This window comes from Micromonospora sp. NPDC047762, from assembly GCF_043204655.1.
Taxonomy (GTDB): Bacteria; Actinomycetota; Actinomycetes; order Mycobacteriales; family Micromonosporaceae; genus Micromonospora.
Genome location: NZ_JBIDCQ010000006.1, coordinates 115,344 through 173,014 on the forward strand (window position 1 = coordinate 115,344; position 57,671 = coordinate 173,014).

Genomic DNA, 57,671 nt, shown 5'->3' on the forward strand with positions numbered 1-57,671 from the left:
GGCGACGTGCCGTAGCTGTGGGTGGCGGGCGAAGGGGTGGGCGGCGGCGAGGAACTGACGGGCGCGTTGGTGGACCGATTCGAAACGCTGGTCCGCGGTGAGGGTGAGCGCCTCCACCGCCAGTGCGCCTGCTTCCTCGGGGTCGGGATTATCGGCGTGCAGGTGCGCGGTGGCCAGGTCGAGGCGGCAGAGTGCACGCGGGCCAGCCAACCCTGCGGTGTCGAACGCGGTGATCGCGGTGGTGAGATGGTTGGTGACGCCCGCGGTACGGCCGAGCGCCAGGTATGCGGTTGCCGCGTTGGCCGCGGTCCTGGCCGGGCAGTACGGGCCGAGGGCGAGGCTAGCGCTGACCGGCGAGCCGGCTGGGTAGTCGGACAGCATGGTGAACGCCTGGTCGACGGCACGGTCGACGCCGTACCGGTCGCCGAGACGGGCGAGGGCGCGTGCCTGACCGTTGATCGTGAGGCGGATGCGGTGTCCGCTGGTGCCGCCACGGCGCAGGCCGTCCTGGGCGTAGGCCAGCGCGTCATGGTAGTCACCGGCGTAGAAGGCGATCAGGCTCTGCGTGGCCCGCGCCCAGGCTTGCGCGTCGGACTGCTCGGCAGCCTCGGCGAGGTCGAACGCTTCGGCGGCGTAGGCGTGCGCCGCACCGAATGCGCCCAGGTCGAGGGCGAGTGCGCCGAGAAGTCCGGACAGGTGAGCGGCGACGGCGTAGAGCCGGGCGCGTTGCGGTGGGTGCTGCCTGCCTGCCATGAGCTGGTCGACGTAGGAGCGCAGCGGTCGCATACGCGCTACGAGGATTACCGGGGTGAGGCGCTCGTTGTCGGCGATCGCCTGCCGGACCTCGTTTTCCAGATACGCGAGACGGATGTTGTCCTCGACGGAGGACTTCAGCGCCAGCCGGCGTGCATCGATGCTGTCCTCGCGTTCCCACAGAACAGCACCGCCATTCGCTCCCAAGGCGTCGTGGCCAGCATCGATCAGCGTCGCCGGCCCCGACGTGCTCCTGGCCTCCTGGATCGCCGATGAGCGTCGTCGTTGACGGTTCAGCTCGGTGACGCGGTCATACTCACTGACGAGCACGCCACCGGTCTTCAGCACAGTGTCGCAGCGCGCCCAGAAGGCGCGGTCCGGGTGCTGGTGACCGGTCTCCGTGTTCGCTACGGAGCTGCGGCCGTACTGCACGAGCCGCGCCAAGTCGTGCTGGGTGTGACCGCCGGCCCTGCGCAACTGCGCGAGCCGGCGGCCGAGCTCGCGGTGGGCGGCTCTTGTCTCGTCGCTGTCAGCCATCGCTAACCCCCGGTCTACTGCAGACGTGCAGTCACGGCGTGTGCAGACGACAGCTGCCGCCTGTGAAAAATCTTCCGGGCCGGCCGAGCAGCGCCGAGCATCTGGCCAAGCACCAGTGCGGCCGATGGCCGCTGCGAGATCGGGCAGCATCGTCAGGTGCCCATTGTCGAGCGTGGCGGCAGCCCGTGGCAGGACCACAATGTCGAAGTTTTGTCAGAGTTTGATGTCGGCATCTGCCGACAATGTCGGCGCACGGCGCTGCGGGCGTGTCGACCGACCGGCGTCCTACGGTCTCTGCATGCCCTCCGAACGTCGCGATGTCACCGCTGGCCTGCCTCGCAAGTGGATGGCAGCCGGCCTGCTGGTCACCCGATGACGACGAGCGTTCTGATGGTCAAACCGGTCTACAAGGCGCGATAGGAGGTCCATGACGGGTGCGTCGAGGCTGACGAGTCTCCGTACCAGGCCGGGATCCGGGAGTGCCGGGAGGAACTCGGCCTGGATCTGACACCGGATCGGTTGCTCGTTGTGGACTGGGTGCCGACCCGCGACGGGCGTACCGACCGCGTCATGGTCATCTACGACGGGCACCCTCGACCCCGGTATGGAGGAACGGATCGTGGTGCCGCCTGGCGAGTTGCAGGGCTGGGCCTGGTTGGACCCGCCACAGGCCGTAGGGCGAGCTGCTCGTCATTGACCACTGGACCCAGGCCGGCCCTGCGGATGCCGACCAGCGCGACGAAACGGGCGTCGGTGGGGTCGGTCTTGCGGCCCTGTCCGGTGGCGAACACCCGCGTCCTGGCGGACAGCTTCGGCGGGACGTCAGCGACCTGTTCGCCGTCGGCGAGTAGCCGGCGCTCACGCCGACGTCGAGTAGTCCAGGCCCGTGGAAATGCTATGCGGCTGCGGAGAGCGCGGAGACGACAGAAGTGGGCATCTGCTGGCGGGCGGTTCCGCTCGCGGTCGAGGTGAGGAAGTTCAGTAGGTGGCAGGGGCGCTCGGGGGTGCCCAGCGGGACCGGTTCGACTCGTCGCCATCCGCGAGCCGAGGCGGCCTTGATCGCGGTTAGGTAGGTGCCTTCGCTCATGCGACCGAGCGTGCGGGCGCGCATCAGCAGCGCGGCCAACGAGACCTGCCAGTAGCGCTTGAGTTCGAACAGTCTTGACCAGTCGACAGTGTTGGGCAGATGGTCGGCGATTTCGTCGGCAGGCATGAGGAACGCCGCAGCGAACGTGTGTGCCTGTTTCTCGACTTCTTTGACACCCCAAATCTGTTCGCCATGCAGCACGAGGTGGCCCAGTTCGTGGGCTGCATCGAAGCGTGATCTGGCGCGGTCGTTCTTGTCCGTGCCGAGCACGACGACCGGGTGGTCGTTGAATGGCAGGGAGAACGCGTCGACGTCGGTGCTGCCCAACGGAAGGCGGATGACGACGACGCCGTGGTGTTCGAGGAGGTCCACGACGTTGCCGATAGGCCCGGAGGGTAGTTCCCACTCCATACGGACCTGCCCGGCGATGCGCTCGATTTCCTCCCCGCCGGCATCGAGGCTGTTGACCCGGATCTCCGGGACGGCTCCGGTGGGGAACTGCCCGGCGGCGGTGGCGTGGACCGCGAGGTCGTGGGCGACATGGGCGACGGCGCGCGCTCGGCGGCGATCGGCGACCGCGGTGCGGCGCAGCGATCGGAAGAATCCCTCGTGTGTCTCCACGAGGGGTTGGTTGAAGAACTCGACCGGCACGTCGAGCGTCACGCTCAGGACATTGAGCGTCTCGGGACTGGGCCGGGCGGCGCCGCTCTCGAACTGGCTGACAGCGGCTGCTGAGACGGCTACCTGCCCAGCGAGATGGGCCTGACTGAGCCCGGCTAGCTCCCTAGCCATCCGCAGGCGTGCCCCCTGGAACCCCGGCGCGCTCACTCTGTCTCCTCCGCCCTTGATCTTGCATCCGATTCTGGTCGGTTCGCGGCGTAAGGCCGGACTGCCGCGCCGAACATTACCCCTTCGACGCGGAACGCTATGCGGAACATGACGTCGAAAAATTAAGTAAGATCGGAAGGGTTGAAGCCGGGGGTTGGCCGCACCGTGCGGTCAGGTTCCTCCGGCCAGGACGACACCGCCACGGAACGGCGGTTCAGAACGGATGTGTATACATGGCACCGCGAACCACAGGGGAGGCGTTCGGCGAGTTCGACGCCGCGCTGAACCTTGACCGGCGGGAACTGGAGCAGGCTCAGCGCCGCCACCAGGAGGTCACCGAGGTCTTGACGGAGGCGGGCATCGCCTCGTCGACGTTTTTGCAGGGCAGCTTCGCCCGCAAGACGATGCTCAAGCCGCTCAAGGACGTCGACATGGTCGTCCTGCTGGCCGAGGATCACCGGCAGCGGTGGTTCGGCTCCGGCAAGGGCGGCCCGGCCGCCTCGATGGCGGCGATCCGCCGGGTGGTCGCCGCCCGTTGGCCCGGCGCCCGTTTCGACGAGGACAAGCAGCCCGCCCACGCGCTGCAGGTCACGTTCGCGGACTGCACCTTCACGTTCGACCTGGTGCCGGCCTTCGAGGACTACGACGCCGTGGAGGGCGTGTTCATCGCCGATCGTGACCTCGACCGCTGGGAGTGGTCGAACACCCGCACCCTGCGGCGGGTGATCCGTGAACGCAACCTGGCCACCCTCGGCGCCTTCGTGCACCAGGTCCGTATGGGCAAGTCGTTCAAGACCAACCAGCCCACGCTGGAGAAACTGTCTGGCCTGGTCATCGAGTCCCTGTGGTACGCGGCGATCACGACGAAGATGTCCCACGCCACCGCCACGGTCACCGCGCTCGATTACGCGGCCGAGGCGGTCATGGGCAACGTGTACGACCCGACCGGCGTGGACGACCTCGCCAAGGACTGGACACCGGGCGAGCGGTCCCGGTTCAGCCAGACGTTCAGCCTCGGGGCCAAGCGAGGCCGCGAGGCGCAGCGACTCGCCGCCGACGGCGAACATCAGGCCGCAATCGATATCTGGCACACGATCTTCGGCGAGCCGTTCCCCACCCCGGCCGCCCAGCCCGCCGCGCAGGCGCTGGCCGCACTGAGCGCGGGCAGCATCACCTCCACCGGCCGGGCCGTGAATTCGCAGCGCGGCGCCCAAAGCAACCGGCCGGCGAGGTCATGGCGTACCCGGTGACGGCGGTTCTGCAGGATCCCGCAGCGGCGGCCGACCACCTCCTGCGCCACGCCGACGTGTTCGGCGTGGCACAGGCCGCCGGCCACACCACCGCGCTGGGCGCCGCACGCCTCGAACTGACCCTGCTGCCACTACCCGCCTTCGCCGCCGACGGCTACCCGGTCGAACAGATCCGGCTGGTCATCCTGCCGCCCGGCAATCGAGTGCACGCCTACCCACGCACCGGCACCAGTAGCCGTCCCTACAAGCACCGCAATCTTCAGCCGGGGGATCTCTGCCTGCAGTACGACCGTGACGACCTTGCGCTGCGGTGGCTTCCGGAAGATGGACTCGAGCCCTTGGTCACCCTCGTGCACCGGCACTTGATCTTCGAGGAGGCATGGCGGCGCAGCGGCGAATGGCCGTGCGAGGATGCCCCCCACGGCGACGACCGGAACGCTCCACACCGGATCGCCACGATCGCGATGCGAAAGGAAATCGGCCGGTGGTCACGGACCTAACGACGCTCACGCAGGCCGCGGATCCCGTCACCACCCAGCCGCCCACCATCACCATCGCCCTGGCCGTCCTCGGCTCCAGCGTGGTCGCCGGCCTGATCAGTGTCATCCTCGGCAACACCCGCGCGAATGCCACCGCACGCCGAGAACGCTACGCCCAAGCCGTGCGTACCCTCGTCGCCTGGGCCGAATACCCCTACCGCATCCGCCGCCGGACCAGCGACGACGCGGCCACCCTCACCGCCCTCGCCGACCGCGGCCACACCCTGCAGGAGCAACTCGCCGAATCCCGCGCATGGATCGCCGCCGAGAGCCGCGCCATGAGCGAGGTCTTCGACGCCTGTCTCGCCGACATCAACCCCCTGGTCGGACCCGCTTGCGCGATCGCCTGGCAGCAGCCACCCATCACCAAGAGTGCCGAGATGCTGCTCGGCGACTTCGGCCCTCGCGGGATCAACGCCATCGTCGCGCGCGTGGAGTGCGCAATCATCTACCGCTTCGGACTGCGTCGCCTGATGTGGCGCCGGTGGGTACTGCGCAGACTCCGCCACCGGGCTTGCCTGCCCAAGGCATCCCCGACCACGGCCGAGTAGGTCGGTACTCCCGGGTCTTCTCGTCCGCACTGCTCATCGCCTTCTCGATCATTGTGATGAGTCAGACGGTGCCTCGAATCCAAAGGACCGGACGCGACGGCGATCTTTGGCGCGCGTTGACCGCAGCGTCTAACCGGGCCTCTACGCCTCCTGTAACTCCGGGGAGGGACGACGTCGGTTACTAAAAGTCACCAGCACGGCACGCATGGCTAGATGTGGCCCGGCTCATGCGCTTTGTGGACGAATGTCTCACCTCACCAGGGCTGCCGCGCTGAGACGCTGGCACCAGAATCGGACTCGCCCCGCTCTGCGACCGACGCCCTCAAATCGCCCATACAACCGCCACTCGAATTCCGAGCACCCAGCTCCGCAGCCGAACAGGCTATACGTCTTTCGGGGAGCGGCTGGGGCCGGCCAGCACGGCCGTCAACACCCCATCCGTCTGTAAGCCTCTGACCAATCAGCCAACACGATTCCCGCGGATGTACATCTCCCTCGTAGGGCGGCAACTTGCGGAGCGGAGACGACGGCCACCCGCTACTGACCGGGTATGCTCCTGCGGCCCGGGGCAGTAGGTTCGGGGACGAACCAGGTGCGGTGCGGAGGGTGAACGGTGGCAGAGGCTGGGCAGGACCGCTGGATCGAGGTCTCGCCCTCGCAGTTTCCGCACGAAGCCGAAGGGTTGGCACTGGTCCGCGCGATCATGCCCGACGAGACGCCGTTTCGCGCCTGGTCGAACTTCGAGTTCCGCGATTCGCGGGGTCGATGGCACGAGGTCGACCTACTTTTACTCGGTCGCAAACAGCTACACCTCATCGAGCTCAAGTACTACTCTGGCACCCTCCGCGGCGATGATCAGCGTTGGGCTCGCGACGGTCGGCGCCCCGAAGATTCGCCGCTCAAGCTGACCCGGCGCAAAGCGCAGTTTTTCGCGAGCAAGCTGAAGGACGAGCTGCGTCTGTGGGCGCAGGAGCAGAACGTTCAGATTCCCGACGAGCGAGACGTCATCCCGTTCGTGCAGGAGGCGGTGTTCCTGCACCATCCCGATCTGCGCTGCGTCCTCAGTTCATCAAGCACTATCAACCTCTACGGCCTGGATGACCACAGCTCCCGAAGCAACCTGGCCGAAATATCTGAACTGGTGCTCGAACCCGCGGGGCGGCGGGCGATCGGCCCGAACCAGGAACACATCCTGGTTAAGCTGCTCGAACGCATCGGCCTGGTACAACGCCGGGAGCGTGAGGCGGGGTCCTGGGTCATTGAGGACCAGGCCATCGACTCCGACGAGGGCTGGCAGGATTGGCTCGCCTACCACCGGGTGGTCCAGCAGGACCGTGCCCGGATTCGGTTCCGAGTCCTACCACCGGCCGCCGGCCAGCAGGAGCGGGCGTCGGCCCGGCAGATCGCGGAGCATGAGTTCCGCATCATGTCCCGGTTGCAGCACGACGGGCTGCTGCGCCCTCGTGACTTGGTCGAATCCGAACTCGGCATCGGGCTCGTCTACCCCTATGACCAGCAGTGGCAGCGCCTCGACCTATGGCTGGCAGGCCAGGATCAGGGTGTGCCGCTGGCAACGCAGTTGTCGATGATTCGCCAGATCGGCGAGGCGCTGCAGTACGCCCACAACAACCGAGTCGTACACCGCGGGCTGATTCCGCCCGCGGTCTGGGTGCGTCCGGTTCCTGGCACCCAGAACGACGTCAAGGTGCGGGTCGGTGACTGGCAAGGCGCCGGCAGCGTCCAGAACGCCTCGGCCGGCAACTCTTCGCTCCACGGGGTGACCTCGCTGGTCAACGCCGCCCTCGCGAACCACGGACCGGGAGCAGCCGAGGTGTTCAGCGCCCCTGAAGGGGCGTGGAGCGCAGACGCCGACCGTATCCGGCTCGATGTTTTCGGTCTGGGGACACTCGCCTTCTACCTGATCACCGGGAAGGCGCCGGCACCCACCCGTAGCGCTCTCAAGCAACGACTGCGTGACCAGCACGGCCTTGACCTGGCGATCGAGCTGCCTCAGGTCCCGTCGACGTTGCGATCGCTCGTCCTCAAAGCAACTGATCCGGCGCCCAGCCGGCGGACGGCCGACGTCGCGACTTTTCTGTCGCAGCTCGCCGCGGCCGAGCGCGACTCCGCGACCTCAAGCGAGGAGACCGATCCGCTCGAGGCGACACCCGGTACGGTCCTTGATGGACGATTCCGGCTGATCCGGCGCCTCGGGCAGGGCTCGACTGCTGTGGGTCTGCTCGTGCAGGATCTGCACATCGACGGAAACGGCGAGTGTGTCCTGAAAGTGGCCCTCGACGACACCGCCGCGACCCGGCTCGACGATGAGGCGGAGGTGCTGCGTCGCCTCGACGCCCCCCGCATCGTGAAAGTTCTCGAAGGACCGATCGTCGTCGGTGGCCGGCGTGCCCTTCTACTCGAAAGTGCCGGTCCGGAGACCCTCACGACCGCGTTGCGGGCGCGTACCCGCCTGTCGATCGACCTACTTGAACGATACGGAACGGACCTGCTCGACAGCCTCGTCACGCTGGACAAGGCCGGGATCGACCACCGAGATATCAAACCTTCCAACCTGGGTGTACGGGAAAGCCGCAGCGACCGCACCAAGCATCTGATCCTCTTCGACTTCTCACTGACCCGGGCCGCGGCCTCCGCTCTCCAGGCCGGCACCCCGCCGTACCTCGACCCGTTCCTCACCGGCAAGCGGGACCGGTACGACTCGGCCGCGGAACGATATGCCGCGGCCGTGGTTCTCTTCGAGATGGCGACCGGCAGCACGCCCATGTACGGGGACGGCGAAGGCGACCCGGGGAGCATCCAGGACGAGGCGACCATCAAACCGGAGATGTTCGACACCACGCTGGCTGGCGACCTGGTCGACTTCTTCCGCAAGGCCCTGGCCAGCGATGCCAGCGCCCGGCACCACACCGCGGAAGGGATGCGGGCTGCGTGGCTGACGATATTCGCGCAGGACGCCACGACCGAGCCGGACGAGTCCTACGACGAACTGGCAGCTCAAGCCACACTGACCACGCCGCTGCGTGACTCCGGGCTGACGGCTCGCGCCTTGTCGGCGCTGGAACCCTACGGCGTCCAGACGGTTGGCGAGCTACTGACCGTCGACCCCGTGCAGCTGTCCCGCCTACAGGGCGTCGCGAACGCAACTCGTTTGCAGATCACCTCGCGTATCAAGGAGTGGCGCGCTCGGCTCGGGGCTGAGATCCGCACGACCGAACGTAGCGGTCCGGAGCTGACTCCCACAGACGCCGCAAATCTGCTGCTCAGCGTTGTCGCCACACCTCGCTCGCCGTCGCGTGGCGGAATCGTCCGCTTGATCTTGGGTTTCGACACGGCGCTCGATGCCTTTGCGACGCACGCTCAGCTTGGAGCGAACCTCGACGAGCCGGTACAACAGTCGCGCATAACGACGCTACTCGGAACCCTGCAAGAGCGGTGGGCCGGAGACCGTGATGCGCGGGCGCTCCTCGACCGCTTGGCTGAAGCCGTCTCGGTTCGCCTCACCGAACTCGGCTCGGTCGCGACGGTCGCCGAGTTGACTCGTACGGTGGTCGAGAAGCTCCGGCCCGAAACGCATCCGGACGAGCGGCTGGCTCGTGGCCTGCTCCGCTTCGCGTTGGAACGTCGCAAGGCGATGAACAAGGCCGACGGCTCGCAGCCGCCCGTCTGGGTACGTCGGCGCGGGGGAGTGGTCACGCTGCTGGCCGAGGATCAGGCGCTGTGCGATGTCGCCGAGTCACTCGCGGCGGAGGCGGACCGCCTGGTCAACGCAACCGGTAGCGCCGCGAACGCGGTCATTCCAGCCCAGCGCGCGCAAGCCCGCCTCGAAGCGGCCGTCCCCACCGAGAGCGGATGGCCGCCGGCCCTCGCCGACCCGCTACGCCGGGTGACTCTGGCCGCCGCAGCATCGACCCACGCGGCGGCTTCGGGCGCCGGCGATCTGCACCACCGCGAGTTCACCGCGGTCGCGGCCCTGGCCCAGACATTCGCGGACTTCGGCGGACAGCAGCTCACCCCAGACGAGATCCGCGAACGAGTACGGGTCCGGTTCCCCGCAGCGCCGGAACTGCCGCGGAGGCCAGCGCTCGACAGCCTGATCGCAGACGCCGGGCTGGGCTTGACGTTCGACGATCGGCTGCGGGTCTACCGGGCCCTCCACACTGGTGCCGCGACAACCGGGCTGGATTCCCGGTCGGCGACCAGTCTCGCGACGACCACCTCCCCGGTAGGCACCACGGGCGCGCTGGGTGCCAGGCTGGAAACCTCGATCGGCAGCCGCTCGTTCCTCGCGCTCGGCACTCGTGCCGATCGTCTTAGTCGGCTGATCGATGCCGCCCACGCCCGGTACGGGGCGACGACGGTCGACCTGACCGGCGTGTTGCTGGACGCGCTGCGTTCGGTGTCCACGGCTGCCAACATGCCTTGGGATCTGGTGCGCGCCGCCGACGCCGAACGGGAGTCGAGTCGTCCCCGCCGAGGTTTGGAAGAGCTGGTCCGCCGAGCCTGGCCCGAGGTCGAGGCCGCCGTCGAGCGGGCGCTCAAAGCGGGAGGTGAGGACTCGCCCGTGCTGCTCACGGATGCCTCGCCGCTCGCCCGCTACGACAACATGGCGCTGCTCACCCGCTGGACCGACCTGGCCGCCCCGCGCCGCCGGGCGGTCTGGCTACTCGTGCCACAACTCAACGGCAACCACGGTCCTGTGGTCGACGGCCGGCCGGTCCCGCTTGCCGCACCCAACCAGTTCGTCAACCTCGACAACGAGTGGATCGACAGCACAGCTGCCCTGAGTGCAGCCAGCCAGAAGGAGCAGTAGCAATGGCGGTCTCAACGGGGTTGACGGCAGCGCTCAAGAAGGTAGTCCTCGATCTGGAGGACGACCTTCGCGATCGTGTCGCCTCGCAGCCGGACGTGCTGGCAACGTGGAAGCAGGAGCACAAGGCCGCGGAAAGCCGCGAACGGACGGCCATGTCGTGGCAGGAATGGCGCGACGACCGGGTGACGCAGGCCGCGGTCGCGTGGGTGCTGACCACGGTCTTTGTACGATTCTGCGAGGACAACTGCCTGCTCAAGCCGGTCTGGATCGCCGGCCCCGCCGGCCGCCGGCAGGAGGCACTGGACGCGGAACTCGCCTACTTCCGCGCCCATCCGGAAGACACGGACCGCGAGTGGGTGCTCCAGTCGGTCGAATACTTGCGGAGCACGAAGGCGACCCAGGACCTGGTCGAGTCGCATTCGCCGCTGTGGACTGTCTCTCCGTCGGGTCAGGCCGCGAAGCGGCTCATCGCCTTTTGGCGCGAACGCACCCCAGATGGCGATCTCGTCTGGGACCTCGCCGATCCCGATCTGTCGACTCGATTCCTCGGCGATCTCTATCAAGACCTCTCCGACTACGCCAAGAAGACGTTCGCGCTGCTCCAGACGCCGGAGTTTGTCGAGGAGTTCATCCTCGACCAGACGATGGAGCCAGCGCTCGCCGAGCGACCGCTCGAAGGTTTCAAGCTCATCGACCCCACCTGCGGGTCTGGTCACTTCCTGCTCGGCGCCTTCGCCCGGCTCAACGATCGCTGGGCGGCGGCCGCGCCGGGACTAGAGGTGCAGGCGCGGGTACAGGCGGCCCTCCACGCCCTCCACGGCGTTGACCTCAATCCCTTCGCCGTCGGAATCGCGCGTTTCAGACTCATGGTCGCAGCGCTCCAAGCAGCCGACCTGACATCCTTGGAAGTAGCACCCGCTTTCGAGTTCCACCTCGCGGCCGGTGACTCGTTGCTGCATGGGCGACCGCAGCTGGCTCTGGACCTTCCTGGTATGGAGGACTACGACTCAGGGCTGAGTGGGTTTGCGTACGCGACGGAGGACCTTGCAGTCCTCCGGTCAATCCTCGACCCAGGCAAGTACGATGTCGTGGTTGGAAATCCCCCGTACGTCACGGTTAAGGACAAGAAACTCAGCGCGGCGTATCGCGAGCGGTACCCGACTTGCAAAGGAACGTACGCGCTGACAATCCCTTTCATGGAGCGGTTTTTCCAACTGGCCAAGAAAGCCGCCGGTGACCACCCGGCAGGTTGGGTCGGTCAGATCACGTCGAACTCTTTCATGAAACGCGAATTCGGATCCCGCCTGATCGAGGAATTCTTTACCAAACAGGACCTTAAGCTCGTAGTCGACACATCAGGCGCCTTTATTCCGGGTCACGGAACCCCAACCGTCATTCTGGTAGGGCGTCCTCAGTCGGCAATTGAGGACGTGGTCAAAGTCGTGCTTGGCATCCGTGGGGAGCCAGGGCAGCCAGCTAATCCTGCCCAAGGCTTGGTCTGGAGAGCCATTGTGGACAACGTCGCTAAAGACGAGTGCGGCGACAACACCTACGTCACCGTCACTCGGCTCCCGCGTAAGGCACTCTCTACCCATCCATGGAGCCTCAGCGGCGGCGGCGCGTCTGCACTACTGGCGGAAATAAACAGGGCGTCGGTGAAGGTGGGAGATAAGGTTCGCCTTATCGGGCGGACTTGCCATACAGGATCAGACGATGCTTACTTCGCCCCCGTCGGCACTTGGTCTCGGTACGGCGTATCAGGCAAAAATATAAAGCCACTAGAGACTGGCGATGCCGTACGAGACTGGTCATTGGCGCAGGAAGTCGAGACCCTATTTCCGTATGCCTCCGACCTGAAAGCTGACCTGTCGGACACTGCTTTGCTGAAGCTTCTTTGGAATCATCGAACCGGACTGGCGGAGCGCCGGGAGCCAGGAGGGAATCACGCCGATATCGGCTTGACATGGTACGAATTTAGTCGCTGGCACCCGGAACGCTTCGTAATCCCTCTTGGCATCGCTATGGCTTTTGTGGCGACACACAACCATTTTGTGTTGGATCGAGGCGGGAAAGTCTTCAAACAAACCGCGCCAGTGGTTAAGTTGCCTGAGGGGGCAACGGAGGGTGATCACCTCGCGCTGCTTGGAGTGTTAAATTCCTCAACTGCCTGCTTCTGGCTCAAGCAGAATAGCCAAAGTAAGGGCAATGGCGGGATCGGCGGAGGAATTGGCGATGAGAGCTGGGAGCCGCGTTATGAGTTTACGGGAACGACGCTAAAGGACTTGCCGTTGCCGGCGAAGTTGCCGGTCGACCGCGCTACTGCAATTGAACACATTTCGTTGAATGCTGTGAGTTGCTTTGAAGTCGCAACGTCTTCGCGGGCTAGTGCTCCGACATCATCTCTGCTCGAGAATTTGCGTGCAGACTGCGATGCTAAGCATCACAGGATGATTGCTGAACAAGAGGAACTCGACTGGGAAGTTTATCGCCTGTATGGGTTGATCGAGGAGGATCTCACTGTTGCTTCGGCGTCGCTACCTGCCCTGCAGTTGGGTGAGCGGGCGTTCGAGATAGCGCTTGCGCGCACGGTTGCGGCAGGTGAGGAGACGACGCAGTGGTTTGTACGTCACGGTTCGACTCCAGTTACGGAAATTCCTGCGTCTTGGCCGCAGGCGTATCAAGCGGTGGTGCAACGGCGGCTTGACCAGATTGAGTCAAACAGGTTCATCAACTTGCTAGAACGCCCTGAATACAAGCGGCGGTGGGTCGCCGAGCCGTGGGAAAAGCGCGTCGAAAAGGCGCTGAGGGCGTGGCTGCTCGACCGTTTGGAGGCCCGCTCGCACTGGTTCGATGGGCAGGGGCGGCCAATCGCCCGGTCGATCAATCAGCTCGCCGACCTCGTGGCGCGCGACTCCGACCTTGTCTCCGTGCTACAGCTCTGGGACGGCCGCAAGGACCGGTCGGTTTCCCAACAGCTCTCCGAGCTGCTGGGCACTGAGAGCGTGCCCTTCCTGGCCGCGTACCGGCTCAAGGATTCCGGGCTGCGTAAGCGTGAAGCTTGGGAGCAGACCTGGGACCTGCAACGTCGCGAGGACAAGGGTGAGGAGGTCGGCGAGATTCCGGTGCCGCCGAAATACGCGATCTCGGACTTTCGCAAGCAGTCGTGGTGGCAACACCGGGGCAAACTCGACGTGCCCAAGGAACGGTTCATCCTCTACCCGGACGCGGGCCGTGAGACCGACCCCACCCCGTTGCTCGGTTGGGCCGGCTGGGACCACGCTCAGCGGGCCCTGGCCCTGAACGTGGTCATCACCGAGAGGGAGGCCGAAGGCTGGCCCGACGATAAGCTTGTCCCCCTGGTCGCCGGCCTCGCAGAACTCCAGCCTTGGGTGCGACAGTGGCACGACGCGACCGACCCCACCTACCAGCTCAACCTGGCCGACTACCTGGAAGAGCAGCTTCGCGGTCGCGCTCACCAAGTGGGCATGACCGTTGAGCAGCTTGGCACCTGGAAGCCAGCAGCCACTGGCCGCGGACGGCGGCCGAAAGCGTGACAGCCATGTCGATGCAGTTTGAGGAGAAGGCGTGAACACCCCGCTCCGCGACGTCATCACCATTCCCGAGCGCGCGGGCGCGGAGGACTACGTCCTGCGCCTGACCGACTCGGTGGGGCACAGCGCGGTCCAGCGCACGCTCGACGAATACGTCGTCACTGATGCCCTGGTCGAGGCCTTCGATGCGGCGATGGGCCTGGTGGCCGAGGGCATCACCTCAGGTACGAGCCGTGGTTCGTTCCTTACCGGCTCGTTCGGTTCGGGTAAGTCGCACTTCATGGCCGTGCTACATGCCCTGTTACAGCATGAGCCCGCCGCCCGCGCCAAGGCTGAGCTTCAGCCCGTAGTGGCGCGCCACGATCCCGTTCTGGCCGACCGGAAGATCCTGCCGCTCGCCTTCCATCTGCTCGGCGCGCGAACGATGGAGGAAGCGCTCTTCCAGGGGTACATCCGCCAGATCGCCGAACGTCATCCCGGTGCGCCACTGCCCGCCGTACACAAGTCTGACGCTCTTCTCGAAGATGCCGAGCGTTACCGAGCCCAGCTCGGTGACCAGCAGTTCTTCAACGGCCTTAACGGCGCGGCAAACGGCGAGGGCGGCGGCGCGGCGGACCCCTGGGCCGCCGTGCTAGGCAAGGGGCAGTGGGATGCGGTTCGTTACGCCGAGGCGCGTGCGGCTTCGGCGGCGAGTCCCAGTCGACAGAAGCTGGTGTCGGCCCTGGTCGACACGTACTTCCGTTCGTATACGCAGCAGGCGGAGTACGTCGACCTGGACACCGGACTTGCGGCAATCTCGGTGCACGCCAAGAGCCTCAACTACGACGCCGTGGTGTTGTTCCTCGACGAACTGGTCCTGTGGCTGGCGTTCTCGGTGCAGGACCGCGAGTTTTTCCGCCGGGAGTCACAGAAGCTCACCAAGCTGGTCGAGTCGTCCATCGGCGGGCGGCCCATCCCGCTCATCTCGTTCGTGGCCCGGCAGATGGACCTGCGGCGCTGGTTCGCCGACTCCGGCGCCAGCGGTGCAGAGCAGGACGCGCTGGATCGCGCCTTCCGCCACCAGGAGGGCCGGTTCGGAGTCATCCCGCTGGGCGACGACAACCTTCCGTACGTCGCGAATCGGCGTCTCCTACAGCCCCGGAACGCTGAGGCTGCCGCGGTCCTCGAGAGTGCTTTCGGGACAATCGACCGCCGCCCTGCCGTGTGGGATGTGCTTCTCGATGGCGTGAACACCGACGAGCGGCATCGCGGCTCCGACGAGAAGGCGTTCCGCCTCACCTATCCGTTCTCGCCGGCCCTGGTGTCCACGCTGCGTAGCCTGGCCAGCGTCATGCAGCGCGAGCGGACCGCGCTCAAGGTGATGCAGCAGATGCTCGTCGACCGGCGCGAGACCCTGACCATCGACCAGATCATTCCAGTCGGCGACTCCTTCGACCTCGTCGTTCAGGGGCAGACCGGGCAGGCGTTGGACGCTGAGGCGGCCGCGCTGTTCCGGTCAGCCAACAAGCTGTACACGGACAAGCTGCGACCGCTGCTGCTCGGTATCCACGGCATCGACGAGCGGACGCTGCGGGAGGAGCCGGAAAGGGTTCCGCCTGGCTTCCGCACCGATGACCGTCTGGCCAAGACTCTCCTGCTGTCGGCCGTCGCCCCGAGGGTGCCGGCCCTGATGGCGCTGACCGCAGCCCGGCTCGCGTCGCTCAACCACGGGTCGATCGTGTCGCCGCTGCCGGGCGGCGAGGCGGCTGTGGTGCTGTCCAAGGTGCGTACCTGGGCCCGGGACATCCCGGAGATTCACCTCGACGGCGACGACCGCAACCCGACGATTCGGGTACAGCTGTCCGACGTCGACTACGAGTCGATCGTGGAGCGGGCCAAGGCTGAGGACAACGAGGGCCGACGCCGTGAGTTGTTGAAGGACCTTGTCAGCGACAGTCTCGGCGTCACTCTGGCGTCACAAGACCTGCAGGGCGCATATCCGTACGACTTCGTCTGGCGTGGCTCGAAGCGCAAGGTCGATGTGCTCTTCGGCAACGTCCGCGACCGTAGCTGGCTGTCCGACGATCACTTCCGCGCTGCGCCGGACACCTGGCGGATCGTCATCGACCATCCGTTCGACGACCCAGGCCACTCCACGATCGAAGATCTGCAGCGGCTGGACGAGATGGTGGCGCGGGGCGTGCAGGAGCGCACCGTTGTGTGGCTGCCGCGGTTCCTGTCTGATGACAAAATCCGCGAGTTGCGGCGCCTGGTCATCCTCAACTGGCTGCTCGACGGCAGCATCGAACGCTGGCAAGGCCACGCAGACCACCTCAACGAGGCTGACCGTGCCTTGGCCCGGTCGATCCTGGAGTCGCAGCGCAACACGCTCCGGCGCAGTCTTGAGGACGCGGTTCAGCAGGCATACGGCGCCGCGTCACCGCGCCCGGGGGTCCTTCTCGAGGATGCGTCACACGAGCGGACGCTGTTCTCCTTCGAGCGGCGCTTCGCCCCGGCAAATCCGGTCGGCGCCACGCTCGGTCAGGCCTTCAACAACCTGCTCGACCAGGCGTTCAAGGCCCTCTACCCCGCGCATCCGCTGTTCGAGCCAGGTGATGTGGAGGTCAAAGTCCGCGACCTCAAAGCCCTTGCTCGGTACGTCGCACAGACCGCGGCGGACAGCGAGAAACGCGTCGAGCTTCAGGCCGATGCCGCTGTGGTACGACGGATCGCGGAGCCGCTCGGAGTCGGCAAGGCCACGGAGATGCACTACCTCTTCGGCGACGATCGGTTCACTCCGTGGGGTCAGGAGATCGAGCGAGCACTCGGCCGACGAGCGCAGGAACAGGGCAAGCCCGCCGACGGTCCGGTGACCGTCGCGGAGCTGCGACGCTGGATTCGGGACGTCTCGCCCGCCCATGGCCTGCGGGACGAAGTCGCCGACCTGGTTGTCATCGCATGGGCGGCGCTGCGGCAGCGGGCCTGGTTCCAACAAGAGATGGCGCTACCGGTTGCACCAGAGCCTGGCTCGCTCACCCCGGTGATGGAGCTGCGTACCCAGGAACTGCCGGCCGCCGGTGATTGGGAGACGGCGCGAACGGTGGCCGGCGCGATGCTCGGCATCACGGCCGGGGCATATCTCACTGCGCCCGCTGTGGCTGATTTCGTCGGGCAGGTCGCCGCCAAGGCAGCCGAACTGTCGAAGACAGCGCCCGGGTTGGTGGGAGCGATCGAGGCGGCGTACCGACGTCTGACGATTGCAGATGGCAGCCGGCTGAGGACCGCCAAAGCCTCTTCCGCGCTGATGCAGCAACTGCGTCACCTGGACGGCATCAAGCTCGTCCAGGTTCTGGCGAAGGCGGATCTCGGCGGAGCGACTCCAGTCGCCGCGGGTAAATCGCTGGCTTCGGCGGACGCTGTTGACAAGGCGCTCAATGCTTTTTCTTGGCACCGGCTCGACCCGCTTCGCAAAGCTATGGACGGCGAGGGAAGCCGGGCCGCGGATGCCGCTGCCGTCGTCAACGGCCTGTGTGCCGCTCTGGAGCAGGACGAGTTGCCGGTCCCGATCGGACGTGCGCTTGCCTCCTGCGAGGACGGGATTTTCAGGTGGTTGGCGGGAAGCACCGCGCCCCCGCCGGGTCCTGAGCCCAAGCCGAAGCTGCCGGTGGTGCCAGGCCTCAAGGCCGGGAGTTCCAGCCGGGCAGGCGGAGCGGAGAACACAGACATCATGGACCGGCTGCAAACCTTCTTGAACGACAACTCCGACGTCGCCGTCGAGGTGACATGGCGAGTGCTGCCGTGACCGTCGCCGTGGCCGCAACACGGGTGAGCGCATCGATGGTGCTTGCCATCGTTGACGAAGCCCGCGCCAAGAACTACGGCAGCGGCATCATCGGCATCCGTGGCGTCCCCGACCGAGCCATCACCGCCGACCTCCAACATCAAGGCCAGACCGTACGGGTTCGAGCGGCCGAGTCGGCACTGGCAGCCAGGGAGCTGCTCGGTGACCACCGAGACGGCGACTGGCTCGTCGTCGTCACCGACCGTGATGATGGCGACCTCGGCGCCGGCATCCTCGCCCACTTCATCTGGCAGCGCTTGCGCAGCCCTGACCCGTGGGAGGCAGTGCGGACTCGATTCGCTGCCACCGGGATCGACCCTGCCCTGACCAGCCGACCGGACAACCGAGAGCTGGCCACCGCGTTGGTCGCTGCAACCCCGCAGGCGGGCTGGCCTGCAGCCCCGGCCGGGGTGCTCACCCGCACCCACGCGCTCGGTGCCGTGGCTGCAACCCACCTCGGCTTCGATACGGACACCGCCGACGTCCTTGGCGTCCTCCGCTGGTCGATCGCTGCGCAGAGCGTCGCCTCACTCGGCGCCTTGCGACGAAGCGTCGGAGACCTGCTTGCCGACACCACACTTGACTGGATCGCCCAGCGGGCGGGCTCGGCGGCAGGCCCGATCCGTGCGCTGCTGTCTCGCGGCGAACTCGCCGACGTCGTACCGCTCGGGCTGGTCCTTCGGCTGCTGACCGATGAACGATATGACGCGCCGACAGCGCATCAGGCCCAACTTGCTCTGGTCCGGCTCGAACCGCGGTGGGGCGATCCCCGCCCTTCGCCGGTCGCGTTGGCCGCTCTCGGACAAGCAGCGGACACACTGTTGTCCGACCTGATTCACGATCGACGCGCCGACGACGATGTCGCGCGCTCCCTCGACCGGGCCGACGTGATCGTTACGCAGCTTCAAGCCGAGCCGCTGGCCCGCTACTCAGAACTCCTCGCCGGCGGATTACGAGCGCGATTTGTCGCGCTTGCCGACGCCCTGCGCCGGGCAATCGCTTCCCATGTCGACAACACAAACACCGTCGAGACCGCCTGGGCCGCAGTTCAGACGCACCGGCTCGAAGCGACAACGCCACTGCGCGCTCCCTTCGAGGCCGCGGTACGACTTGTCCGGTGGCTCGCGGAGGTTGATCTACCGCCCGGCGCTGCCTCGGATGCCGCTGCGCTCGGCGCTCTCGTGCGCCAGTACCTCGACAGCGCGGCGTGGGCTGACGCGGCGATCAACGACGCCTTCGGCGGCGTTGACGATCCGAGCTTGTCAAGCGCACTCCACGCCGTCGTCACGGTTGCGCAGAAGCGACGCCGCGCACAAGAACGTCGCTTCGCCCGGGCGCTCGCCTCAGCGCCGCTCTCTACCGGCCGCAGCGTGCCCGCTGACTCGGGAACCATTTGGTACCTGGAGCAGGTACTGCCCGGCAGCGTCATCCCGCTCGCCCGCAAGGCCCCCGTGCTGCTGCTCGTCCTCGACGGCATGAGCGCCGCCGTCGCGACGGAGATCCTGTCCGACGCGACTACACGCCTCGGCTGGATCGAGGCTGCCCTGCCAGGAGCCGGAAAACGCCGAAGGTCTGCGGCGCTCGCGGCGCTGCCGTCGGTCACCGAAGTGAGCCGAGCCTCTTTGCTCACCGGCCGGCTCACCCGCGGGCAGCAGTCCGAAGAACAGCACGGGTACGCGGAACTCACCGCCAAAGGTGGAAAGATCACTGCACGGCTCTTTCACAAAAAGGCAGTTGATACGACGGCAGCGGGCTGGTCGGTCAGCCCGGATGTCGGCGGCGCCATCGACGACATTGAGCTGGCGCTGGTGACCGTCGTCTTGAACACGATCGACGACGCACTCGACCGCAGCGACCCTGCAGGAACGGTTTGGACCGCTGACGCTGTCAAACATCTTGAGCCGTTGCTAGCGCGGGCCGCCGCCGCGGGGCGGACGGTGATCGTGACCTCGGACCACGGTCACATCGTCGAACGTCGCCAAGGCACACAACGGTCGTACCCGAACATTTCCAGCGCTCGTTCTCGCCCGGCGACCGCTCCCGTCCAGGACGATGAGATTGAAGTCAGCGGCCCTCGCGTCCTCACTGACAGCCAGCGAGCCGTCCTGGCCGTTGACGAGACCCTCAGGTACGGACCGCTGAAAGCCGGCTACCACGGGGGAGCGAGCGCAGCGGAGGTCGTCGTCCCGGTCGCTGTGCTCATACCTGATGATGCCCGCAACCGGGCCGGCCTGGAGTTGCTGCTGCCGCAGGAACCTGCCTGGTGGCTAACCGCCGCCCCCGCTCCGCGGCTGCCTGCCGAGCCGCCTGCCCAGAAGGCCGCGACCACCAAGAGCCGCGGAGTTCGACAGGACAGCCCGACCCTGTTCGACCTGGGCCCGCAGGCCACCGAGCAGCCGGCGGTGACACTCGGCCGCGCCGTCGTGACCAGCTCCGTCTACAAGGCGCAGCGGAGGATCACCGGCCGGCTCATCGTCACCGACGATCAGATCGCGAGCATCATCGACGCCCTGGTGGGGGCAGCTGCCAACCGGCTGGCACCCACCCTCGCAGCCCAAGCCCTAGGAGTGGCACAGACTCGGCTCCGGGGCGCGCTGACGCAGGTTCAGCAACTGCTCAACATCGAGGGGTACGCCGTTCTGGCCGCCGAGCCAGCCACCGGCACGGTCACGCTCGACGTCACACTCCTCACCGAGCAGTTCGAGGTGCCCGCGTGACGCCGGACGTCTCCCAGCGCCGCCGACGTGAGGTGATCGACGCGCTTCGCCGTGGGACCGTCCCGGAGAGTGGACTCGACCTGCTCGCTGTCGGCCTCGACCGATTTTCCGCCGCTCTTGACGGTGAACTCGACACGGTCAGGTCCGGTGGCGCCGTGTTCAAGGCGGTGCGGGGCGAATACGGCGCCGGCAAGACCTTCTTCACCCGACACCTGGCGGAGCGGGCTCTTCGCCGCGGCTTCGCTGCGGCCGAGGTGCAGATCTCCGAGACCCAGACGCCGTTGCACCGGCTGGAGACCGTGTACCGGCGCATCACCGAGTCCATGCGGACGGCGTCGATACCACCCAGCGCGTTCCGCGCTGTTCTTGACTCCTGGCTGTTCACGCTGGAAGCCGATGCGCTCGAGGCTGATCCCGCTGCGGAGGCGGACGTGGGCGCGGCGGTGGATCGGCTCCTCGAACAGCGGCTCGCCCAGGTCAGCAAGCACTCCCCGCTCTTCGCGCTGGCCTTGCGCGGTTACCGGGCGGCGTTGAGCTCGGGCGACACCGTCGTCGCCGATGGTCTGGCCGCATGGATGGCCGGACAGCCACAGGTCTCGGCGTCGGCGAAACGAGCCGCCGGAATCCGCGGCGAACTCGACCATTTCGGCGCCATGGCCTTCCTTCAGGGGCTACTGACCGTCCTGCGGGATGCCGGTCATCCGGGATTGGTCCTTGTTCTCGATGAGGTTGAGACGCTGCAACGGATCCGTGGCGACGTCCGGGACAAGGCACTCAACGCCCTGCGACAGCTGATCGACGAGGTCCACTCCGGCCGCTTCCCCGGGCTGCATCTCGTTATCACCGGCACGCCGGCGTTCTACGACGGGCAGCAGGGTGTGCAGCGGCTCGCCCCGCTGGCGCAACGGCTTGCCGTCGACTTCGCCACGGACCCGAGATTCGACAACCCCAGGGCCGTGCAGATCCGCCTGCCGGGCTTCACAATCGAGTCCCTGGTCGAGCTGGGCGCCCGCGTTCGGGACCTCTATGCCGACGGATCAACTGCTCCCGACCGGATACGAACTCTGGTCGATGACGCGTATCTTGACCAGCTGGCTCGTGCCGTTGCCGGTGGCCTGGGTGGGAAGGTCGGCATCGTGCCGCGCCTGTATCTGAAGAAGCTGGTGGGCGATGTCCTCGACCGGGTCGACCAGTTCCCGGACTTCGACCCCAGGCAGCACTACGCGCCGACCATGTCGGCAGCGGAGATGACCGACGTGGAACGCAACGCCGCAAGCGCCGACGACATCGCACTAGACGTGTGACCACCGCCGACCTGCTACATCCCGTGCTGCTGCACCACATCGTCAACTCCCTGCAATGGCAGGGTCTGCGACCCCTGCAGGAAGCCGCTGTGGAGCCGCTTCTGGCTGGCGAGGACACGCTCCTCCTCGCCCCGACCGCTGGGGGAAAAACCGAAGCGGCAGCGTTTCCGCTGTTGTCCCGGATGGCCGCCGAGGGCTGGTCCGGAACCTCAGTGCTCTACCTCTGCCCGCTCAAAGCCCTACTCAACAATCTGCTGCCGCGCTGGGAACGCTACGCCGACTGGCTGGGGCGGCGAGCGGCACTCTGGCATGGCGACGTCACCGCGTCGCGACGGCGGGCCATCCTGGCCGCCCGCCCGGACGTACTTCTCACCACACCGGAATCCCTGGAGTCGATGCTGGTCAGCCGCAACGTCGACCATCGGGCGTTCTTCGCCGGCCTGCGGACCGTGGTCGTCGACGAGGTGCACGCCTTTGCCGGCGACGACCGTGGCTGGCATCTCCTCGCTGTCCTGGAACGTCTGACCCACCTGATCGGCCGGCCCGTTCAGCGGATCGGGCTCTCGGCAACCGTGGGCAATCCGGATCGCCTGCTGACCTGGCTGCAGGGCTCCGGCGCGGGTGTTCGGGCGGGACGCGTCATCGCTCCTGACCTGCCGGTCGCCGCGACAGCGACCGCGGCAACACCTCCGCCCGGCGAAATCGAACTCGACTTCGTCGGATCCCTGCAAAATGCTGCCACCGTGCTCGCCGGGCTGCACTCCGGTGAGAAACGGCTGGTCTTCTGTGAATCCCGCCAGGCCGTAGAACAGCTCGGCAGCCTCCTGCGGGAGCGCGGCATCACCACCTTCCTGTCACATGCCTCGCTGTCCGCCGACGAAAGAAGACGCTCGGAAGAGGCGTTCGCCGAGGCGCGTGACTGCGTCATCGTTTCGACCAGCACACTCGAACTGGGAATCGACGTCGGCGACCTCGACCGCGTCATCCAGATCGACGCCCCCTCGACCGTGGCGTCCTTCCTGCAACGACTCGGGCGTACAGGTCGACGGCCCGGCAGCATCCGCAACTGCCTCTTTCTCACCCGCAGCGGCGACGCCCTACTGGAGGCAGCGGCCCTGCTGGTGCTTTGGGGCCGCGGGTGGGTCGAGCCAGTCGTCGCCCCGCCCGAGCCACGGCACATCGTCGCCCAGCAGATGCTCGCGCTCTGCCTGCAAGAACACCGAGTGGGAGATCAGAACTGGCCGCAGTGGTGGAACGGTCTCGACCCCTTCGGCCGCGGCGCCACCCCGATCATTCGCCATTTGATCGATCAGGGCTACCTCGACAGCGACAGCGACATGCTTTACATCGGTCTCGAAGCTGAGCGGCGCTTCGGGCACCGACACTTCATGGGCATGACAGCAGTATTCGTCGGAGCACCGGAGTTCACCGTCCTGGTGGGGCGCGACGAACTGGGCCGCGTCGACCCCGCGTTGCTCACGGAGGAGGTGCAGGGCGACCGTCGACTGCTACTCAACGGGCGAAGTTGGCGGGTCACCTACATCGACTGGCGGCGCCGGCGCTGCTTCGTCGAACCCGCCGAGAGCGGCGGAAAGGCTCGCTGGACGACCGGGGGCTGGGCAGGCCTCGGATTCGAGCTGAGCCGCGCCATGCGCGAGGTGCTTCTCGGCGCTGACCCCCCGGTGAAGCTCACACAGCGAGCAGCCAAGCGCCTCGCCCAAGAGCGGGAAGAGCGATCCGCGCTGGTGCATCCGGGTGGCAACGTCATCCTTCGTGATCGGCACGGCGATGACCTGCGGTGGTGGACCTGGGCCGGTTTCCGCGCGAACGCGACCTTGGCGGCCACGTTGACCGAGGTGGTCGACCCTGTCCAACGCTTCGATGACTGCCAGATCCGCCTGCGGTCGAATCTCACTCGGGACGAATGGCGGAAACTCATCGCCGACGCAGACCAGCGTCTGTGCTTGCCCGAGGTCAACAAGAAGGCTCTCGACGGCCTCAAGTTCAGCGAAGCGCTGCCGGAGCGGCTCGCGCTGGCGACGTTGGCGTCTCGCCTCGCCGACCTCGGTGGCGCAACCGCTGTCCTGCAGGAGCCGACGCGGTTCGTTCAGACGTAGCCGGGCAGGGTGTCAGTCTGCTGCGTGACGCGCTCTCCAGTCTCACCCTTGATGGGGACCTCCGACGCGACGCTCTGGCCCTCCAGCGTGCTGGCCCAAATTCGCTCGGAGGCAGCGCTGGGCAGGGCTCAGGGGATCTTTCTGGTTCGGTGGGACAGGTTGTTTCGCCGTGCGTGCAATGTTGACCCAGGCTGATCGCGAGGAAATATCCCATGGCTTGGCCGAAGGCCTGGAGTTCAGGGAGATCGGTGAGCTGATCGACCGGTTCCGTTGGTGGTGTCGCGGGAGTCCGCCGGCGTGGTGGCCAGCCCGCCGCAGCAAGCGCGCCGACACCTCGACAGCGCGCTCATGCCGCCATCGCCGACGCGTCGGGCTGCTTCGGGTACGGGTCGAGCGGCAGCGGAGTGTTCTTGTCGAGCTTGGCCCAGTCAGGGCGCAACTGTCGATTGATCTTGATCTGCTTCGGTCGCGCTTCGTACGGCCGAGCGGAGGATCATGGCGGCCGCAGGGCGGGCCGCGCCGACCCGGCCTGCTGGCGACCTGCGGCCGGCATCGGCCGGGTCAGCCGGCCGCACTGGCGGACTTCAAGACCTTGAAGACCTCGGGGCACCGGCCCGAGCCCCCACCGTCCTCAGAGATCGGCCGGGAGCGAATCATCTCGCCGGAAACCACAAGGGCTACCAGCCTCCTCGGACGGAGCCTGCCCTACCGGACGATCGAGGTTGGCCCCGTCCGAGGAGGGTCGACGGTCTACGAGTGTGCCCCAGGAGGAGATCCTTCCACTGGTCATGCAGCTAGGAAGTAGAGGCAGTCCCATACGGATCGTTTGCGCCAGCGAGTTGCGACGGCTGGAGGGCCGGATGGACGAGCAGGCTCGTTGCCGTTGCTTCAGGGCTGATCGGGGCCGAGGGCGGCTCTGCTGATGGACAGGGCCCGCTGCCGTAGGGCGATCGCTTCCGCAGGCCGGCCTAGAGCGTGCAGCGTGGCCGCGAGGTTGCCGAGCATCATGGCGATGGCGGGGTGTTCGGGGCCGAGGGCTGCTTCGCTGATGGACAGGGCCCGCTGCAGAAGGGGGACCGCTTCCGCAGGCCGGCCTAGAGCGTGCAGCGTGTACGCGTAGTTGTCGAGCATGGTGGCGATGGCGGGGTGATTGGGGCCGAGGGCGGCTTCGCTGATGGTCAGGGCCCGCTGCCGTAGGGGAACTGCTTTCGCGGGTCGGTCCAGAATGGTCAGCGTGTTCGCGAGGTTGTCTAGACGGACGGCGACGTTGGGGTGGGCAGGGCCGAGGGCGGCTTCGCTGATGGCCAAGGCTCGCTCTTGCATCGGGAGTGCATCTTCGGCACGGCCCAGGGCGTTGAGGGTGCCCGCGAGATGGTCCAGCACGACGGCGACGTAAGGGTGGTCCGGGCCGAAGGCAGCTTCGAGGATGGCCAAAGCCCGCTGCCGTAGCGGAAGCGCATCCGCAGGTCGGCCCAAGGCGTCCAGCGTGGCCGCAAGGTTATCCAGCACCATTGCGACGTTAGGGTGGTCCGGGCCGAAGGCAGCTTCGAGGATGGCCAATGCCCGCTGCCGTAGCGGAAGCGATTCCGTAGCCCGGTCCAGGTGAGTGAGCGTGGTAGCGAGGTTGTCGAGCACAGTCGCGACGGTAGGGTGGCCCGGCCCGTGGATGGCTTCGCTGACGCTTAGGGCCCGCTGTTGCAGGGGGAGTGCTTCCGCAGGCCGGCCCAATGCGTAAAGGGTGGCCGCGAGGTTGTCCAGCACGATGGCGACGTCGGGGTGATCGTGGCCGAAGGTGGCTTCGATGATGGCTAGAGCCCGCTGCCGTAGGGGGAGTGTCTCCACAGAACGGCCCAAGGCATCGAGTGTGTACGTGAGGTTGTTCAGTCGCTTCGCGACCTCAGGGTGGTCGGGGCCGAGGCTAGCTTCGCTGATGGCGAGGGCCCGCTGCCGTAGGGGGAGTGCTTCCGCAGGCTTGCCCAAAGCGTTGAGGGTGGCCGCGAGGTTGTCCAGCACGATGGCGACGTCGGGGTGATCGTGGCTGAAGGTGGCTTCGATGATGGCCAGAGCCCGCTGTTGCAGGGGGAGTGCTTCCGTAGGCTTGCCCAAAGCGTTGAGGGTGGCCGCGAGGTTGTCCAGCCGAAACGCGACGGTGTGGTGGTTGGGACCGAGGTCAACTTCGCCGAGGGCCAAGGCCCGCTTCCGTAGGCCGAGTGCCTCCGCGGGCCTTCCCAGAGCGTTGAGGGTGCCTGCGAGGTTATCCAGCACCATGGCTACGTCCGGATGATCGTGGCCGAAGGCCGCTTCGATGATGGCCAGGGCACGCTTTTGTAGGGAGAAGGCCTCAGTGGCCCGACCCAGGTCGGTGAGTGTGCTCGCGAGATTGTTCAGATTGGCAGCGACGATGGGGTGTTCGGGGCCGAAGATCGCTTCGCTGATGGCGAGGGCTCGCTGCTCTTGGGGAAGGGCAATGTTGTGCTGGCCCTGCGTCGAAGAAAAAGCCGCTGATGAGGCCAGAAGCGTAACAATCTCCTCGGTAGCCTCGTCGTCTTTGATCGTGCGGGTGAGGGAATCAATGTGCGGAACGAGTGCCCGCCATGCAGGCCAGGCCGCAACATCCTGTTTGATGCGGGCGCCAGGCAGGGCCTCAATGAGTAGGGCTGAAGCGGCAGCTGCGGGGTACGGCAGGGAACCGGCGGCCGGTCGTGAAGCCCGTTCTCGCAGGACCGCCTGCACGAGCCGGTGGACAGACGCGGTCTCATCCGTGAGAGTGATCATGTTGTAGGAGGCCAGCACACCCAATGCCTTGTTGACCTGATCGGACATCGCCGGGTCGGAGACGAGATAACGACGTGGGACGGCCGGCGCGAGATACGACATGATCGCCAGCAAGAATGCCGCCCATCGATCACGCTGATTGATCGCATCCAGGGTCACATCCCATATCCGGGCGATAGTCCGGGCCGCGTCACCTCCCTCGTCAACACCTTCGAAAGCCTCAGCCGGCTTTTCCCGCCACAACCTCAGGTACTCCCGGACGCTACGGTGCTCTTGAGCGATGAAGGCGCCCGCCTGCTCCAATGCCAGCGGCAGATACCCCAGCTCGCCAGCCAGCTCACACATCGCCTCCAGCTCATTGGCATGTCCCGTGTCGATTGTGAGCTCGGCCAGCAGCGCAACTGCGGCATCCGCACTGAGCACGGCTATCTGTAGCGGGCGAGCCGTTCCCCGCCAGTTGATGTTCCGGCGCGTGGTGATGACGATTTTGCCGTAGCGACCCACCTTGCCCATCACGGCAGCGACAGTGGCACGCTCCTCGACATTGTCGAAGATGAGTAGCCATCCAGAGTGGCACTGCAACCACTGGATTGCCCACCCAGCAGCATCCGACGTAGTCACGCCCAACAACCCGTGTGCGGGTTCTAGGCGCCGGGCCAACTCTGCCAGTGACGCGTCTAGCCGTTCGCCGTCCTCCGCCTGCACCCACCAGACCAGCTGGTACCGATCGGCGTACCGGTCGGCGTACTGCAACGCCAACTCGCTCTTGCCCACCCCACCCAGTCCATGCAGAACCTGAGCCACCACACCCGCGCCCCGCTCAAGCTCCTCGGCCAGACCATCGAGCGCGGCCTCCCGTCCCACGAACGGATCAACCGGCACACGAGGGAGGAAGACCAGTCGCGTCGGTGCTGGCACTTGATCGGGCGTCCGCACTGCGCCGGGCGACACCTGGACGATCCGATTGTTGTCCCCGGTGAGGACTGATCCGCTGTTTGAGCCGATCGCCGCAGCGCGAGTTCCGCTCGCGACCGGAACCGGCTGCACAGAGCTGGTCACCGTTGAATCATGGCGTGATCGCCCGTGCTCGCGACCCCGGAGTTGTGTCCGATCGCGATCGACCGGTCACCGGACGCCTCGATCTGGGTCGCCCCGTCGGGGAGCATCCCCACTACCTCTTCGGCCAACTGCGGATCAGCTGTCAGAGCCTTCCTGATCTGCAGCCGCAGCGCTGCCTCGGCATCCTGCTCACCGTCAGCCACGTCCACCAGCGCCCCCTCGATAAGAGGCCGCGACTCCTCACGTCGCAGAATACGGTCCAGCAGTCGGCGCCCTAAACCCACCGTCGCATCCGACGCCTGATCGATCACCGAGTCGCGAATCTTGGCCACCGTCTCCTTGCCGTAGGCCGCCACCACCGCTGTCACGTATGGCATCACCGCCTCAGCGGTCTGCGCCACATCCACACTCATACCTCAATATCTACACCCGAAGGGCAAACCAGGAGCGTAAGCGCCTCGCCGTGTCAACTTGAGGTCGTCACGGCGCTGCCGCGTAGGGCTTGATGATCACGCCTTGAACAGGTAGTGCCAGCTTGGGGGTCACCCTGAACATTCGGCCACGAATCGGTAGAGGCCAGCCGCCCGGCGAGATGAGCAACTTCGCAGATGGGCAGCCGATGCCGAACAGGCTCGACAGCGACGCGAAGCCGAGGAGGAGCAGCGGCAGGCACAGCAACGCGTCGCTGGCTGACGGGAAGGCATACTGGCAGGTTCGTCTATCGCGGGGTCGGTCCGGACTCCCTCGACAAGCTGACCGGCAAGCTGATCGAGCTGACCACGTCTGGGTCGAAGCAGAGGAGCGTCGACAAGAGTGGCGACTATGAGACGTGCGACTACGCCTTGTACAAACTGGAAGAAGTAGCGGACGCGAGCGGTAAGGGCAGCTGGCCATCGGGGCACTCGCGTACGTCGTCAAGCTCAGCGGCGCCGACGTGGGGAAGGTTGCTCCCGTGGCGATACCCACCATCGGCGCCATCGGCAGCGCGGCGATCGGCGGCATCGTGGTGGTGCTGCGGAGGCGGCCTACCAGGCAGCGCAGCTACAGAGGTTGAAAGGCTGACGTCCGTCGGCGTGTCTACGTGATCTGGGTCGATGGGTTCGGTAAGCCGGAGGTATGAGGTATCCGGCTGGTGGTGGTATGAACGCGGCGGCCCGGGCCCGGCGTGAGAAGGTCCGGATCGAGGCCGCGACCATGTTCAAGAAGTCCGTACCGACCGCGCAGATCGTTTCTGAGCTGCGGGTTTCCGGAAAGCATCATGAGGATCCTCGACGCTGTCGCACGCCAAGTCGGCCAGCCGCGCCAACGCGGGAACCGTCGTCGGGTCATACCGGTACGGCACCGGCCGGCCTGTGTCGTCGGGCCCTTCGCTGCTGTCACCTATAGCTAATGCGGGGTTCCCGTGCCCGCTCATGTGAATCCCTATCCTCCAGGTTGGCGGCCGTCACCGAGTCAACCAACCGCAAGCTCGAGCGCCAACCGACTTTCGAGACTCCACCAGGCGCCGCGCCGGCCGTCGACTTCGTCAAGGAAAAACTCCGTCCCGTGGCAACGCGAGTGCCACCGTTGGGCCTGTCCTGCGCTGCTGGTCAGCCGAGGTGGGGCTCGGGCTCGGAAAGATGACGACTGAGCGCGGGAAGGGCCTTCGCTTCGTTACGAGGTGCCGGATTGCGTCCGCGACCGAGGGGCGCGGCGTCACGCATGGCTTCGGCTGGCACCGCTGGTACGTCGAGCGCGGCCACCTAGCCTGACGCAGCGACGGCGCGTACCGGCGTGTATCGGCCAGAAGGCGTTGAGGGCCTCCACCCAGAGACCTTTGTTAACAGATTCGGGTGCACCGGCGAGTGCACAATCGACGCAGCGGGAAAGTGTCCGTAGCTTCGTTCCCGTGAGTGATTCTACCGCTGCGGTCTCCCAGGCCCGGCTCGCGCAACTCGCTGGCGTCGCACGAGCGGCGGTCACACAGTGGCGCAACAGGCACGCCGATTTCCCGGCGCCTATCGATGCGGGCGGTGACCTGCGGCTCGCCGACGTCATCACCTGGCTCGACACGCGGCCGGTACCCGCCAATCGCCGAGAACCGGACGAGGCCGCCGGCGTCACCTACGGTGGCCGGGTCAGGCGCCAGCTGCGGGCCGCCGAAGAACCCGCTCGGGACCGAGTCAAGGAACTCGGGGCGCTCAGCACCGAGTTCGGCGGCAGGGTGTTCTGGGCCGAGTATCTCTACCTGCTGCTCTGCCTGACGTTTCTTCGCCTGTACGACCACGATCGTTGGTCACAGCTGATGCACAGCGTGCCGCCGAACGGCGACCCGATTATGGCCCAGCGGCTGCTGCGCCGCGTCGTGGCGCTAGCCGACGAGTCCCTGGCCGCTCCGGACGTGCTCAGGGCCTCGGACGCGCCACCGTCGAGGTTGCGGCCCCGTGCGTTCGAGCCGATTCGCAAGGTCATCGCACTCGTTGCGGGCCTTGGCCCCGCCGACTTCGCTCGGCTCCGCGCCGCATATCTGCGCCAGGTGAGCATAAGCGGTGAGGTCATCTCGACGCCCGAAGGCGTCGCTCGGACTATGGTCGCGCTGCTGGCCGGCACCCCGGTCGACAGGGGCGTCTTGATCTACGACCCGTTCGCCCGCTTCGGTGAGCTGCCGGCCGAATTCATCCGTGCCGCTGGCGACCTGGCCGCGGCGGCTGGCGACACACCGGACACGGTGCTGGTTCGCGCGGAGCATCCTGACGCGGGCGAACTCCGGCTGGCCGGGATGTGGCTGATGGCGTCCGGGACGCCGGCCGAGCTTGCCGTGACACCGGCGCCGACGCCCGCCGGAGCGACATTTGTGCTGACCAACCCGCCGTTCGGCAAGCACGTTGAAGACAAGTGGCTGCGGCACTGCGTCGACTCGCTCACTGAGGAGGGCCGGGCAGTGGTCCTCATGCCGTACAGCGCTGGTTTCGCCGGCAAGGCGACTATGCGCCGAGAGCTGGTGGATCAAGGTGCACTCATCGCCGTTGTGGCCCTGCCGGCACGGATGTTCTCGAACACCAGGGTCGGTGTGTGCATCTGGCTGCTGCGACGGCCCACGAGACGGCCCGCGGCGGTGCGGTTCGTCGATGCGCGCCACCGTGGCCGGGCGAGGGGCCTTCACGTTGAGCTCGACGCGACGGACGTCGCGAGCATCGTCGCCGCAGTAACGGCAGAGAACCAGCCCGAATTCAGCGTCCTGGCCACCCACGAATACATCCAGGCTCGGGGCTACTCCCTACATCCGCCCGAGTACCAGGACGGCATGTTCACGCGTTCGCTGGCGGACGTGGCACGCGCGGAGCTGGAGGCGCTGTCGACCGACGTCGAGCTGCCCTCGTACACAACCGGCGGCGGTTGGTCCGGTCGCCCGCTGAACGAACTTTGCCACGTCCGCAACGGGGTGTCGCACCGGTCGCTGACCGCGGCTGTCGCCCGCGCCGGGACTGCGGGGGTGATCGTGCCGGTCGTGCACCCGCGGCATCTGCGCAGCGGGATCATTGAAGCCGTCGACGCCCCAATGGCAGACGCCGCGTCGCTGGAGCAGTACCGGCTGCGCACCGGCGATGTGCTGTGGGTGCGCACCGGCGCCATGGGCCAGGCTGCACTGGTCGGCGAGCCCGAGTCCGGCTGGCTGCCGCACACCAACCTGCTCCGGCTGTGTGTCATCGACCCGGAAGTGCTGGATCCGGCCTACCTGCTGGCTTTCCTATTGGAGCCCGCCGTCCTGGCCCGAATCCGCGAACGGTCCATCCGATCGGTCACCACCTCGATCAGCAAGGGCGTCCTGGGTGAACTTGTGATGCCTCTGCCGCCCCTCGCCGCGCAGCGGGAAATACTCGCCGCGGTCACCGCACTCGATGATCACGCGGCGTCGCTGCAGCGCCGCCTCAACGCCGTGCGCGCCGCCCGGTCGGTCCTCGGCCAGCACCTCATCGACGGCACCGTCGTCCTAACAGGAAGGCAAACCCTGTGAACCGCTCCGACACGACCCCCATGTGGATCCTGGTCGTGAGTCTCGCGTCGTTCGTCGCGGCGCTCGTGACGGCGATGCTGAAGAGCAGCGTCGGCGCACCGGTGGCCGAAGCCGTGCTATCCGCTGGGGTGGCCTTTGGAGGCGCTTTCGGCCTAGGGCCTGTCCTGTCGATCATGGAAGCCAGATGATTGCGGCGATGAGGACGAGGCTGGCCTGGTAGAGGGACGCGCGTTTGGCGTAGCGGGTGGCCAGGTCACGCCACTGCTTGAGCCGGTTGAAGCAGCGTTCCACGACGTTGCGCTTGCGGTAGACCGCTTTGTCGAAGGCTGGCGGTCGGCCTCCGGCGCTGCCCTTGGCGGCACGGCGGGCGACTTGGTCGCTGCGTTCGGGGATGACATGCCGGACGCCTCGCTGCCGCAGGGCTCGGCGGGTCGAGTCATGTGCGTAGCCCTTGTCGGCGATCAGCACCTCAGGTCGCTTGCGGGGCCGGCCGGGTCCGGGCTCGTTGACCCGGATCGCGTCCAGCAGAGCCAGGAGTTGGGGGTTGTCGCCGGCCTGGCCAGGGGTGAGCAGGATCGACAGCGGCCGGCCACGACCATCAACCGCCAGGTGGATTTTCGTGCTCAGTCCGCCTCGGGACCGGCCGATGGCCTCGCCATCTTGCGCACCAGGCGTCGCCGGACTTGATGGGGAGCCCCCTTTTTGCGGGCGCCAGCGGAATGCTGATGCGCCCGCACGACCGAGGAGTCGATGCTGTGTCAACGCCGCCTCAACCCTGACCACCGTGGTCCGGCTGAAAGTGGACCACCTCGGGTTGGTTGATCTTTAGTCGTTTGTTTTGGTGGCCGGTGGGACGCGGCCCAGGTCGCGGTCTTTGAGTCGGTAGCTGTCGCCCTTCATCGAGATGACTTCGGCGTGGTGGACGAGGCGGTCGATCATGGCTGCGGCGACGACGTCATCTCCGAAGACTTCACCCCAGCGCCCGAACGGCTTGTTGGACGTGACGATCAGTGAGGCGCGTTCGTAGCGGTTGGAGACCAGTTGGAAGAACAGGTTCGCCGCTTCGGCTTCGAAGGGGATGTAGCCGACCTCGTCGACGATCAGCAGCGGGATCCGGCCGAGCTTGACCAGTTCGTCTTGCAGGCGCCCGGCGTGGTGGGCGTCAGCGAGGCGGGACACCCACTGGGCTGCGGTGGCGAACGCGACCCGGTGTCCGGCTTGGCAGGCCCGGATCCCGAGGCCGGTGGACAGGTGGGTTTTGCCGGTGCCGGGCGGGCCCAAGAAGACGACGTTCTCCTTCGACGCCACGAAGTCCAGGGTGCCCAGGTGAGCGATGGTTTCCCGCTTCAACGAGCGTTGGTGCTCGTAGTCGAACTCCTCCAGGCTCTTGCGGGCCGGGAACCGCGCGGCCCGGATGCGTCCTTCACCGCCGTGAGCCTCCCGGGCGGCGACCTCGCGTTGCAGGCAGGCGGCGAGGAACTCCTCATGCGTCCACGATTCTGCCCGAGCCCGCTCAGCCAGACGTTCGACCGACGCGGCGAGAGAGGGTGCTTTCAGCGCGCGGCTGAGGAATGCGATCTCGGAGGACACGTTGCGGTTGCTGGTTTTTGTGGCCATCACGCAGCCACCTCGTTCAGGCCGAACATCCGGTCATAATCGCTGAGCTGGCGGTGCTCGACTTGGGCGTCGACGGCTGGCGCCGGGGTGTGCTGGGCGGCGACGCGCAGGTCAGCCGCGGCTTGGCGGTGAGCCGGATCAGTGATGCTCTGATGCTTGGCCCAGCAGCGGTCGTGTCGGGCGACCTGGCGGCTGTCGCAGAACACCTGCACCCGATCGGCGTCAGCGGTGACATCGACACGACGCCCGACGACCGAGGGATGCACCGAATAGTCGTTGCTGTCCAGACGCACGTAGTGATCCCGAGGCAGCCGCGTGGTCTGTCGCCAGCCAATCACGGGCGCCACTGGCGGCAGCGACAGCATCGCGGCCCGGTCGGCGTCCCACCGGTCCGCCGGGCGGCAGCCCAGCACCCGGTGGTGGCGGTTGTTCGCCCGCACCAGCCACTCGGTGAGCTGGTTGTTGAAGTCCTGCGGTGAACCGAAACGACGGCCGGGCAAGAACGACGTCTCGAGATAACCGTTGGCCCGCTCGACCAGGCCCTTGGCTTCCGGGTCCGCCGGCCGGCACTGGATCACCCTGATGCCGAGGGTGCCACGGAAGGCGTTCATCGTCTCGGTCAACTGCGGCCGACCGGCCCGCCACTGCCCGACCGCGGACTCGTTGTCCCACACCAACGCCTTGGGCACCCGACCCCACCCGGAGATCAACGTCCAGTGCCCGGCCAGCAAATCCGGTGACTGCCGCGACGGGATCATCACCGCCGACAGCCACCGCGAATACCCCGACACCATCACCAACACCGGCGGCCTGCCGGTCTGCCCGAACCCCAACGGCACGTCCGCCGGCGGAAACCACAGGTCACACTGCACCAGCTCACCCGGCAGATAGTCCGTGCGCTGGGCCGGGTCCGGACGGCGGAACAACGGCCGCAGCTGCTGCACCCGATCACAGAACACCGTCTTGCCCCGAGTCCACCCGACCCGTTCCATGATCACCGTCGAGGGCATGTCCGGGAACTCCGCCAACAACACCCTGATCTGCGGCTCGACCGCATCCACGATCGAGCCCTTCGCCGCCCGCCGATACCGCGGCGGCTCATTACTGGCCAGGGCCTTCTTCACGGTGTTGCGAGACATCCTCAACCGCCGTGCGATGGCCTGAATCGCCATGCCCTCCGACCGCCGCAGCCGCCGGATCTCCGCCCAGTCCTCCACGCTCAGCACCTCCCGATGCTTCAGGAGGTGGTCCCGATTCAGCCGGAACCACGTGGTCAGTTTTCAGGCGGAGCCGACATGCTGATCGTCCACTGCACGGGTGTGCCGTCGTCATGCACCTGCGCAGCCGCGAGAATCCGATCCCACGTGCCATCGGCCGTCCACCGCCGCAGACGTTCGTGACAGGTTTTCCACGGCCCGAACCGTTCCGGCAGGTCACGCCACGGCGCACCCGTACGCAGCTTCCAAAGAATCCCGTTGATGACCTGACGGTGATCCCGCCACCGACCCCGCGCACCACCCGGTTCAGGAAGCAGGGGCGCGATCACCGCCCACGCCTCATCGGTCAGCTCACCACGACGTACCACCGGAACATCGTCAACGATCAACCGCTACAAGATCGGCAGGACACGCCCTAGGCCTCTGGATTCTCGGCGCACTGAAACCGCCGTCCAGCAGCACCCGCCGAGGGCCGAGGTGACGCAGCGGCAGCGGAGCTTCCGGTTCGGGCGCGGCGCTGCCGGGGAGTGTTGCGATGACTCCTTTACTCGGGTGGTTTACACTTCCCGTGACCTGGGAGAACGTGCCTGAGCACGTCGCTGGGACCTTCAACTACTGGGGGTCAAGGGGTCGTCGGTTCGAATCCGGCCGTCCCGACGCAGGTCAGAGGCCATTCGGATTCTTCCGGATGGCCATTTCTGATCTTGTACAGCAGCGAAGTACAGGAACGGCTCATTGGTCGAGGCTTTCGCCCAGCCTCCGCAGGGCTTCGTTGAGCTAGGCCTGAACGTCTCGTACTGACAGCCGTCCGTCGAGTCGCTTGGCGCTGAGGCCCGTAACGATGTAGAGGCGGCTCAGCGTCTCGTACGTGGCGTAGGTCAGCGGAGCGAGGTTCGGCTCCACGATCTCGGTTGTGCGCGCCTGACGGCGGCTACAGCACGGGTGCTACTTCTACCGCAGGCGGTAGAGGTAGCTACCTTCGTAGTTGCGTTCAACGTTCTCGTGAGAGTCAACGAAAAACGAGGTACCGGCGAGCCAGTCGGCGGGATATCCGCTACGGGTGAGGATCGTCCGGAATTCTTGTTCGAGTCTTGCCGTGACGCCGTTGCTGGCGCAGCGTGCCACGTTGGCGTGGGTGTCGAAGAGCAGCCACACTGCCGCGTCGAAGTCGGTCGGGACAATCGGGACGACGAACTCCACGCGCGCTAGCGGTACCTCGTTGGCAGCTGCCCAGGAGATAAGCTCGCGCCTGGCGGTACCGAGGTGATCGAACTGCCTGCGACGGGTCGGGTTCACGTTGCGATCGTCGGCACGTTCGAGGACAACCCTTACGCTCATGCTCATGAAAACGTGCTGGTCTGTGGCGGCCGTTGCCTGCTTGGCCTTGCCGGTCATATCGGGTTGCGGCTCCGGACGGTCCACCACCGCAGCAGGCACCCCTGCGACCTACACGTGTTGCGATGGCAAGGACGTGGACACGGTGTACCAGCCTGGCCAGGAGATGACGGTTCACTGGATCGTCAAGCCAGGGACCGACCCCGCCGCGAAGCCGACGCAGGTCGAGCTGACTGCGCGTCTGAGTGGCCCATACGGGGACGTCAGCGAACTGAAGAGCGCTGCCGGGGGCACAGCTCGGCCTGCTCTGGGAGAGGTGAACTTCGAGGCCCAGCCAGTAAGGCCATCGGGTGCGGCGGGCGAACGACCGGTCAGCGTCATTCCAATTCCGGAGGATGCGCCGCCCGGGTCTTACAACCTGATCTTCGCCGTGCATGAGGATGGCGGAGTCGTTGGCGGAGCGAGCGTCGTCCGGGTGACCCCCAAAGCCTGAGCCCATCGGATACTCAGGCCGGGACGACGCCCTTTGTCCGGTCGGCCGGGTGCGTCACCGGGCGATGCTTCGTTCCTCCTGCTGTTGTGGGCCGCAGCCGTCTCCGACGGTGGCGAGTCGCGGGTTTCACCCGATTGCCGTTGCTCCACCGCCACCTCGTAGGGCCCGCGACTCGCGGCAGATCAGGATGCCTGAGTCATGAGGGGACTTATGACGAGGCAAGTTGGCGCCACGCAGCCCGGCTGTGTGGTAACCCAGCTTCCGTAAACACGAAGCCGCAGCTTCCGTTCTTCGGATCCCAGAGGTGTTCGTTGGCGACCCCGACGTGCCTGGCTGCGTCCGGACCTTCCTGTACGGCTACCGGCCCTGACCATGGTCACCGGCGCTGCCGCAGTGGGCGCAGCGCTCCCGCGTGCCGTAGTGGTAGGCGGCGGCCGAGACCAGAACGAGGGCACCCCACAGCAGCAGCGAGACCGCAGGCAGATGGGAGAGCCAGTTCGTCCGTACCGTGGTCCCGGTGTAGTAGACCGGCTCGCCGGCGGCGAACCGGACCAGATCGGGGACGAGCAGAGTGCAGAAGCCGAAGAGAGCGGCGCCGCACACGGTCGCCATCGCCACCGGAAACCAGTGGGGCACCGGCCGACCGGCCAGGCCCACCACCCAGCCCGGCCACACCTGGCTCCACGGCCGGGTGAGCCCGAAACAGAGGACGCCGCCCCCGAGCGCCATGCCGGCCAGGGTCAGCTCAAGCAGCATGGTGCCGTTGCCCGGGTTGGCTTCGTTGATCGTGTCGAGGAACTCCTCGGTGGTGCCCACCGGGATGCCGGCTGCCCAGCACAGCCGGACGATTGCGTAGCCGAGCGGCGCGAGTAACGCCGCGATTGAGGCGACCTGGCCGACCACGGCCCATCGTTGGCGCGACCACTCGGCGCCGCCGTCCCGGCCACAGTTCTCGCAGCCGCCACGGGTGGCCCGGCCGTACGCCAGGGTGGCCGCGGCGAGGGCGTATCCGGTGTACGCGAGCAGCACCAGATGGACGGTCGGCCAGTCCAGCCGTTTCAGGTTGAGCAGGTTGAGGCCGGGGATGGCGTCCAGCGCCTGCGTTCCCGGCAGCACCAGCACCAGGAAGGCCGCCGCCAGCCAGCCGACGCCCAGCAGCACCGGACGCACCCGCCCGGCGACCCGCCGGCGCATGAGCAGCAGCGCGGCGACCAGCATGACGCAAAACCCCAGCGTCACGCCCTCGACCAGGGCCGGTGGCAGGTCGGCCAGCCAGTGGTCGGGAAAGGTGTTGTCCGGGTTGGCCGGGCGGGCGAAGACGTACGGTCCGCCGGCGAACCAACCGACCGAGGCGAGGCCGTACGCCGTCAACACCACGGCGGCGAAGGTCCCGGACCACCGCGGCCAGCCGGCCCACCAGTGCCGTACCCGTCGAGCGGTAGTCGCCATATCAGTCACCGCTTCTCATTCGTCGTCGGATCGAAGGGCCGAACCGAATGTCCGTCCTCCGGAACGCATGCACCTCCCACGGGGATGGGAGCCGCTTCCCTCGAGCAGGGGACTGCCGAGCGACCGGCCCCGGGAGATCCTTGCGTGAAGGAGGCAGAGCAAAGTTGCGGAGCGGCGTGTCGTGCTGGACTGGCAGCACCCGAGCTTTTGGTTCTGGCCTCACCGGCACGTCGTCTGCGAGGACGCAGCGTGCGGGTCGAGGTCTTTTCCAGACGGGACTACTACGCGTTCCTGACAGAGGACATGACCGAAGGTACGTTCGGACACCCGTGGGAGCAGACGCTGTGCGTCTTCGGATCACACCTGATGCCGAAGCTCGTGCCCCTACTCAGCGGGTAACTACCGATGAACGGCGTTCTGCACCTGCTCGACACCGACCGGACCCTGCTCCGCAGCCTGCCCAACCCGCTCACCCCGGCCGAGCAGGCACGCATCCGCGACGCACGCCCCGCCGGACCTTCACCCACCCCGGCAACCCAGCCACTCCGCGTCGAACGCCGCGTCAGCAGCCGCGGCGTCCTCGTGATCGCCGGCCAACGCATCCACGTCGGCATCGGCCACGCCGGTCAAACGCTCACTGTCGAAGACGCCGAGACCACCTTCCGCGTCCACGACGGCGACCAACTCCTCACCGAAGTCCCCCGCACCACGACCAAGTAGATCGCTAGATTCAAGGTCCGCAAGCCCGAACCACCACGCCAGCGCGTGACGCCGACAGGCACTGAATCAGGGCAGGCCCGATGAGAGTTCCGACCCCGTTGACCGGCTGCCGTGTCGACCGAACAGCCTTCGACTACCAGGTCCGGCTCAGCCTCTCCGCGCTCGACCCCAAAGAGGGCTACCGTGTCGACGCCGAACTGGCCATCGAAACTCCGTTCCTGCTCCGCGACCCGGGCGGGCAATGGCACGAACTTGACCCCGGCACGGGCACCCGCCTGGCACCCGTCCTGGACCTGTTCGGCCAGACCATCAGCAGCGTTGAGATCCACGGCAACGGCGCCCTCCACCTGACCTTCGACAACGGCGCCGAGTTACACATCGGCCCCGATCACCACTACGAGTCCTGGCACCTCACCGGCGCGGGAGTCGACCCGATAACCGTCGGCCCAGGCGGGGAAACCGACTGGCAGCCGGCTCCCCAGCCCGAACCACCCCACATCGGCTGACATCCACAACAAAGTTCGTCTGGCCGGAAGTGTCACGAATCAAGTGACAGCGATCCGTAACGCATCAAGTGGAGTCCGACAGTTGTGTGGAACGCCTTGAGCGCCTTCGATACCGTCGCGGGCATTGCCATGACGTCGGTTATGCGCGGGGGCAGGGGGCAGGGGGCAGGGGGCGTGGGCGGATGCTGGCGCCACGTCCGACCACGACCCGACGCGGAATCGCTGAAGACCCCGCCGCTCCTGGGCCGCTTAGTGCCGGCATGTCAGAGACCTACGGCGCCCATCCCTGGTTTGGCATGATGTGGATGCCCGGAGCCATCCGAGAAACCACGCGATCATCTTGATGCCGACTGCGTGCGGCATCAAGGCGGGGCGTGGAACGTCGGCTAACATGCATCACGGTCCGAGACGTCGCACCGCTTTGCCGCCGCCCGCAGCGCTGCCACCGAGGCGTGACCTGGGTAGTCGCTCAGCATGGGGTAGCGCCGACGGTGGTGACAGTCCCAGTAGCTGGCAGCCCGCTGGTCGGTGAGCGTCACGAAGGCCGGGTTCGCGGCGGTAAATCGCCCGTAGACGGCGTCCGCCGGGCTTTGCGGAACAACCAGCTTCGGCTCGAGAACACGCCGAATGACCAACAGGATCTCGTCCACGTATTCGCCCACCAACTGCACCACGAACGGCGCCACCCACGGTTGGATCAAGCCGACGACCCGTTCCAGCCGCCGCTGCCTTACCCGGCCATCGTGATGTCGGGTGTACAAGCAATCCAGCACCGCACGCTGGGTGGCAGACAGCGCTGCCTCCGCGGCAACGGGCGGCTCGTCGGAGTAGACCCGGTATGGAATCACGACCGGCTCACCATCGACCAGCACACGGAACGGCGACGTCGGCGCGTGCGGCGCCGGCGGTAGGACGGCCAACGCCTTTCGTACGTCATTGCCTAGACGACGTGGGAAGGCAGCCTCCAAGGCTGCGGCCTCAGCCAACTGCGAGCTCCCGAACTGCATGGCCGATCGTAGCCCCGGCAGCGCCGCAGCTAGATGGGACACCGCTTCGAGTGCGATTTCGCCTGCGGTGGACAGCAGCCTGAGAAGTGGCACGGACCTGGCTGTTCTCGATCCGCCCAGCGGTGCCGGTGTACTGCCGTTGCACACCCACCGACGTGGTGCCCTTCTTGACGGACCGGGCCTCATCCGGTATCAACACGCCCTGCGGATCTCCGAGCCGCTCCACCAGCAGGCCTTGCACGTCGGAGACGACCTGCTCGGCATCCCAGACCGCGGTGCGCAGCAACCGCTGCAACGCCGCCGGCTGCCGATAACCGGCCTGCTCGGCCAGCTGCCAGCACGTCTTGCGCTCGGTTTGCGACAACAGACCAGTCACGAACGCCCGCGCGGCAAGCCGCGGCTCACTCCGGGTTGAACCGGCCCGCGATCCGCTGCACGGCAACCTCGAACCCCACCTGCCACCCGGCAAGGTCTACGCTATGACCTGCGGACAATGCACGATCTTCGGTTGTCTTCACCAACCATCGAGGATCACGCGGCAGCTGCGCTCCACTTGCGGCGGCCCACCGGAGACGACGTGGCGAACCAGTTCTTGCACGCCATGCGGTTGATGCGGAGCCGCGACCCGCAAAAGCAGGAAGACGGATTCCACCTGTTGCGACCCCACGCCGCGCAGCACCTCCAAGAGCTGATCACCGAGTTCAACCGCGAACCCCACCACGGCCTGCGCTGCTGGATGCTTGAACTCATCGGCGAAACACGCTCAGCGGACGCGCTGCCCGTGCTGGTTGCCCAACTTCACAGCGACGACGAATCGCTACGGGACTGGGCCATTAGGGGCCTCGAACAACTCGACACCAAACCAGCACGTCACCAGCTATACCGAGCACGATCGGCGGGTTTGATCCGCTAACACCACCGGACTAGGGCATGTCCTGTCGATCATGGATCGGCAGTCCTGGTCATGACATGCTTCAGCCGTGTACCGGACCGAGGATCAACGGCGCTTTCAGCGTCTGGTCGAGGCGCTATCGGGACGGGCGGATCCCCAGGCTGAGGCCGAGGTGGGCGCACCCCTGGATCCCCGGCTCGCGGACTCGCTGGTTGAAGTGTTGGCGGTGAGGAGCAGCTCGGGCTGGACACGCTCTGTGCCAACGTCTTCGACTACCGGGTGCGGCTGGCAGGTGAGGAGTACGCAACGATCACCGATCTGGCCGATCGTTGGGGTCTCGGCGTTCGGGTGATCGATGGATTGAACGAGCTTGTGATCCCGGATGAGCCATCCGAGTGCTCATGAGAGCCAAACGATGGCGGCGATGAGGACGAGGCTGGCGCGGAAGCAGCGCTCCACCAGGTTGCGGTTTCGGTAGATCACCTTGTCGAAGGCTGGTGGCTGCCGCCGGCGCCGCCCTTGGCGATCCGACGGGCGACCTGGTCGGACCGTTCCGGGATGACGTGCCGGATCCCGCGCTGCCGCAACGCTCGGCGGGTTGAGTCGTGCGCGTAACCCTTGTCGGCGATCAACACGTCGGTACGTTTACGGGGCCGTCCGGGTCCAGGTTCGTTGACCCGGATCGCGTCCAGTAGCGCCAGCAACTGCGGGTTGTCGCCGGCCTGGCCAGGGGTGAGCAGGATCGACGGCGGCCGGCCGCGTCCGTCGACGGCGAGGTGGATCTTCGTACTCAGTCCGCCTCGAGACCGGCCGATAGCCTCGCCATCTTGCGCACCAGGCGTCGCCGGACTTGATAGGGAGCCCTCTTTTTGCGGGCGCCAGCGGAATGCTGGTGCGCCCGCACGACCGACGAGTCGATGCTGATCGTCCACTGCACCGGTGTGCCGTCGTCATGGACCTGCGCTGCGGCGAGGATCCGATCCCAGGTGCCATCCGCGGTCCACCGCCGCAGCCGTTCGTGGCAGGTCTTCCACGGCCGAAGCGTTCCGGCAGGTCCCGCCACGGCGCCCCCGTGCGCAGCTTCCACAGAATCCCGTTGATGACCTGTCGGCGATCCCGCCACCGCCCCCGCGCAGCGCCCGGCTCCGGCAGCAGCGGCACGATCACCGCCCACGCCTCGTCAGTCAGTTCACCACGACGCACCACCGGCACATCGTCAACGATTAACCGCTACAAGATCGGCAGGACGCCCTAGCCGTCGCGGTATCCCGAGGACACGCCCACCATCACTTCGTGTTGGCGTCGATGGTGTAAACCACGTCTGGCCCGACGTCGTGGCGGGTGATGCCGGGTACGTCGGGGATGTTGAGCAGTGGTTCGTATGGGGTGCCGTGGACCCGGTCGCGCAGCAGGACGACGCTGCGGATGCCGAGCTGGTGCAACCGATCCAAGGCCTGCTGGCTGGGGAAGGTCGTCATAACGTCGCGGATCGCCTGACGGTTGGGTGTGGTGTAGCTGGCCGCACCGTTGACCACTGCGGGAAAACCGTCGGTCGACCAAAGTAGGACGTGGAGGTCGATGCCGTCGTCGGACGGCAATACCATGGTCGGAGCGTGCGCGGAGGCTAGCGCCATCGCGGCCGGTTTGGCTGGGGTTTGGGGGTGCTGCAGGTCAGGCAGGCCCTCAGCTAGCACGAGGACCAGCAACGGAACGGTCAGTAGCCGTGCCTCTTCCACCGACCATTTCGGCTTGGCGCCCCTGCTAGCCACCTCGGCTAGTTGGGTAACCAGGCCGGCCGCGAGAATGGCCAGGCAGATAGTGGGCCACAAGATCAACCGCCCTGGTGTACGGGATCCGTCGAACCCGGGCACGTAAAGATAGAGCAGACGGTAGATCGGCCCGTTCGTGCCTAGCGCGAACAACACTCCGACGACCGCCCCAAACAGCAGCAGAAGCCGTTGCACCGGTGACCAGCGGGATAGGAACAGGCCGGCGAAGGCCAGTAAATACAGTGCATACCCGCATAGCAGCACTTTCTCAGTGGGTGCGCCACCAAGAGCGATGCGGGCGTCGTTGTGGAGGGTGCCCCAGGGCAGCGAGGACTGCGGAGCCACGAGAAGTCCGCGCAGTGTCGGGGAGAAAAACGCGACGTAGTCCCAGTCCCGGGTGACATGTGGGTTGAGCTCGCGCACGTGTTGGTACGCGTACGCGAAGTATCCGGTCACCGCGGTGAAGACCAACCCGCCGATCAGATCACTGACGATCAGCCGGCGGCTGAGGCGTGGGCGGTGGATCAGCCAGGCTGTCAGTGTGATCAGGCAGAGGGCGGCGAGGACGTATACGAATCCAAGCCCCACGCCGAAGCCAAGGCTGACCTGCCAGGCCGCGACCAGCCAGCCAGCGAACGCCCAGCCCGGTCGGACTCGTTCGGCAAGGTAGCCGCGGGTGAACGAGAGTCCGTGGCCGCGCGCCAGCATCGCCAGGGCCAGCGTGATGCCACCGGTGGAGAGAATATTCAAATGGCCGTCGTGGCCGTAGCGCCAGGGCGCGTAGGCGAGGGCGGCCCCGGCTACCGCGGCGGCGACCTTATTCGCGCCAAGCTGGCGCAGGAGCGCGTAGCCGCCGAGGAAGGCGAGCGCGAAAGCCAGCACGAACAGGATGTTGTAGCGCAGCACGGCGCCGACTACACCGCTGCCTATCAGCCCTGCCGGGGCATAGCCGAGCAGGCTGTCGTTCAGGGCTAGGCCGTACTTGTCGGGATAAAAGGCGTTGGTATCCCACAGGCCACGCAGACCGTGGGTGAGAGCGTGGCCACCCCATCCCACCAGCCATGCTTGGGCCGTCGGGTCACCCGCGTCACCGACGATGGTGTGGGCCGGGTTGGCGATCGGCACAGTCTTGGCGCCGGAAGTCATCACGCGAACCGCGTACGGCGGAATCAGCCAGATCATCGCGACAGCGAGGAGCACCGAACCGAGGCCCGCGATGCTCAGTTCCCGCCGATGGGCCCCACGTTTCAGCCAATCCCTCGTGCCTGATTTGGCACGCGCGAGTCGGCCATTGTGTCCAAGCTCGCTGAGAGTGACGGCTGGTGGTTGGCCTCCTACCGGTGGCTCTACCTGCGTCATCACATTGACCCTCACTGTTGGACCGCCGAAGTAAATCATGAGCAGGGCGGCGCATAGAGTCAAGACCTCGATCAATGCCGTTCAGGTAGCTGGGCCTCAGGCTGTTTATCAAAGGCGTCTTGTCACGCGGGAGTCGCGAGCGGTGCAGCAGCGCATCTTGCCGCTGTCGAAACAGGGCACGCCAGGGTTGCTGCAGGCCCTCGCCCCGGGTTCCGGACCCACGGGACGCCGGCGGCCGGATCCATCCGCTGCCGGGACTGCTCGCGATCGCGATCGCGGCGGTGGTTCGGGGATCGTGCACTTCTACGGCACCCACTCCGTCGACATCGACGGCGAGCTCGCCCAGCTCGACACCGACGGCTACCGGCCGTTGCGGCTGGCCCCCGGCCAGCGCGGTAAGCAGCTGACCGGGGGTGGGCCCTTGAGGAGCATGGGGACGAGCGGGACCGCGTCTGGCTGCAGGATCGCGGCGTGTGCCAGGCCGGTGCTACCCGGCGATGGTGGCCTCGCTGGCCGAGTTCGATGCGGCGGTTGCCGGTGTGATCGGCGCGGTTCCTAGAGGGCCCCGGGCCAGGACGTAGACGAGCAGGATCGTCATGACGGCGACTCCCGCCCACATGGCTTGTTGCCAGCCGTCGACGAACGCTTCCTGGGCGGCGCGGATGAGTGCGGGTGCCTGGGTGTCGGCGGTGTCGGCGGTGGCGATGGCGTTGGCGATGCCTTCGCGGGCGGTGTCAGCGGTGTCGGCCGGGATGGTGTCGAGGCGACCGTTGATGGCGTTGCGGTAGCCGGCGATCAGGACTGCTCCGAGCAGGGCGACGCCAAGGGCGGTGCCGAATTCTCGGGTGACGTCGTTGAGGGCGGACGCGACGCCTTGACGTTCGCGGGGCAGTGCGGAGGTGATGGCCTCGGTGGAGGGGGTCTGGGTCAGGCCCATGCCGAGTCCCATGGCGAGCATGCCGGGCAGGATGGCGAGGTAGCCGCCGTCGACGGAGACGAGGGTGGCCATCAGCGCCAGGCCGGCGCCGCCGAGCAGGATTCCGGCTGCCATCGTTGCGCGAGCTCCGGCTCGGGCGGCCACTCGGGGGGCGAGTCCGGAGGCGAGCATCATCATCGCTGCCATGGGCATGAGCGCGAGGGTGGAGCGCAGTCCGGACCAGCCGAGAACGGCCTGGAAGTAGGGGAACAGCACGACGAAGATCCCGGCTTGGACGCCGAACAGTGCCAGCAGTGCCAGCGAGCCGCTGGCGAGGCGCCGGTCGCGGAACAGGCGCACGTCGAGCAGGGGCGCCGCCCGGCGTAGTTCCCAGGCCACGAACCCGATGGCGGCGACGACGCCGACGAGCAGGCTGGCCACGGAGACGGGCGAGGTCCAGCCGTGGACCGGGCCTTCGTGCAGGACGTAGATGAGCGCGACCACGGCGATCACCGACGTCAGGGACCCGACCATGTCGAAGCTGTGCTGCGACGTCTCGCGGGAATTCGGGACGGCTCGCAGGGCCGTGACGGTGGCCGCGGCCACGAGCACGACCGGTAGCAGGAACAGCCACCGCCAGTTCGCCCAGTCGACGAGGACCGCGGACAGGTACATGCCGAGAATGCCGCCGCCGCCGGCGACGCCGGTCCACACACCGATGGCTTTGGAGCGTTCCTCGTCGGGGAACGTCGAGGTGATGACGGCCAGGGTGACCGGCATGATCAGGGCGGCGCCGACGCCGGCGAACAGCCGGGCGGCGATCATCATCTCGGATGAGGTGGCCAGGCCCGCCGCCGCGCTGGCGACGCCGAACAGGGCGAGGCCGGCGAGCAGGATCGGTTTGCGGCCCACCCGGTCGCCGAGGGCGCCGAGCGGGAGCAGCAGCGCGGCCAGGCTGAGGGTGTAGATGTTGATCATCCACAGGACGGTGCTCTGCGAGGCGTCGAACGCGACGGCGACCTGCGGCTGGGCGACGTTGAGCCCGGAGACCGAGGCGATGACCGCCATCAGAGCGATACACACCGCGATCAGGATCGCGCGACGCTGGCGCGGGTCGTGAATCGTCGCGTCGGGGACGCTCACGCGTGGGGAACTGTCGAGGGCAGGCATGCGCGGGGTTCCTTCCAAAAGGGCGCGATGGGGTACGGCGCCGGGGTGGACCTCGGTCCCGGCGTCGCAGAGAAAGTGGTTCAGGGGCGGCGGGTGGCGCGCACGACGACGTCGTGCAGCGAGACCGCATGGCCGCCGGGCCCGGGCGCCGGGCGCCGGTGCTCCTCGGCGGTGACGATCTCCCAGTCGGCCGCATTCAGGACGGCGGTGATGTCGGCGAGGGTGACCGTCGCCTCGGCGGGATGCCCGTGCCCGTGCCCGTGCCCGTGGCCGTGGCCGGTGTGCAGGTGCCCGACGATCAGCAGGGTGCCGCCGGGCGCCACCCAGTCGGAGATGCGCTGGTAGAAGGCCAGTTGGGGTATCGCGGGGTGCGCGTAGTGGGTGGTGACCAGGTCGAAGCGCATGGCCGGTTCCCAGGCGGTCAGGTCCGCCTCCACCCACCGGATGGACTCCGTCTGCCCGCTGGCGGTGGCGCGGTCGGCGGCGCGGGCGAGGGCGTCGGTGGAGATGTCGGCGGCGGTGAGCTGCCAGCCGTGGGAGGCGAGCCAGATCGCCTCGGCGCCGGCGCCGCACCCGGCGTCCAGGGCGGTGCCCGGTGCCAGGCCGGCGGTCTCCTGGGCGAGGTAGGGGTTGGGTGGGTTGCCGGCCATGGAGCCGGGCTTGTCGCCGTGGGTCTGCTGCCAGTGCTGTTGCCAGTAGTCCTTGTCGAAGCTGTGCGTCATCGGAGGTTCTCCTCGTTCGTCAGCCGGGCGACCGCCCGGTCGGTGTCCTCGGCGACGAGGTCGGCGTTGAGATGGGCTGCGGCGCGGGCGCCGCCCGCGGCGGCCGCACCGACCTGGGCGGACAGATCGGTGGAGTTACCGGCCGCCCATACCCCGGGCACCGAGGTCCGGCCGGTCTCATCAGCGGCGATGAAGGAACCCACCGGGTGCTGCGTCGCGGTGATGCCGATACCGGTGAACGCCTCTGCTCGGGCGACCATCCGCGGCGCCACCGCCACGGTCTCGACCGGTATGACCTTGTCGTCGTCGAGACGGACCCCGGTCAGCCGGTCGTCGACGATCTCCAGCCCGGCGACGCCGCCAGCGATCACCGGGATGCCGAGCGCGTCGAGTTTCGCCCGGTCCTGATCGCTGAGTTCCTGGTCGCCGGTGAAGTACCGCACGTCATCGCTCAACTGCCGAAACAGCAGCGCCTGGTGCACCGACATCGGCCCCGTAGCGAGCACACCGATCGTCTGGTCGCGGACCTCCCAGCCGTGGCAGTACGGGCAGTGCAGCACATCGCGGCCCCACCGCTGCCGCAATCCGGCGATGTCCGGCATCTCGTCAACCAGGCCGGTGGCTATCAGCAGCCGGCGCGCGTGCAGCACGACACCGTCACGTGTTGTCACCGCGAACCCCACCGACGTGCTCACCACGTCAGCAACTTCCGCGGAGATGATCTCGCCGCCGTAGCCGGTGACCTCATCGCGGCCGCGTCTGAGGAGCTCCAGCGGGCTCAGTCCGTCGAGGGCCAGCAGGCCGTGCACGGCCTGCGCCGGCGCGTTGCGCGGTGCGCCGGCGTCCAGGACCGTCACTCGCCGCCGCGAACGCGCCAGGATCAGCGCCGCGCTCAACCCCGCCGTCCCGCCACCGACCACGACCACGTCCCGCACGATCTCTGCCTGCTCCACCATCTGGCCCTCTCCCTTCACTACCTTCGCCGGTGACTTGATCCTGAGCCTCCCGGCGAATATGTGCAAAGATCTTTGCCGAATGGCAAAATGGGGTTGTGGACGACAATCTGGACCGCACCCTCGACGCGGTCGGCCCGCGGCTGAGGCAGCTGCGGCAGCGCCGCAACATCACCCTCACCGACCTGGCCGAGGAGACCGGCATCTCCGTCAGCACGCTGTCGCGGCTCGAAGCGGGCCTGCGGCGCCCGACGCTCGAACAGCTGCTCCCGCTCGCCCGCGCCCACAGCGTCACCATCGACGAACTCGTCGACGCGCCGCTGACCGGTGATCCCCGGATCAACTTGCGCCCCATCGCCGCCGGCGACGGATCCACCATCCTGCCCCTGACCCGCAGGCCGGGAGGCATCCAGGCCTACAAGTTCGTCCTGCCCGCCGGCGACGACAACCGCGTACCCGACCTGCGCACCCATGAGGGCTACGACTGGGTCTACGTCCTCAACGGCACCCTGCGCCTGGTCCTCGGCGACGACAACCTCACCCTGCAACCCGGAGAAGCCGCCGAGTTCGACACCCGCACCCCCCACTGGTTCGGTGCCACCAGCGCCGGGCCTGTCGAGTTCCTCAGCCTCATCGGCAGACAAGGCGAACGCGCACACGTACGCGCCACACCAAAATCAGGCACGTCCCAATGAGCAGCAGAACTGCCTCCCCCACTCACGCCAGGCTCCGGCAGGCGGCACGCCCTGCTCTCACGTAAACCCCCTGCCGACCTCGTCGATTCGCCTTCACCGCAGAACCGCGATGCTGGAGACCGATCAGCGCAGCATCCTTCGCAGAACGGTCCATTCTGAGAAGAGATCCGGAAGCTGGTCCGTCGCCGCCGATTCGGGCCAGATCCGTTCTCACAACCCGTTCGCACGCAAGAGCGCTGCGGCGTGGTTCTGAGAAATGTTTGTGCGAGCATTCCGGGCCTGGTCGGTGTAGAGGACCGCGATCCCGAGACCCTTGGCGGCCGACGGGTCCGCCCGGCATGGATCGCATGGGCGACACAACAGGAACCTCGCCGGCGAAGCTCGGTACCTTCGCGTGATGCCAGCTCCCAGCCCACGGCGCAGGCGATGCCGAGCCGGATCCACGGCTCAGGCGGGCGGCAACGCGCCCAGGACGGTGCACGTCCACACCGCCGGTGTGGTGCACGTCGACAGCAGCATCAGCAACAGGAGCAGTGTCAGCAGCAGTACCGTCAGCTACGCCCCGGATCGGGCGAGCGTGGCCGACGACCTGATGCCAGCCGTGCTGACGGCGCTCCCGCTGCTGCTGGTGCTGCTCCTGCTGTCGATGACCGGCCAGCACGTCCTCCTCCGTTCGATCGTGCAGGAGGGAAACCCGCTCGGCCTGACGGCGCTGCTGCTGCCGCTTTTCCTGCCGACCATCGCGGCATCGCTCGTCTACCTCGCCCGGCAACGCGGCTGGCTGGGCTGGACCCTCCGTGCCACCAACTGGGCGGCGGCCGGCCTCGCCACCGGCTTCGCGATCTTCGTTCCGATGAACTACCTGCTGTTACAGCTCATCGTCTTCCTGGTGAGTCTCGGGTGGATCTGGGCCCGGCGCCGGCTGGCGCGGCACCGCCCGGGCATCGCGATTGTCGCGATCATTCTGCTCGCGGCTCTGGTCGTCGAGGAAGGGCTCGCCGCGTCCGGGTGGCCCCGCTACAGCTTGTCCCGGATCGCGGTCGGGCGTGTGGTGGACGGTCTGACGCGGATGAACCTCGATGAACCCAACGCGAAGCCGGAACGCTCCGTGCTCGTGGTGAGCGTCAACGACGGCTACGCGATCGTAGCCTCGGCCGGCTATCCACCCAGGATGGAGAGCATGGCCCCGAGCAAGCTGGCAAGCGGCCGGATCTGCCAGCGCAGGCCCGGAGGGATGCAACTCAGTCCTTTCCAGTGGATCGGCAGGGTGGTCCCGGCGGACCCTGCGGTGCTCTCCGCCGCGGAGTACTGCGTCGACCCCTAGCCATCGGCCTGCTGCAAGCGGCGATGGTGCGGAGGGACTCGCGCGGACGGTGAGGGCTTCGGCGAAGGCGGCGTACCGGTCGTTGCGGAGCAGCCATCCCCGTTGGACTGCGACGCCGCCGACGGGCACGGGCCACGGTGTGATGCGCCATCGTCATCCCCGGACGGACTCGGGCCACCGCCCATTGGCAGGTTCTCGTTCGCTGATTCGGTGGTGGCGGACGATGAGGAACGGATGCCCACGGCCAGCCTCGGCACGGTCATCCCACTGGAGTGACGTCAGGCGACCCGATGGCCTGCCGGTGTTCGGCCGGGCTGAGACCGCGTACCCGTTTGAAGGCCGCGCTGAGTGCGAATGAGCTGCCGTAGCCGACCTGGCGGGCCACCGCGCCGACGGTGGCGTCCGGTTCGCGCAGCAGGTCGGCGGCCAGCGCGAGCCGCCAGTTGGTGAGGTACGCCATCGGAGGTTCGCCGACCAGTTCGGTGAACCGGCGGGCCAGCACCGCCCGCGAGATACCGGTGCCGGCCGCGAGGGTGGCCACCGTCCAGGGCTTTGCCGGGTGGTCGTGCAGCAGTCGCAACGCCCTGCCGACCACCGGATCGCCGTGCGCTCGGTACCAGGAGGGCGCCGCCGCCTCGGGCCGGGAGAACCAGGCCCGAAGTACGGCGATGAGCAGTAGGTCGAGCAGCCGGTCCAGGACCACATCCTGCCCCGGCTCGTCCTTGGTCATCTCGTCGCCGAGCAAGGGGATGAGGGGGCTGTCCAGTGTTCCGGCCGGCAGCACCAGGAGATGGGGCAGGACCCTCAGCAGCCGTTGGCTGACCTCGCCCTGCAACTGGTACGTGCCACTGAGCAGCACCGCCATCCCGTCAGCGCGTTCGCCCCAGGTCCGGACACCCAGGTCCATCACTTCGCACAACTCGTCCCCGGTGGGCGTGGTGCTGTGCTCACCGGGATGGATCACTGCCTGCGGCGCCGTGGCCGGGTCGTCGGCGATGGTGTACGGCTCCGGGCCACGGATGATCGCGACATCGCCTGGGCGTAGCGGCACCGGAGCACCCCGATCCGGCACCACCCACGCAGTGCCGCGCAGCATGGTGACCAGGGTGAGGGGCGCACGATCCTGGATCCGTACCGACCAGGGCGGGTCGAACACCGACCGCATCAGGAACGCACCGCGCGCCCTCGGCCCGTCCAGCAGCCCCGCGAGCGCGTCCATGCGCTCAGGTTAGCCCTGTGCGGTGGGCGGTCGAGACGTCGGGACATGCGATCGAGAGTCTCGCCCATTCCCGGTGCGCTCACCCTCGACTTGACTGGTTGCCATGACGAAGACCGTTGATGAGCAGCCAATCCTCGTACTGGGCGGCACCGGCAAGACGGGCCGCCGGGTGGTGGACCGGCTCACCAGACTCGACCGGCCGGTACGGGTCGGCTCCCGTTCCGGCGAGCCGCCGTTCGACTGGACCGACCAGCGCACCTGGGCGCCCGTACTGGACGGGGTTTCGTCGGTCTACCTGGTGTACTACCCGGACCTGGCCGCGTCGGACGCCCTCGCGACGGTCCGTTCGTTCACGGAACAGGCGGTGTCCGGCGGGATCGAACGGTTGGTTCTGCTTTCCGGCCGGGGCGAGGAGGAGGCCAAACTCAGTGAGCGGGTGGTCCAGGACTCCGGAGTGGCCTGGACGATCGTGCGGGCGAGCTGGTTCAGCCAGAACTTCAGCGAGGACTTCCTGACCGACTCGATACGCGGCGGCGAGGTCGTCCTCCCGGCCGGGAACGTGCCGGAGCCGTTCGTCGACGCCCTCGACATCGCCGACATCGTGGTCGCTGCGCTGACCGACGACGGGCACGCGGGGCAGCTCTACGAGGTGACCGGGCCGCGACTTTTCACCTTCGCCGAGGCGACCTCGGAGATCGGCAACGCGCTCGGGCGGGAGATCCGCTACCGATCGGTGTCGCCAGAGGAGTACGCCGCCGTGATGGCCGGGTACGACGTGCCGGCGGAGCTCACTGCGGTCCTGATCGAGCTGTTCGGCAAGGTGTTGGACGGCCGCAACGCACAGCTCGCCGATGGTGTGCAACGGGCGCTGGGCCGCAGGCCGCGCGACTTCACCGACTATGCCCGCGACGCCGCCGCCGCTGGTGCATGGGACACGTCACCCGGTGGAGACTGGGCATGAACGCCACCCTGGCTGCCTGGTCGGCGGCGGTGACCCTGGTGGTGACGGGTGCGATCACGGGTGTCTACTACGCCTTTTCGGTAGCGGTGATGCCCGGTCTGAACGCCGCCGACGCTGGCACCGCGATCCGGGCCATGACGAGCATCAACCAGAGGATCCAGAATCCGCTGTTCTTCGTCACGTTCTTCGGCCCGCTCGTCGCCGCCACGGTGACCGGTGTGTTCCTGTTGATCCTCGGGACGCGGTCGGCGGGTGTGCTGTTCCTGGTGGCCGCCGGGGTGTACCTGGTGGGCGCGTTCATCCCGACGGTGGTCGTCAACGTGCCGATGAACGAGACGCTCGACGCCGCAGGCGTGCCAACCGATCTCGCGGAGGCGGTACGCGTGTGGGCCGCCTACTCGTCCGCCTGGACGTGGTGGAACTCCGTACGCGCTGGTGCCAGCCTGATCAGCCTGCTGCTGGCTGGCCTCGGGGTCTACTTCTCGAACACGTCCCCATGACGTCGTCGCCCGGCGCGGGCAGGGGGTGGCCAGTTCCGGGCGGCCGGGGAAACGCGGCGCGTCGCGTGCCCTCCGACCTGCGAATACAGAAAAATCAGCGAAGCCGTGCAGACGGCGGGGGAATGCTTCGGGTTATACCGACTGCAAGGAGCGCACCCGGATGCCCGCCACGCTGAGCACCACTCCTACGGCGTTCGTCACCGATCTGGTGAGTCGCTTCGCTCTGTCCGAGGAAGACTTCGACCGTTCGTACGCCGATCAGGACGCCTACGACGAACTGCTCGAGAACGTCACCCGGCTGGGTACCGCGGCGTCCGCCGGGGACGCCGACGCCCAGTTCGCACAGCAGTACCTGCTGGCGAAGATCTACGGCCTGCACACCCAGTTGGGGGCGGAATCGACAGCCGAGGCGTCCACCGTCCTGCACGCGGTGACGCGGCAACTGGAGCGGGACACCGCGCGGGACGAGGACAGCTGGATCGACGAGAGCATCTACGCCTCGATCCCGGACGACCCGGAGCGGTTCGTGCCATGGCTCAAGAACATGACGCGGGAGCACCGGGTGTTCAAGCACCCCTATTACCACTCCTTTCTGCGCGAGCGGGCCACCCCGGAGGACTTCCGCAGTTTCGTGTTGCAGGAGTCGTCGGTGGACGCCCGGTTCGACGACCTGCTGGCCATGATGCAGGTCGGCTCGGACGGTGAGACCAAGATGGAGATCGCCAAGAACTTCTGGGACGAGATGGGCAACGGCGACCCCGCGATGGTCCACACCACGCTGTTCGGCCGGATCATCGCCCACTTCGGCATCACCGACGACGAGCTGAAGGAGAGCCTGTCGACGGAGGCGCTGCTCGGCGGGAACCTACCGGTGCTGATCTGCCGGTACCGGAACCTGTTCGGCGAGGCCGTCGGCCACCTCGCCGTCGCGGAGTGGCTGGCGCCGGACCGGTTCTCCCAGGTGCTGCACGGCTGGGAGCGCCTCGGGCTCCCCGCCGACGGCATCACGTACCACCGGCTGCACATCGGCATCGACGCCCACCACGCGAGCGCGTGGTTCGCCCACGTCGTCAAGCCGATGGCGGCCGAGCCGCAGACCCGCCGGGCCATGGCACGCGGTGCCCTGTGGAGGCTGAACTCCTCCTGCCGGTACCTCGACCGCATCCTCGCCTTGAACCCGGCCTAGCGCGTGCGTCGACGCCCCTGGCCGGACCGCCGCCTGGACTCCGCCTCGGCGCGACCGAGGACGTCGACGCCCGCCCTGACGATGGACCGGCCGACTGCCGACCGGTGGCGCATCGCCGCGGCGCTGCTCGCGGTGTGGCTGCTCTGGGGTTCGACCTTCCTCGGTATCCGAGTGGTCGTCCAGGAGGTGCCGCCCCTGTTCGCTGCCGGGGTCCGCTTCTCCGTGGCGGGGGCGCTGCTGCTCGGCGGGCTGTGCTGGCACTGGCGCCGGCGCGGCCAGCCGGGACTGGCGGTGCGGTTGCGCGGGCACACCGGGCGGCTGACCCTGCTCGGGCTCATGCACTTCCTCGGCGCGAACGGGCTGGTCAGTGTCGCCTCCGAGGATCTGCCGTCGGCGGCGGCCGGCACCTACTTCGCCACGGTACCCATCTGGGTGCTGGTGATGGGGGGCCGGCCGAGAGGGCGGGACCTGGGCGCGGCCACGGTCGGACTGGCCGGCGTGGCGATCCTTCTCGGTTTCCAGCCGGGCCCGCTGCTGCCCTCGCTGCTCGTGCTGGCCGCGGCGTTGACGTGGGCCGTGGCGGGGCGGATCGCCGCCGCCTCGGTGGGGCGCGGCACCCCCGGCGACACCGTGCCGGGCGCCGCCCTGTCCAGCGCGGTGCAGATGCTCGGCGGCGGCCTGGCACTGCTTGTCGTCTCCGGGCTCGCCGGAGAGTGGGGCCGGCTGGACGTCAGCCACCTGCACCCCACCGTGTGGTTGGCGCAGCTGCATCTCGTGCTGCTCGGGTCGCTGGTGGGTTTCCTCGCGTACACGTGGCTCGTCACCCGGGTGGACCAGCGGCTGGCCAGCACCTACTCGTACGTCAACCCGCTCGTGGCGGTGGCGTTGGGAGCGCTGGTCCTCGGTGAGGACCTGACCTCGGCCACCGTGGTGGGCACCGCCTGCCTGGTGGCGGCGGTGGCCTGGACGGTGCGGTCCGCCGCCCGGCCGGCCGCCCCGCGCACCTCCGATGTCCCGACCGCGCCGGCCGTCCCGGCCAGCCGGTAACCGCACCCGCCGCACCGGTACGACCGTGCCCGGTCGTACCCGTGTCACCCGAGACCGTTCAGGAGTCAGCCGATGACCCATCCGACCGCCGAGAGCGTGCGCGACCGCCTCGCCGACACCCTCGCCACCATCAAGAAGCGCGACGTCTCGGCCGAGCTGGCCGCCGACGACAACTTCATGCGCGCGCTCAACCTGGACTCACTCGACGCTGTGGAGCTCACCGTCCGGCTCGGCAGCGAGTACGGCATCGAGTTCGGGGAGGAGATCGAGGACCTCGACGCGTTGGAGAGCCTGTCGACGTTGGTCGCCCTCGTCGAGCGGCGTGCGACCCGATGACCATGCTCGTCGAGCCCTCGACGCCGCCGGCCGGCGCGCCGACGCCGGTCGGCTGGTCCCTCATGGCGGCGCTCGCCGCGCAGGCCGCCACCGGGCCGGACCTGCCCGCGCTCACCGGACCGGACGCGACGCTCACCCGCGCCGAGCTGTGGCAGCGGGTGCTGCGGGTCGCCGCGGGTCTGCGCAGCCGTGGGGTGCGCCGCGGTGACCTGGTCGCCGTCCACGGCGAGAAGACCGCCGCGACGGTGACGGCGCTGCTGGGTGCGGTCGCCGCCGGCGCCGCCTACCTGCCGATCGACCCCTCGGCGCCCGCGGACCGGCGGCGCGCGTTGCTGCTGGACTGCGGCAGCCCACGTCTGCTGGCCCGCCGCGCGGCGGTGGCCCGGCTGGTCGACCAGGGGCTGCCCGTGCCGGTGGTGGCGGTGGAGGAACTCGGCACCGAGGCGGACGCGCACCTCGACGACCTGCCGGTGGCCACCGCGCCGGATGACGGGGTGTATGTGCTGTACACCTCCGGCAGCACCGGACGACCGAAGGGCGTCCGGATCCCGCACAGCGCGCTGGAGGCGTTCTTCGCCGCGGTCGACCCGGTGCTCGGCATCACCGATCGGGCACGCTGCCTGAACACGACAGCCCTGCACTTCGACGGTTCGGTGGCGGACCTGCTGTTGCCGCTGCTCAAGGGGGCGCACGTGCGGCTCGGCCCGGCGTTCGTCGTGCCGGCTCGGGTGCTGGACCTCATCGAACGGGACCGGATCACCCACTTCACCGCGGTGGTCTCCACGTTGACGCTGCTGGCCCGGACGGAGCCCGGGTTGTCGGGGCGGGACCTGGGCGCGCTGCGCCGGATCCTCACCGGCGCGGAGGTGCTGAACCCGGCCACCGTCCAGGACTGGCTGCACGCGGCCCCGAATCTCGTGGTGGTCAACGGCTACGGGCCGACCGAGGCGACGTGCGGGGTGACCTTCCACCCGATCGCCGAGCGGGAACCGGGCCGCACCGAGGCGTACCCCATCGGACCCCCGCTGCCGGGGGTGACGATCCGTTTCCGGGACGCCGACGGCCGGATCACCACGGACGGCCCGGGTGAGATCGCCATCGCCGGCGCGCAGCTGATGAGCGGGTACCTGGACCGGCCGACGGAGGAGGCGGCGGTCTTCCTCGACCACGAGGGGACGCGCTTCTACCTCACCGGCGACATCGGCGAACGCGGCGCGGACGGGGCGCTGCGCTTCGCGGGCAGGCGCGACGACGAGGTGAAGATCAAGGGCTACCGGATCAACCTCAACGAGGTGCGCCGCGCCGTGGAGACGCACCCGGCCGTCGGCAGCGCGTTCGTGGCGGCCGTCCCGGATCCGCGCGACGGGCTGTCGCTGGCGTGCGCCGTGGTGCTGCGCCCCCACGCGACCGTCGACCAACCGGATCCCGACCCGGCCGTCGCCCTGCTGCCACTGACCGGAGACACGGTGGAGGCCCTGCTCAGGCACGTGGGCAACCTCCTGCCCCGATACATGGTGCCGCGGGAGCTGTACCGGCTGCCGTCCGTGCCGGTGCTGTCCACCGGCAAACCGGATCGCGCCCGCATCGCCGCGCTGCTGCTCGACGAGGCACCGTGAAAACCGCGGCCCTCACCGTCGCGGCCCGCACCGGCTGGTTCACGCCCGCCGAGGACGAGCTGCGGGCCCGCCTCACCGAGCACCTCGCGGCCACCGTCGTACCCATGGTCGACGCCTGGGAGCGGCACGGCGCGATTCCCCTGCGCGAGGTCCTGACCGGCTTGGCCGCGCGAGGCTGGCTCGGTATGCGGTTCGCCGTCGACCAGGGCGGCGCCGGCGGCACCGCCTGGGAGCACGTGGTCCTCGCCGAATGCCTCGGTGCGCTGTTGTTCGACAGCGTGGGCATGGGGGTGACGGTCCACAACGACATGGTCGCGCCCATGCTGGCCGAGGCCGGCGGGCCGGAGGCCGTCGAGCGTTTCCTGCGCCCGGCCCTGGCGGGGCGCTGCCTGCTCGGGCACGCGGTCTCCGAGCCGGGCGCCGGCGCCGACGTGGCCGCCGTCGCCACCACGGCCACCCCCGAGCCGGGCGGGTACCGGTTGACCGGCGCCAAGCGGTGGGTCGTGGCGGGGCTCACCGCGGACGCCTTCGCGGTGCTGGCCCGGCTGCCCGAGGCTCGTGGGACCTTCGGTCACGTCCTGCTGATGGTGCCGGCCGACGCCCCGGGCGTGAGCAGGGAACCGGCGGACGCCACGCTCGGGCTGCGGACCGCCGGCGTCGCCGGGCAGCTCCGCTTCGACGGCGTGTTCGTGCCCGACGGGCACCGCCTCGGCGGGCACGGCCTCGGACTGGTCACCCAGCTGCGCCAGTTCGAACCGGAACGCATCCTGTCCGCCTGCCGCGCGATCGCCATGGCGGACACCCTGCTGCTGCGAACCGCCGAGCGGTTGCGGGAGCGGCGTACCTTCGGCGTGCCGATCGCCGACCGTCAGCAGCCCGCCGCGCAGCTGGCAGGCCTGCGCGCCGAGGTGGAGGCGGTTCGCCAGCTCGCGTACACCGGCATCGACCG

The 57,671-nt window shown here is 67.6% G+C and carries 40 protein-coding genes and 5 pseudogenes (2 of these 45 cut by a window edge); 26 read left to right on the forward strand and 19 right to left on the reverse strand.

The window, feature by feature from the left end; translation table 11 throughout:
• On the reverse strand, positions 1-1,290 hold the 5' portion of the coding sequence (locus tag ACGF3C_RS19835) for a helix-turn-helix domain-containing protein (protein ID WP_393223886.1). It extends 66 nt beyond the left edge of the window; 1,290 of the gene's 1,356 nt are visible here — the first part of the coding sequence; it begins with the start codon at positions 1,288-1,290; the stop codon falls past the left edge of the window.
• A 471-nt stretch (positions 1,291-1,761) separates the two neighbouring features.
• Here ACGF3C_RS19835 and ACGF3C_RS19840 point away from each other — a divergent pair, with 471 nt between their 5' ends.
• Positions 1,762-2,262, forward strand: a complete 501-nt coding sequence (locus ACGF3C_RS19840; RefSeq protein WP_393224476.1) for a hypothetical protein — start codon at positions 1,762-1,764, stop codon at positions 2,260-2,262.
• On the opposite strand, the gene ACGF3C_RS19845 is transcribed toward ACGF3C_RS19840, so the two are convergent.
• Positions 2,186-3,205, reverse strand: a complete 1,020-nt coding sequence (locus tag ACGF3C_RS19845) for a helix-turn-helix domain-containing protein (protein ID WP_393223889.1) — start codon at positions 3,203-3,205, stop codon at positions 2,186-2,188. The genes ACGF3C_RS19840 and ACGF3C_RS19845 overlap by 77 nt on opposite strands.
• A 233-nt stretch (positions 3,206-3,438) precedes the next feature.
• On the opposite strand from ACGF3C_RS19845, the gene ACGF3C_RS19850 reads away from it, so the two are divergent.
• The 9 genes from ACGF3C_RS19850 to ACGF3C_RS19890 all read left to right on the forward strand — a co-directional run bounded on the left by ACGF3C_RS19850 (position 3,439) and on the right by ACGF3C_RS19890 (position 23,885).
• A complete protein-coding gene (locus ACGF3C_RS19850) occupies positions 3,439-4,455 on the forward strand; it encodes a hypothetical protein (protein ID WP_393223892.1) in 1,017 nt (338 codons plus the stop codon).
• The gene (locus ACGF3C_RS19855) at positions 4,452-4,955 is read left to right on the forward strand and encodes a hypothetical protein (RefSeq protein WP_393223895.1); all 504 of its coding nucleotides are present in this window, start codon (positions 4,452-4,454) and stop codon (positions 4,953-4,955) included. The genes ACGF3C_RS19850 and ACGF3C_RS19855 overlap by 4 nt, the downstream gene beginning before the upstream one ends.
• A complete protein-coding gene (locus tag ACGF3C_RS19860; RefSeq protein ID WP_393223898.1) occupies positions 4,940-5,545 on the forward strand; it encodes a hypothetical protein in 606 nt (201 codons plus the stop codon). Before ACGF3C_RS19855 ends, ACGF3C_RS19860 begins: the two co-directional genes overlap by 16 nt.
• 613 nt (positions 5,546-6,158) lie before the next feature.
• A complete protein-coding gene (pglW, locus tag ACGF3C_RS19865) occupies positions 6,159-10,376 on the forward strand; it encodes a BREX system serine/threonine kinase PglW (protein ID WP_393223901.1) in 4,218 nt (1,405 codons plus the stop codon).
• A gap of 2 nt (positions 10,377-10,378) precedes the next feature.
• The gene (gene pglX, locus ACGF3C_RS19870; protein ID WP_393223903.1) at positions 10,379-13,930 is read left to right on the forward strand and encodes a BREX-2 system adenine-specific DNA-methyltransferase PglX; all 3,552 of its coding nucleotides are present in this window, start codon (positions 10,379-10,381) and stop codon (positions 13,928-13,930) included.
• Between the two features lie 31 nt (positions 13,931-13,961).
• Positions 13,962-17,708, forward strand: a complete 3,747-nt coding sequence (locus ACGF3C_RS19875) for a hypothetical protein (RefSeq protein ID WP_393223906.1) — start codon at positions 13,962-13,964, stop codon at positions 17,706-17,708.
• Positions 17,705-20,464: a BREX-2 system phosphatase PglZ gene (pglZ, locus tag ACGF3C_RS19880; RefSeq protein ID WP_393223909.1), complete on the forward strand. Its 2,760-nt coding sequence runs from the start codon at positions 17,705-17,707 to the stop codon at positions 20,462-20,464. The genes ACGF3C_RS19875 and pglZ overlap by 4 nt, the downstream gene beginning before the upstream one ends.
• Positions 20,461-21,768, forward strand: coding sequence for a BREX system ATP-binding protein BrxD (gene brxD / locus ACGF3C_RS19885; protein ID WP_393223912.1), 1,308 nt, complete (start codon positions 20,461-20,463; stop codon positions 21,766-21,768). Before pglZ ends, brxD begins: the two co-directional genes overlap by 4 nt.
• Entirely contained in the window at positions 21,765-23,885 is a 2,121-nt protein-coding gene (locus ACGF3C_RS19890; RefSeq protein WP_393223915.1) for a DEAD/DEAH box helicase, read from the forward strand. The genes brxD and ACGF3C_RS19890 overlap by 4 nt, the downstream gene beginning before the upstream one ends.
• An 888-nt stretch (positions 23,886-24,773) precedes the next feature.
• Here ACGF3C_RS19890 and fxsT read toward each other — a convergent pair.
• Together fxsT and ACGF3C_RS19900 are read right to left on the reverse strand one after the other, a co-directional pair.
• A complete protein-coding gene (fxsT, locus tag ACGF3C_RS19895; protein WP_393223918.1) occupies positions 24,774-27,719 on the reverse strand; it encodes an FxSxx-COOH system tetratricopeptide repeat protein in 2,946 nt (981 codons plus the stop codon).
• Positions 27,716-28,132 carry a hypothetical protein gene (locus ACGF3C_RS19900; RefSeq protein WP_393223921.1) on the reverse strand — a complete coding sequence of 139 codons (417 nt, stop codon included), beginning with the start codon at positions 28,130-28,132 and terminating at the stop codon, positions 27,716-27,718. The genes fxsT and ACGF3C_RS19900 overlap by 4 nt, the downstream gene beginning before the upstream one ends.
• A 1,475-nt stretch (positions 28,133-29,607) precedes the next feature.
• Between ACGF3C_RS19900 and ACGF3C_RS19905 the strand changes: the two genes are divergently transcribed.
• Positions 29,608-31,713 (forward strand): N-6 DNA methylase, encoded by a 2,106-nt coding sequence (locus tag ACGF3C_RS19905; protein WP_393223924.1) that lies wholly within the window; start codon positions 29,608-29,610, stop codon positions 31,711-31,713.
• The gene (locus tag ACGF3C_RS19910; protein WP_393223927.1) at positions 31,710-31,901 is read left to right on the forward strand and encodes a hypothetical protein; all 192 of its coding nucleotides are present in this window, start codon (positions 31,710-31,712) and stop codon (positions 31,899-31,901) included. The genes ACGF3C_RS19905 and ACGF3C_RS19910 overlap by 4 nt, the downstream gene beginning before the upstream one ends.
• Here ACGF3C_RS19910 and ACGF3C_RS19915 read toward each other — a convergent pair.
• The 6 genes and pseudogenes from ACGF3C_RS19915 to ACGF3C_RS19940 all read right to left on the reverse strand — a co-directional run.
• Positions 31,885-32,468: pseudogene (locus ACGF3C_RS19915) on the reverse strand (IS5 family transposase); the annotation flags it as partial. The gene ACGF3C_RS19910 and the pseudogene ACGF3C_RS19915 overlap by 17 nt on opposite strands.
• 70 nt (positions 32,469-32,538) lie before the next feature.
• On the reverse strand, positions 32,539-33,330 hold the full coding sequence (gene istB / locus ACGF3C_RS19920) for an IS21-like element helper ATPase IstB (RefSeq protein ID WP_393223930.1): 792 nt from the start codon (positions 33,328-33,330) through the stop codon (positions 32,539-32,541).
• On the reverse strand, positions 33,330-34,556 hold the full coding sequence (gene istA / locus ACGF3C_RS19925; protein WP_393223933.1) for an IS21 family transposase: 1,227 nt from the start codon (positions 34,554-34,556) through the stop codon (positions 33,330-33,332). Before istA ends, istB begins: the two co-directional genes overlap by 1 nt.
• Positions 34,557-34,618: 62 nt before the next feature.
• Positions 34,619-34,933: pseudogene (locus ACGF3C_RS19930) on the reverse strand (IS5 family transposase); the annotation flags it as partial.
• A gap of 397 nt (positions 34,934-35,330) precedes the next feature.
• Positions 35,331-35,456: pseudogene (locus tag ACGF3C_RS19935) on the reverse strand (site-specific integrase); the annotation flags it as partial.
• A 42-nt stretch (positions 35,457-35,498) separates the two neighbouring features.
• Positions 35,499-35,984 carry a hypothetical protein gene (locus ACGF3C_RS19940; RefSeq protein ID WP_357226375.1) on the reverse strand — a complete coding sequence of 162 codons (486 nt, stop codon included), beginning with the start codon at positions 35,982-35,984 and terminating at the stop codon, positions 35,499-35,501.
• Positions 35,985-36,018: 34 nt separating this feature from the next.
• Here ACGF3C_RS19940 and ACGF3C_RS19945 point away from each other — a divergent pair, with 34 nt between their 5' ends.
• Positions 36,019-36,375: a hypothetical protein gene (locus tag ACGF3C_RS19945; protein WP_393223936.1), complete on the forward strand. Its 357-nt coding sequence runs from the start codon at positions 36,019-36,021 to the stop codon at positions 36,373-36,375.
• A gap of 357 nt (positions 36,376-36,732) precedes the next feature.
• Here ACGF3C_RS19945 and ACGF3C_RS19950 read toward each other — a convergent pair whose 3' ends face one another.
• Positions 36,733-37,833, reverse strand: a complete 1,101-nt coding sequence (locus ACGF3C_RS19950) for a hypothetical protein (protein WP_393223939.1) — start codon at positions 37,831-37,833, stop codon at positions 36,733-36,735.
• A gap of 172 nt (positions 37,834-38,005) precedes the next feature.
• On the opposite strand from ACGF3C_RS19950, the pseudogene ACGF3C_RS19955 reads away from it, so the two are divergent.
• The 3 genes and pseudogenes from ACGF3C_RS19955 to ACGF3C_RS19965 all read left to right on the forward strand — a co-directional run bounded on the left by ACGF3C_RS19955 (position 38,006) and on the right by ACGF3C_RS19965 (position 39,050).
• Positions 38,006-38,223 (forward strand): annotated as a pseudogene (locus tag ACGF3C_RS19955) (DUF2716 domain-containing protein).
• A 6-nt stretch (positions 38,224-38,229) separates the two neighbouring features.
• Positions 38,230-38,544, forward strand: coding sequence for a hypothetical protein (locus tag ACGF3C_RS19960; RefSeq protein ID WP_357226389.1), 315 nt, complete (start codon positions 38,230-38,232; stop codon positions 38,542-38,544).
• Positions 38,545-38,624: 80 nt separating this feature from the next.
• Positions 38,625-39,050 (forward strand): DUF6188 family protein, encoded by a 426-nt coding sequence (locus tag ACGF3C_RS19965; RefSeq protein WP_393223942.1) that lies wholly within the window; start codon positions 38,625-38,627, stop codon positions 39,048-39,050.
• Positions 39,051-39,436: 386 nt separating this feature from the next.
• On the opposite strand, the gene ACGF3C_RS19970 is transcribed toward ACGF3C_RS19965, so the two are convergent.
• Both ACGF3C_RS19970 and ACGF3C_RS19975 read right to left on the reverse strand, forming a co-directional pair.
• Complete coding sequence (locus tag ACGF3C_RS19970; protein WP_393223945.1) at positions 39,437-40,057, reverse strand: hypothetical protein; 621 nt, start codon at positions 40,055-40,057, stop codon at positions 39,437-39,439.
• Positions 40,029-40,433 (reverse strand): transposase, encoded by a 405-nt coding sequence (locus ACGF3C_RS19975; RefSeq protein WP_393223948.1) that lies wholly within the window; start codon positions 40,431-40,433, stop codon positions 40,029-40,031. Before ACGF3C_RS19975 ends, ACGF3C_RS19970 begins: the two co-directional genes overlap by 29 nt.
• Positions 40,434-40,634: 201 nt before the next feature.
• Here ACGF3C_RS19975 and ACGF3C_RS19980 point away from each other — a divergent pair, with 201 nt between their 5' ends.
• Complete coding sequence (locus tag ACGF3C_RS19980; RefSeq protein WP_393223951.1) at positions 40,635-40,970, forward strand: HEAT repeat domain-containing protein; 336 nt, start codon at positions 40,635-40,637, stop codon at positions 40,968-40,970.
• A 378-nt stretch (positions 40,971-41,348) separates the two neighbouring features.
• Here the strand turns inward: ACGF3C_RS19980 and ACGF3C_RS19985 are convergent.
• The 5 genes and pseudogenes from ACGF3C_RS19985 to ACGF3C_RS20005 form a co-directional block, all read right to left on the reverse strand.
• Positions 41,349-42,152: pseudogene (locus ACGF3C_RS19985) on the reverse strand (IS5 family transposase).
• A gap of 83 nt (positions 42,153-42,235) precedes the next feature.
• Entirely contained in the window at positions 42,236-43,900 is a 1,665-nt protein-coding gene (locus ACGF3C_RS19990; RefSeq protein WP_393223954.1) for a hypothetical protein, read from the reverse strand.
• A 664-nt stretch (positions 43,901-44,564) separates the two neighbouring features.
• A complete protein-coding gene (locus ACGF3C_RS19995) occupies positions 44,565-46,136 on the reverse strand; it encodes an MFS transporter (protein WP_393223957.1) in 1,572 nt (523 codons plus the stop codon).
• Between the two features lie 107 nt (positions 46,137-46,243).
• A complete protein-coding gene (locus ACGF3C_RS20000) occupies positions 46,244-46,885 on the reverse strand; it encodes a class I SAM-dependent methyltransferase (protein WP_393223960.1) in 642 nt (213 codons plus the stop codon).
• Positions 46,882-47,841 (reverse strand): NAD(P)/FAD-dependent oxidoreductase, encoded by a 960-nt coding sequence (locus tag ACGF3C_RS20005; RefSeq protein ID WP_393223963.1) that lies wholly within the window; start codon positions 47,839-47,841, stop codon positions 46,882-46,884. The genes ACGF3C_RS20000 and ACGF3C_RS20005 overlap by 4 nt, the downstream gene beginning before the upstream one ends.
• A 95-nt stretch (positions 47,842-47,936) precedes the next feature.
• Between ACGF3C_RS20005 and ACGF3C_RS20010 the strand changes: the two genes are divergently transcribed.
• Positions 47,937-48,533 carry a helix-turn-helix domain-containing protein gene (locus tag ACGF3C_RS20010; RefSeq protein WP_393223966.1) on the forward strand — a complete coding sequence of 199 codons (597 nt, stop codon included), beginning with the start codon at positions 47,937-47,939 and terminating at the stop codon, positions 48,531-48,533.
• A gap of 496 nt (positions 48,534-49,029) precedes the next feature.
• A complete protein-coding gene (locus tag ACGF3C_RS20015) occupies positions 49,030-49,857 on the forward strand; it encodes a hypothetical protein (protein WP_357228655.1) in 828 nt (275 codons plus the stop codon).
• A gap of 259 nt (positions 49,858-50,116) precedes the next feature.
• Here ACGF3C_RS20015 and ACGF3C_RS20020 read toward each other — a convergent pair whose 3' ends face one another.
• Positions 50,117-51,076, reverse strand: a complete 960-nt coding sequence (locus ACGF3C_RS20020) for an AraC family transcriptional regulator (protein ID WP_393223969.1) — start codon at positions 51,074-51,076, stop codon at positions 50,117-50,119.
• A 103-nt stretch (positions 51,077-51,179) separates the two neighbouring features.
• On the opposite strand from ACGF3C_RS20020, the gene ACGF3C_RS20025 reads away from it, so the two are divergent.
• The 7 genes from ACGF3C_RS20025 to ACGF3C_RS20055 form a co-directional block, all read left to right on the forward strand.
• Positions 51,180-52,037 (forward strand): NmrA family transcriptional regulator, encoded by an 858-nt coding sequence (locus ACGF3C_RS20025; RefSeq protein WP_393223972.1) that lies wholly within the window; start codon positions 51,180-51,182, stop codon positions 52,035-52,037.
• Complete coding sequence (locus ACGF3C_RS20030) at positions 52,034-52,537, forward strand: DUF1772 domain-containing protein (protein ID WP_393223975.1); 504 nt, start codon at positions 52,034-52,036, stop codon at positions 52,535-52,537. Before ACGF3C_RS20025 ends, ACGF3C_RS20030 begins: the two co-directional genes overlap by 4 nt.
• 160 nt (positions 52,538-52,697) lie before the next feature.
• A complete protein-coding gene (locus tag ACGF3C_RS20035) occupies positions 52,698-53,723 on the forward strand; it encodes an iron-containing redox enzyme family protein (RefSeq protein WP_393223978.1) in 1,026 nt (341 codons plus the stop codon).
• An 81-nt stretch (positions 53,724-53,804) separates the two neighbouring features.
• Positions 53,805-54,770, forward strand: coding sequence for an EamA family transporter (locus ACGF3C_RS20040; protein WP_393223981.1), 966 nt, complete (start codon positions 53,805-53,807; stop codon positions 54,768-54,770).
• 72 nt (positions 54,771-54,842) lie between these two features.
• Complete coding sequence (locus ACGF3C_RS20045; protein ID WP_393223983.1) at positions 54,843-55,106, forward strand: acyl carrier protein; 264 nt, start codon at positions 54,843-54,845, stop codon at positions 55,104-55,106.
• Positions 55,103-56,722 carry an amino acid adenylation domain-containing protein gene (locus tag ACGF3C_RS20050; RefSeq protein WP_393223986.1) on the forward strand — a complete coding sequence of 540 codons (1,620 nt, stop codon included), beginning with the start codon at positions 55,103-55,105 and terminating at the stop codon, positions 56,720-56,722. The genes ACGF3C_RS20045 and ACGF3C_RS20050 overlap by 4 nt, the downstream gene beginning before the upstream one ends.
• On the forward strand, positions 56,719-57,671 hold the 5' portion of the coding sequence (locus tag ACGF3C_RS20055; protein ID WP_393223989.1) for an acyl-CoA dehydrogenase family protein. Its footprint extends 232 nt past the window's final position; the window shows 953 of its 1,185 coding nt (coding positions 1-953); it begins with the start codon at positions 56,719-56,721; its stop codon lies off the right edge, out of view. The genes ACGF3C_RS20050 and ACGF3C_RS20055 overlap by 4 nt, the downstream gene beginning before the upstream one ends.

Bases quoted from the DNA above. Each gene is read 5' to 3' on its own strand.
- ACGF3C_RS20000 (WP_393223960.1), bottom strand. From the start codon at position 46,885: ATGACGCACAGCTTCGACAAGGACTACTGGCAACAGCACTGGCAGCAG.
- ACGF3C_RS20020 (WP_393223969.1), bottom strand. From the start codon at position 51,076: ATGGACGCGCTCGCGGGGCTGCTGGACGGGCCGAGGGCGCGCGGTGCG.
- ACGF3C_RS19960 (WP_357226389.1), top strand. From the start codon at position 38,230: ATGAACGGCGTTCTGCACCTGCTCGACACCGACCGGACCCTGCTCCGC.
- ACGF3C_RS20035 (WP_393223978.1), top strand. From the start codon at position 52,698: ATGCCCGCCACGCTGAGCACCACTCCTACGGCGTTCGTCACCGATCTG.
- ACGF3C_RS19900 (WP_393223921.1), bottom strand. From the start codon at position 28,132: ATGAGTGTGGATGTGGCGCAGACCGCTGAGGCGGTGATGCCATACGTG.
- ACGF3C_RS20005 (WP_393223963.1), bottom strand. From the start codon at position 47,841: ATGGTGGAGCAGGCAGAGATCGTGCGGGACGTGGTCGTGGTCGGTGGC.
- ACGF3C_RS19965 (WP_393223942.1), top strand. From the start codon at position 38,625: ATGAGAGTTCCGACCCCGTTGACCGGCTGCCGTGTCGACCGAACAGCC.
- ACGF3C_RS19970 (WP_393223945.1), bottom strand. From the start codon at position 40,057: ATGCAGTTCGGGAGCTCGCAGTTGGCTGAGGCCGCAGCCTTGGAGGCT.
- ACGF3C_RS20045 (WP_393223983.1), top strand. From the start codon at position 54,843: ATGACCCATCCGACCGCCGAGAGCGTGCGCGACCGCCTCGCCGACACC.
- ACGF3C_RS20050 (WP_393223986.1), top strand. From the start codon at position 55,103: ATGACCATGCTCGTCGAGCCCTCGACGCCGCCGGCCGGCGCGCCGACG.
- ACGF3C_RS20025 (WP_393223972.1), top strand. From the start codon at position 51,180: ATGACGAAGACCGTTGATGAGCAGCCAATCCTCGTACTGGGCGGCACC.
- pglX (WP_393223903.1), top strand. From the start codon at position 10,379: ATGGCGGTCTCAACGGGGTTGACGGCAGCGCTCAAGAAGGTAGTCCTC.
- istB (WP_393223930.1), bottom strand. From the start codon at position 33,330: ATGGCCACAAAAACCAGCAACCGCAACGTGTCCTCCGAGATCGCATTC.
- ACGF3C_RS20030 (WP_393223975.1), top strand. From the start codon at position 52,034: ATGAACGCCACCCTGGCTGCCTGGTCGGCGGCGGTGACCCTGGTGGTG.
- ACGF3C_RS20040 (WP_393223981.1), top strand. From the start codon at position 53,805: ATGGACCGGCCGACTGCCGACCGGTGGCGCATCGCCGCGGCGCTGCTC.
- ACGF3C_RS19850 (WP_393223892.1), top strand. From the start codon at position 3,439: ATGGCACCGCGAACCACAGGGGAGGCGTTCGGCGAGTTCGACGCCGCG.
- ACGF3C_RS19990 (WP_393223954.1), bottom strand. From the start codon at position 43,900: ATGATCTGGCTGATTCCGCCGTACGCGGTTCGCGTGATGACTTCCGGC.